Here is a 51,041-nt window from a genome sequence, read left to right as displayed (position 1 = left end):
TGACGCCCGTGTGCAGAGGGCCGCGTACGGGGATTCGAGGCCGCCTACCAGATGAAGGAGCCTCAACCCATGAGCACCCCCACCATCACGACGACGGACGCCCCCGAGACCTTCGAGGGTGCTGCCGACGCAGAGCACGCAGAGACGGTTCACGCAGAGACCTCCACGGAGACCCCGGCTGAGGTCGCTGTGGAGACCCCGGCAGAGACTCCGGAGAATGCCGCCACGCAGGATGCTCCCACGCAGGAACAGCCGAAGCAGGAACAGCCGAAGCAGGAAGGCCCCCGCTTCGCGGATCTGGGCCTGGACGCCCGTGTCCTGGCCGCCACTGAGCGACTCGGCTACGAGACCCCCTCACCCATCCAGGCCCAGACCATCCCGCTGCTGAACGAGGGCCGCGATGTGGTCGGCCTCGCCCAGACCGGCACCGGCAAGACGGCCGCGTTCGCACTGCCGGCTCTGACCCACATGGCCCGTGCCGCCGACGCCGGCGAGCTGGGCACCGCCCCCTCCACCCTGGTGCTGGCTCCCACCCGTGAGCTGGCCCTGCAGGTGGCCGAGGCCTTCTCCACCTACGCGGCCGACGTCGACGGCATCACCGTGCTGCCGATCTACGGCGGCGCCCCCTACGGTCCGCAGCTGGCGGGCCTGCGCCGGGGTGCGCACGTCGTGGTCGGCACGCCCGGTCGTGTGATCGACCACCTCTCCCGCGGCTCGCTGGACCTCTCCGAGGTGCAGCACCTGGTGCTGGACGAGGCCGACGAGATGCTGCGCATGGGCTTCGCCGAGGAGGTCGACCAGATCCTGGAGCAGACCCCTGCGGACAAGCAGGTGGCGCTGTTCTCGGCCACCATGCCCCGGGCCATCCGCCGCATCTCCCAGGACTACCTGAACGACCCGGTGGAGGTCTCGGTCAAGTCGACCACCTCGACGTCGTCGACGATCCGTCAGCGCTATGTGCAGGTCCGTCACTCCTCCAAGCTGGAGGCGCTGACCCGCATCATGGAGACCGAGGCGCACGACGCCGCCATCGTGTTCGTGCGCACCCGCTCGGCCACCGAGGAGGTCGCCAACCGGTTGGGGGCCCGTGGGTTCCGCGCGGCCGCCATCAACGGCGACATCCCGCAGAAGCTGCGCGAGACCACGGTGGAGAACCTCCGCTCCGGCCGTGTGGACGTGCTGGTGGCCACCGACGTCGCGGCCCGCGGCCTCGACGTCGAGCGGATCAGCCACGTGTTCAACTACGACATCCCGCTGGACACCGAGTCCTATGTGCACCGGATCGGCCGCACCGGCCGCGCCGGACGCTCCGGCGAGGCCGTGCTGTTCGTGACCCCGCGGGAGCGCCGCCTGCTGCGCGCCATCGAGAAGGCCACCCGCCAGAAGGTGGAGCCGATGTCCATGCCCACCGTGGCCGACGTCAACGCCTCCCGCCTGCAGCGGTTCTCCGAGAAGATCACCCAGACCCTGGCCTCCGAGGACCTGGAGGAGTACCGCGGGCTGGTGAGCTCCTATGTGGCCGAGCAGAACACCCCGGCCGAGGACGTGGCCGCCGCCCTGGTGGCCATGGTCCACGACGGGCGTCCGCTGCTGCTGGACGAGAACGGCACTGACGAGCTGGTCCGCGAGGCTGAGCGCGCCGGGCGTGAGCGGGACGACCGCCCCGAGCGGGGTCCGCGTGCCGACCGTGGGCCGCGGGCTCCCCGCGAGGCCGGTCCTGGCAACGCCATGTATCGGATCGCCCTGGGTCGTCGCGACGGCGTCGCGCCGGGCCACATCGTGGGCGCGATCGCCAACGAGGCGGAGATCCCCGCCAAGAGGATCGGCGGGATCGACATCCGCAACACCCACTCGCTGGTGGAGCTGCCCGATCACCTCTCCAGCGCGCAGTGGGAGGCGCTGTCCAAGACCCGGATCGGCGGCGAGCTGATCCGCCTGGAGAAGGACTCCGGCGCTGGCTCCCGCGGTGGAGACCGCGGTGATCGCGGCGACCGTGCTGACCGCGGCGATCGTGGCGACCGGGGCCCGCGCGGCGGGCACCGCAAGGGCGGTTTCGGCGGGGACAAGGGCGACAAGCGTCGCAAGCCCCGCTGGCGCTGAGCCTCAGCAGGACCCCTCCACGGTCCTGTGACGGACGTCTCTCTGCCTCGATTTTCTCCCGACGGGAGCTGGTGGTAGAGTTTCATGCCGTTGCCCCAATAGCTCAGTGGTAGAGCGCAGTCTTGGTAAGACTGAGGTCCCGGGATCGATTCCCGGTTGGGGCTCTGAATGAGAGCCCGCGCGGCGCTTCCGGCGCGGCGCGGGCTTTCTCATTCGTGGCGGTGTAGCTCAGCTGGTTAGAGCGCACGACTCATAATCGTGAGGTCGCGGGATCGAGCCCCGCCACCGCTACCCCCTCAGAGGACCCCTCGCCCATCGGGCGGGGGGTCCTTTCGTTAAGCACCTCGTCGCCGAGCAACTGCGCCAGCGAAATCCCCAACCAGTCCGCGACCTGGGAAAGCTCGACGATGCTCCAAGGTGTCTTCCCCTTCATCCGGAACGAAAGGCTCGTGGCGCTGATCCCTAGGTGGCTGGCGAGGCTGCGCTGAGTGAGCTGCCTCCGAGCGAGCCAAGCTCGCACCTCGCTCGACACCTGGATGCTGATTGCATCCTGCCCTGTGCTTGTCTCTCCCGCTGTCATGGTCATACCAAACAGGGTACTCGCGTAGGCCAACGCAGGCAACGAATTCTTTACCTACGTACGCTACACACAAATCTAGTGCTTGCAATGTGTGGCTCAGGCAAATATTGTCCTAGCCATGACGTATCTAGAGATTCTCAGAGCAAACATTGGTGCCGAGCTGGGACGCCGAGGGCTCCACCAGAAGGATGCGGCGCGGGCGCTTGGCCTCAGTAATGCGACCTTCTCGGGGAAACTTCACGGACGTAGCGCCTTCAAGTTGGTTGAGCTGATGAGGCTCGCTGCATGGCTTGGGATCAGTTTCAGCAGGCTTACCGAGGGGTTCGATGCGGCAGACGAGCTAAGCCCCGGCGCGGACGGTGATGTTGCTCAGGGAGCGGCGTGATGTCTGGTCAGGAGCTAGCCGGAGTTGTCCCTGAGATTGAGGACGGGACTTTCTCTGCAGAAGAAGCACGGAACCTGACAGACCGCCTCCGTATGGGACTCGAGCAGGCGTGGCAGCTGATCGCATACGCCTATCGTGGGCGCGCGTACACAGCCCTTGGCTACAGGACGTGGGATGAGTACGTCCAGCGGGAGTTCGGTCACCTGAACCTCCAGCCGCCCCGCGAAGAGCGCGACAACGTGATTCTGTCCCTTCGTGCTGCGGGGCTGAGCGAGCGTGCAACAGCGGTCGCGACTGGACTGAGCAAGGGCACAGTGGGAGCCATCACCCGATCCGCACAGGATTCAGGTGCCCAAAATTGGGCACCTGAAGAGGGAGCGGGCCCTTCCCCGCAGATGACGGAGGGCGGAGACGGGAAGTTCTACAAGCAAGCCCGCCCACAGGGCCGTACCAAGCCGGAGCCAGAGCCGGAGCCGTTGCCGGGGCAGACGTCGATCGCTGATGAGCTGGGCGAGGACGCAGGCGATGCTCTGGCCGGGTCCGTGTTGGACATGCCGGCCTCAGAGGCTGGGATCGAGGTCCTCGACCTCGACGCCACAGACCGGGGCCACCGCGAGCAGGCCCGCCGTGATGTCCGTGAGTTCCACCAGAGCGGTCAGGGCGCGGTCCAGATGACGATCAAACTGGGCCACCGCCTCGCAGGGACTGTCGCCCCATCGATGGGGGACTCCCCACTCAGCGATGAGGAACGCGCAGGGGTGGTGACCGACTCCGCCCGATGCGTACGGACACTGGCGAACTTGCTGGCCCGGGCTGCGAAGCACCCAGAGGCCCTGGACCCGGAGGCCGGAGCGGCCGAGGCCGTGATGAGTGATGTGACTGATGCCGTGGCTGATCTGAACAGCGCGGTGGATGAGTGGAGGAAGAGCCGATGAGCGTAGACGCATTGGATCAGACCAAGCACACCGAAGACCCCACCTACGACTCCCGGACGGGCAACGGATTCGGTGGTCTGCACGTGGTCGATGAGAGCCCTGGAAGTGCCCCGGAACAGGGTGCGCCCCCGGTCCATGAGAATGCGGTGGGTGAACCGCGGACCGGGGGCGCTGGAGGTGACGGGCGAGAGCAGTCAGCAAGCTCAACCGTCAGTAATGATGCTATCACCGGGACCTTGGAATCTCGGGGCACCGACCACGGCGCGGAGGTCGCATCCTCCAGCGTGGAGCCGGTAGCGGACCGGGAGGCCAGGGCTCACCGCCGGCGGCGGGTGAACCCCGACTCGGGGATCTTCATCCGGGTGATCGTCGTCGGTGTCGTGCTGCTGGGATTGGTCGCGTTCGCGATCAGCTTCGTAGCACTGATGGACATCGCCCACTGGCTGGGGCTACCCCGGTGGATGCACTGGTCAATCCCGGTATTCATCGACCTGGCGATCCTGATCTACGCCGGAGCGGTGCTGATTCACAAGGCCCGGGGCGAGTCCACGGTGATCTCCTGGCTGGTGCTGCTGACCTTCACAGCGGTCTCCGTGGTGGCGAACTCAGCCCACGCGATCGCCTACGGGTCCGGGACCGAATGGGAGTCCTGGATCGGGGCGGGCATCGCCGCGATGGTCCCCATGGCGATCTTCATCGCGACCGAGCAGCTGGCCCGGATCGCGGTGGAGAACCCGCAGACGCGTCGCCGTGAGGTCCAGGACGCCACCCGGTGGGAGGCCACCCTGGCCGAGCAGGAACGGGAACGCCTGGAGATGGAAGCCCAGTACGCCGAGCAGAAGGCCGAACTGACGGCCCGCCGTGCGGCTGCCGAGCGCCAGGCTCAGCTGGAGCAGGAAGAGCACGAGACCCAGCTGGCGATCGCTAGGGCCGAGCGCGAGAAGCGCGTCAAGGAGGCCACGAAGACCCAGGAGCCCGAGTCGCAGCCCGGATATCAGGGAGCCCAGGGCAATGGGGTGCCGACCACTCCCCGGCGTATCCAGGGATCGGTCCAGCCCACACCTACCCAGGACTCTGCGCAGTCCTCCACTGGTGAGCCCGCCCGACAGGTGTCGCGGCCGCGCACCTCGAGCGCGGTCGCGACCTCCGAGGCCTGGGTGCGCGACCAGGTCGAGGCTGGACACACCCCCACCGGCATGGAGCTTGCCGAGGCGTTGGGACTCTCCGAGCGGACGGCACGGCGGCATCTGCAGAAGATCAAAGAGACCCACCCTGAGTGGTTCTCCGAGGAAGGACAGGCCGATGAGTGAGCACACCACAGCCAACAGCGAGTCGGAGCCGGCCTGGGCGGGGAAGCTCCCGAACCCTGAGGACGTCCGGGTCTTCCTGGACTACTCCGATGCACTGACCCAAGCGATGGGGCAGAACCGGATCCAGGATGCGGCCCGAGCGGCAGCCACCGCCTTGGAAGCGCTGAGTTACATCTGCGAGGCGCTGGACCCGGAGGGGACGATGCCGGCGGCGATCACCCACCAGGACGGGACCTATATCGTGCCCGAGTTCCTGCACCAGGCACACCTCGAATTCCTCGACTCGACCCCCCGGCGCAGGAAGAAGGACCACTGATGAAGACCGAGATCATGACGAACTTTCTGAACACGAGCAGCGCAGTGGGGCTCGTCCCGCCAGTGGATGTCTGGAATCAGTACAAGCCGGGCCCGGACGGACTGCTGATGGGGCTGTCCATGGAACTGGCGATCGGGCTGGGGATCTTCATAGTCGTGTCCTTCCTGACCATCCCGCTGTGGGGACCGCCGGCTGAGAGGGGGCTGAGGAAGCTCGAGAGCTGGTCTCAAGCCAGGTGGGGCAAACCGGGCGGAGATCAGGAAGGCAATCAGAACGGTGGCCAGGACACGACGCCAGATCCAGCAGATGGTCGATACGAACGGGAGGCAGAGCGATGAGCTTTGAACTGGATCCACGACTGGTGGATGGATGGCCCTGGGCTCCGGCAGCCGTGCTGGGTTTCGCGGCCCTGTGGTTGCTCGTGAGCTGGCGCGTGTTCCTGTGGCCGCGCCGGGAGGCCAACACAGTGAAGATCCGCGAGGGCCAGGGCCTGGACCTTGCCGCACATCATCGACGGGCTCGTGGCCCCGGACAGGACCGGTCGATGGTCGTCATCGAGCGCCGTGAGCAGCTGCCCTTCACCTGGGTCGGAGCAGTGCTCCCCAGCCAAGAGCACCCCGGAGCCTTCGAGGCCTACTGGGGGCAGGGCCTGCGCTTCCCCCGGCTGTTCAGTGGCGCGCCGACCAGATTCGAGCGGTGGAAGAGCTTCACCTCCCGTGAGCGGGCGCTGTCCTTCGTGGCCCAGTGCGAGGCCGCACACCAAGCCCGTGGGCTCGCAGGCCCCGCGGGGCTGCATCGGAGCGGAGAAGGCACCCCGTGAGAGCCATGACCGTGAACAGAAACCAGGCCAGGGGAGGAGGTTCCCGATGAGCTGGAAGGCACTGAGCTGGGCCGAGGACATCTGCGAGGAGATGAATCTCCCGGCGAATCAGCGGTGGATCCTCCACCTGCTGGCCAACATGGCGGACGAGCAGTGGTCATGCTTCCCCTCAATCAAGTACCTCGAGCGGAAGTCCGGGCTCGGTGACCGCACTGTGCGGACCTGCGTGAGGAAGCTGCGCGAGCAGGGACTTATCGAGGTCGAAGACCGGCGGAATCAGCACGGCGGTCGGATGGGGTACCGGTACTACCTCCAGCCCACCATGAGCGCTGAGACGAGCCCCGAAGCCAGCGAGGAAGGGCACGTAAACCCCGGAATGGCGGTACCGGCAAATTCTGCCGGTAGGTCCGGGGAGCCTGTGGAAAACCTACCGGCAAATATTGCCGGTAGGCCCTCGATCCCCGGAATGGCGGTACCGGCAAATATTGCCGGTAGGGGGTCCTACCGGCAAATCACGACATCCCTACCGGCAAATATTGCCGGTCCCGCGCGCGAGGTGAACGCGCGCGCGTCTTTAACCTCCACTGAGAACCATCACTCCTCCTCCTCACCTCAGGAAGGTGAGTTCAGTGCGAGCACTGCTGATGAAGTGGTGGAGCCTCAGCCGGTGGCTGAGGAGGAGCCGGCGGGCGGAGCCGCCGGTGAGGAGGAGCAGGAGATCCCCGGTCATGGTGCACAGCGGCCGGTGGGGTCGTCTGCCTTCGGCGACGACCACCACCAGCCCGCCAGCACCTCACCGGAGCCTGCGGGCCCTGGTCTCGGCTACGCAGATGCTGATTCTGATGTGCCCGCAGAGGTGGCCGGTCATCCGGCCACCTCGGGGCTGGCTGGTCCTGGTGGCGGCCAGGGGCCGGCCACGCATCGAGGTGTCGAGCTGGGCAGGCTAGGTCAGGACGTGGCCATGGTGACCGGCCGGGTGCTGGAGCCGGCCACGTTGGCCGCGCTGGTCGATGTCATCCTTGGCCGGGCCTCCTCCCGGGTGGCCAACCCGGCCGCGTTCGTGGCGGCCTCGGTGCGGAACAACCCGGCCCGGACCCAGGAGGACGTGGCCGGGTGCTTGGCCGGCCACACTGGCCAGGGGATGACCGGCCATGTGGCCGCAGGAGTGGCCACTGGTGTGGCCGGCCATCTGGCCGCTGGTGGCCACGGCGCAGCGGGCCTGGGTGCTGGGCTGATGGCCGGTCAAGTGTCCGGTCAAGTGTCCGGCCATGTGTCCGGCCATGTGTCCGCTGGTGTGGCCGGTGCGGTGGTGGCCGAGCGGCCGGGATGCCCCGTCGATGATCACGCGTCCTACGGGCATCGGCAGGGTCGGTGTCCGGTCTGTCGCTCGGAGGCGGCAGCTGGTGGCTGGGTGGTCGAGTACGACGCCTCGTTCCCGGCAGAGTTGGTCCGGGAGAAGTTCGAGCGGCTGGGTGAGGAGCACCAGGCCGCAGCGGTGAAGCAGAAGGTCCGGATCGTTGGGTGACGATCCGGGAATGTCCCGGTCACGGGACTGACACGGAGGTGAGAGAAGTGAGTAGTGAGCAGCAGACCAGTCGAGGTGGCCGGCCGCAGAGGCGGAGCGCCGGTGAGAGACGGACTGACGCGCATGAGGACCTGGACGACGCATGGGGCTCAGCCCTTGAGGAGCCGGATGACCGGCAGGCGGCGGGAGTCACCGATGAGGAGCTGGACCAAGCTGTGCGATCCGCAGCCCCGGTGGTGTGGGAGACCCTGGGAAAACCCACCTTGGAGGACGTCGAGGACGTGCTGCAGGAGACCTGGGAGAGCGTCTGGGCGGAGGCTGAGAGGTTCGATCCGGAGCGGGGGTCGCTGGCGACCTGGGTGCGCACGATCGCGCACCGCAGAGCGGTGGACTTCGTGAGGGTCAAGGTGCGCCAGCAGGCAGGACAGGAGCGTCTGGAGCGGGCGGCGATGGCCCGTGAGCAGTCGGCGGTGACGATCTGGGCTGATGATGATGGCTATGATGCGGTGCTGGCCGCTGAAGAGGCGGTCTCGCAGGCTGGTCCGCTGCTGCGGGCCGCTCAGCGGGTGATCCCGAACCGCGAGACGTTTCAGCGGGCGGTGGAGATCATCATCGGTTGCGACAACGATGTCGGGCTGGCTTCGGAGCGGCTCGGGATCAGTGAGGATGCTCTGCGGGCGGCACGACGGGAGTTCGTGATGACCTGTCAGGTGATCGCAGCGGCCAAAGCGGCCAGGCTCGAGTCGAAGCCGGTGACGGTCGGGGTGCTGCTGGAATGCGTGGCCGAGTCTGATCCCACCGAGGCCGGGTCGTGGCGGCGGGAGGTGGCCGAAGCTGTCGCGGCCAGTGGCCGGCCACTGGGCGAGATCACAGGTGACGAGGTGGCCGAGCTGACCGAGTTCTCGGCCAACACCGCCAGGCAGTACTGGGCCAAGGTGAAGTTCTGGCTGCAGGTCGCCTACACGGTGATGACCGCCAAGCACGACCTGGGCGAGGAGCCGCCGGTCGATGAGGACGAGTATTTCCCTGAGCCGGAACCGGCCAGGGCCTAAGAGACGGCCACGACCCCAGCGGTGTGGCCGAGATGGATCGAGAGGAACACGCGGATGCACAACGAGCAGACCCTGGCGGATCGGGCGGTGTGGCTGATGATCGCCGCCGCAGCGGCCTGGTTCCTGGTGCCGGAGCTGATCTACATCTGGCTGCGGTGGCTGCCGACCCCAGAGTGGTGGCCAGCGCTGTTGGATGCTCGAGGGTTCGCTCGGATGCTCGGGCTCGGACTGGCCATCGCCGGGGTCGTGATGCTGCTACGGATCCGCAAGATCTCCGGTCCATGACCGGCCACCTGACCGGCCATGTGGCCGGCGGTATGGCCGGGTGGTCGGCGGCGAGTGGGTGAGAAGTGAGGTACCGAGTAGTGAGGTGCCAGGGATGGAGGGTGAAGTGAGAGCAGAACAAGACGATGAAGTTCAGGCTGATGTCGAGATCAACGCGGAGCCTGTAGGGGACGCCGAGGTCGGGCAGGAGCCTGGGGTCAGGGATGACCGGCCGGATGCTGAACCTGGGCGAGCGTCGCCGCCGGGTGTGGTTGATGCCGGGGATGGGCGGGGAGACTACGTGTATCGGCGGCGGAGTGTGGTTCGTCGTCTGGGACGGGCCGGGGTGCGGCCGCTGGTGGACCTTGCCGGGGACATGAAGGGTCTGGCCCGTGAGGCGTGGGCGGCGGCGGCTCCGCCTGATGACGAGTCCACCGCTGAGAAGTACCCGGGGTGGGTGCGTGGCTGGGGTGGGAAGGCGCTGATCGTGGTCGCGATCGTGGTGGTCTTCATCGGCTGGTGGCTGGTGATGGGGCTGATGCTCTGACCACGCCACCAGACCCAGGAGGTCAGAGCCGGAACGAGGTGCGCAGGCCACGTCCGTGGCTGATGAGTTGTCTACCGGAGGCGGTGGGCCCAGACGAGGAAGCGCGTCGGGCCCGCCGCCTTTCTCATGCCCTTCGGTGGTTCTGACCCGGTGGGGCAGATCCGAACGGGCCACCGGGGAGGCGCGCTGGTTCGGGCGGTCTGGGGTCCTCCAGCGGGTTTTCCGGCGTGATGGGTCGTCGTGGGTGACATACGCGGGTGAGGGGTCCTTGCGAAAGGGAAGCGTCAGCAGTTGCCAGCGATAACCGATTGATTCCGCCCCGGAGGAGGTGCCAGGACATGTTCGATGGTCTGGACTCGGATCTGTGGTCCTCTGACGACGGCTTCGCCGGACTGGCGGGCCCGGTCATGGCCACCGTGCTCGTCTTGCTGGTCGTGGCCGGCATCGTCGGTGCGGTGATGTGGGCCGCAGGCCGCTCAACGGAGCGGGTGAAGACGCGCGGGTTCTACATGATGGTCTGCTCTGGCCTGGCCGCTGTGCTCGCTGGGTCGATCGCGGGTGCGGTGGCTTGGTCGAGCAGTGGGGGCGGGATCGAGGGCGGTCTGGAAGCTCTGCTGCCCGAGGATGCACGCCCCGGGGCGATTGAGATCGAGGTCGAAGACGTGCTGGTCAACTGCGTCGAGGCGGTCTCCGTCGAGGCTGACACCGCCTGGGCTGGCAACCGGCCGACCTCTGACGGGCACGAAGAGATGCTCGGCGTCCTGGAAGAGCTGGGCGTGGATGAGGCCTACGAAGACGAGATCGATGATGGCAACTTCACCTCCAGCGTCACCGGCGCTGGAGACATCTCCAGGGTCTTGTGGCACCCCGCCGATGGGGACTGCTCCACGGAGAACACCACGGCAGTGCCGGGATCGACGGTGACTGTGGCGGTCTATGTCGGAGGCGATCGGATGCTCGGTGGCGCGACCACCGCGGATCTGGACCTCGAGGCTCCTGAGTGATGGCTGGCGGATGACCGGTGGATAAGAGAGAAGCTCCCCTGCTCGGGGTGGTCAGAGGAACCCCGGCAGCGACCGCTGTCAGGGACTTGGTGAGAGATCGGAAGGATCAGTCATGTCGGATATCTACGCGCAGGGGGCAGGCACAGTGCAGGCCGTTCGGGAATCAGATCTGCCCTCGCCAGACTTTACGGGCCCCTGGCAGCCCTTCGTCGACAGCATCGCCGGGATGGTCATCGGCACGGTGATCGTCGTCCTGGTCGCAGCGATGGTGGTGGGCGCGATTCTGTGGGCTGTGGGCAAGTTCGGTCAGGGCGGGTCCAGGATGCAGTCGAACGGGCTGATGGTGTTCCTCATCGGGATGGTGGCAGCGGTGCTGGCCGGTGCGGCGGGCGGCATCGTCGTGTACTTCTTCGATGTCGGGCCGGAGTGGATGAACTTCAACGACACCCAGGGCGGCTGATACCGACGGTGGGGCCCTGTGGGCCCCACCGTCTTCTTCAGACCAGACCAGGCCAGGAGCCCGGAGAGCACGGGTCACCGGGCATGACGCGAGGCAGTAGGCGCACAGTAAGGCGGCAGGATGTTCAGTCAGTGGGGCGAGAAGATCGGTGAGTTCCTCGCCGGTGAGATCGAGGGCTTGGTCTTGGCGGCCTGGTTCTTCATCGAGGATGCCTTCGCCGTGGGCACGGTCAACACCGCCGATGGTGACGGACGGCTCTCTGACTGGTGGGTCGCGGTGGTCGGCGGTGAGATCACTCAGGTCTCCACTGACGGGACCGTGATGTCTACGGTGGACCATCCCGGGCTGCTGGGGATCGTCACTGCTGTGATGCTGCCGGTGCTGATCATCTTGGCGCTGGTCCAGGTCTGCCTCTCCGCCTTCCGTGGCTCTACGGAGGGGATGCTGCGAGCTGGGCTGATGGCGATCGCCGGGGTGCCGGTGGTGTGGATCATGGCCGGGCTGGTGTGGGTCTGTCTAGGGATCACCGACACGGTGACCAACTGGATACTTACCACCGGGACCAGTCAGAACGATGGGGTCGTCGCCGTGTTGAGCCTGTTCGGTCTGCAGTGGGACGAGTCCGGAGCGAACACCGCAGACGGCGCGGCCGGGGTGGTGCTCAACGAGAACTTCGTGCAGTGGGAGATGGCCCGGGCCGAGGGTGACGCCCGCCGGACCCTGTTCCCGCTGATCGTCGCGGTGGTCATGATGCTCTGCGGGGCGGTGCTGATGTTCTTCAACGTGCTGCGGGTGCTGGTGATCCTGCTGCTGACCGTGTTCCTGCCAGTGGCCGTGTTCTCCATGACCTCCCAGGCCTCGAAGCCGATCTTCTCCCGATGGTGCGCGATCGTCGCAGCTCTGCTGGCTGCCAAGCCTGCTGCGGCGGTGGTGATGCGCTTCGGGGCTGTGATCGCCCAGACCGGCAGCGAGTGGATCATGATGGTCTGCGGCGTGGTGCTGATCCTGGTGGCAGCCGCAGCACCGTTCATCATGCTGGCGCTGATGTCGTGGATGACGGGTGGATCCAGTGACGGGATCGAGCGGGCCGGAGCGGCCGCAGGCCAGAAGGCGGTCCACCAGACTAAGCGCGCGGTGAACTCCACTGTGCAGCGGGCCTCGATCGCCACACGCGGAATCTCACGGGCCGGTCGGGGTGGAGGCACTGTCAAGCCCGTCGGCGGCAGCCCTGCCCCAGGCGGTGCCGGTGGCGGTGGAGCTGCGGCGGTGCGGGAGCCGCTGGGTAAGGCCGCACCGATGATGCAGCGCCGCCGAGCCCCTCAGAGCACAGCAGCCGGGACCCCCGGCGGCTCCGCCAGCAGCACGGGGTCGCGGTCAGGTCCTCGCACTGTGGGAGGAGGCCCGGGATGAGGGCTGAGAGCACCGAGCTAAGAGCACAGGGATGACAGTCAGCAGGGACGAGCAGAGACGTGTCCAGGCGTTGAGCGTCGGGACGATGAGCCTGCAGGGCAGGGAGTGAGGACGACGATGACACAGACCAAGACGACGGAGATCGATTCCGAGTGGGATGACCACCGGTTCCCCAGAGAGCGCCGCAATGGTGTGGTCATGGGCCTGGACTGGGACCAGATCGTGGTGCTGCTCTGCGGTGCAGGATTCACCTGGTTTCAGGCGCAGTTCATCGTCGGGGTGCCCCTGGGCTTCGTCACCGGCCTTCCGCTGCTGGTCATCACCGCCCTGATCGGGGTGCTGAAGCCTGCCGGGCATTCGGTGCCGTTCTGGGTGTTCCTGTGGATCATCGCGAAGTATCGCCGCTTCCGGGGTCAGCTGATGTTCCGCCGGCGGGTCGCCGCAGTGCAGTTCACCGGCATCGAGGACGATCCGAATCCCGAGGAGGACGAGGAACGGGACAGCCAGCACGACGGTGACGAGGCGGATCACGATGTGCACGGGGCGGGGGTGGAGACGCCGTGGCGGGACAAGAAGGGCCGGATCAAAATCCAGGGTGGTGACCGGTTCGTGCTGCCCGGGGAGCTCGCGGAGCTGAGGGCCTATACGCTGCCCGGGGGGCCGGCGTTCATCTATGACCCCAGGGCGCGGGAGGCCGTGCTCGTGGCGCAGGTGACGACTTCCAAGGCGTTCAAGCTGGAGTCGGGGGAAGAGCAGATCGCTCGCACCCGGGGATTCCGGTCTGGTCTGACCACGTTGGCAGGGCTGAAGGGCGTGGCCCGATGGCAGACTTCCGATCAGACCACTTTGATCTCGGGGTCGCGGATCGAAGCCTGGTACGCCGGCAAGCAGGCCAGCGCACCGCGGATCTGGGACGAGGAGATCGGCGAAGAAGTGCCCCTGTCCGGGGAACGCGTTGATGAGTTCGTCCACCAGGGCTACCTGGATCTGATCAGGCAGGCCAATAGTGTCCCTGTCCATGAGATGTGGTTGTCCGTGGTGCTCAAAGCGGACCAGCTGACCCAGCAGATCCTGACCTACGGAGGTGGACTGCGCGGGTTCATGGAGGTCGCGGTGGGACTGACCGAGGCGATCGAGTCGGTGGTGGAGTCCGCCGGTGGGCAGGTCACTGGATGGCACACAGCACGGACCGTGGCGGGACTGAGCCGGACCGCCTTCGACCCCGGTTCCTCGCTGATGGTCACCCAGGGGGACAACGGGGTGGTCGGGGCAGATGTGTCGGATGCGGGCCCGATGGCGATGGACGTCTACCCGGATCGGCTGGTCTCTGATTCTGGCCAGCACCGGACTTTTCTGGTCTCTGAGTGGCCACAGGATCAGGTGGATCTGGGTTTCCTCGGGGAGTTCGTGTTCGCCGGCGGGTTCCGGCACACGGTGACGATGCATTATCAGCCCCGGCCGCTGGCGAAGGCGAAGAAGTCGGTGCGGGAGCGGAGGGCCTCGTGGCGGTCTGCTGCGAAGATCCGGGCGAAGCTGGATCGTGAGGAGGACGAGGAGGTCCTGCAGGAGTGGACCGACATCGGCCATGAGGGTCAGGAGCTGGCTCGTGGTTTTGCAGCGATGAAGCCGGTGGGGCTGATCACCGTCTCAGCCCCGGAGGGGACCGCTCTGGAGGGGTACTCGAACGACGTCATGCACGCGGCCACACAGGCGAATTGTCAGGTGCGGGTGCTGTGGAACCAGCAGGATGCCGGGTTCGCCGCCTCCGCGCTGCCGTTTGGCCGAATCCAGGTTCGCTGAGCCCATCCTGGGCGGGTAAGGAGAGATCACGATGGTGATGACCAAGGACAACACGACAGCCTCCCACCGGACGGCGTTCAGCTTCGTGCTGGGGGAGTCGAAGCTCAAAGAGCAGCGGTTCAACCGGAAACAGGTCCGGCAGATCAACCGGCTGCCGGTCGAGGCGGAGAAGAAGCAGTCGGGTGATGGGCTGCCGCGCCCGGTCTTCGGGGCCGGTGGGCCGTCCTCAGCCGCCCAAGGGTGGGGTCTGCGGAAACTGAAGGCCCGGGGGGTGCCGACCACTGCTCATCTGGCGGCGACCACGATGCCGTGGCTTGCTGGCCCGTCGCTGGGCTCGGATGGGGTCATGGTCGGTGATGACCTCAACGGGGGTGGGGCGTTCTGCATCGACCCGTGGGAGCTCTACCGGCGCGGCATCATCTCAGGGATGTCTGCGATGGTGTTCGGCCAGGTCGGGTCCGGGAAGTCGACCATGGTGAAGATCTGGTCGATCCGGCTGGTGCTCTCGGGTCGGAAACTCTCGGTCATCTCGGACATCAAGGGCGAATGGACCGTCATCGTGGAGGCCCTGGGTGGTCAGGTGATCAAGCTAGGGCCAGGGCTGGAAACCCGGGTCAACCCGCTGGACGAGGGTCGTCGTCCTTCGCTGGATGTCAACGGCCGGCCCATGAGCGACGCGGCCTGGGCGGACATGGTGCGCAAGCGCCGGCTGGGGGCGCTGAAGCGTATCGTGCAGATCCTCGAAGGAGAGCGGCCTCTGCTGGCCCAGGAGCGCAACGTGCTGACCTACGCGCTGGACACCGCCGTGGAGCGGGCCACAGCGGAGTCCCGGACCCCGATCCTTCCCGATGTGGTGGCGGCCCTGTGGGAGATCAAGCGCGAGGACCAGGAGGAGAACCCGTTGCGCTCTGACGGAGCGAACGTGATGGCCATGGCGCTGGAAGAGCTGACCACCGGGGACATGGCCGGCATGTTCGATGCCGAATCAACGGTGCAGTACGACCCGTTCGCCCCGGCGGTGTCCCTGGACACCTCGGCGCTGGGGGAGGCCGATCAGCGTCTGCGCAACATCGTCTCCTCGTGCTCGTCGACCTGGACCGAGGCCATGGTGGCCTTCGCAGAGGCCGGCCAGAGGGTGGTCGTCAACGAGGAAGGCTGGTCGGACATGGCCTCGAAGGCCGCTCTGCAGTCCAAGGTGCGGTTCTGGAAGCTGGCCCGGGCCTACGGGATCTTCAACATTCTCATCTTGCACAAGCTGGTCGATCTGGACACCGCCGGGGATGCGGGGTCGCAGGAGGCGACCATGGCCCGAGGACTGCTGGCGGAGTCGGAGATCAAGGTGATTCACCGCCAGGACGCCTCGGCGCTGGCGATCACCTCCTCAGAGCTGGAGATCTCCGAGCGGGAGCGGGCGCTGCTGAAGGACCTGGACAAGGGCGTGGGTCTGTGGCGGGTCGGCCCGAAGATGAGCTTCGAGGTCTACGCGCGACGGTCCGAGGCTGAGAAGCCCCTGGTGGACACCGATGACCGGATGGACGGCAGCACTGATGACGTCACCACTGCCACGGCCACCGGTGAGAGTGGCGAGGGTGAGGGGCACGGGCTGGAAGCCGGTGTCGGGGTGCGAGAGGAGCAGATGGCATGAAAGGAGGAGTCAGCGGCGCGGAGATGCTGATGATCGGCCTGGCCGGGCTGTTAGCCCTGGGGGTCGCGCTGACGGGGTTGGGCATGCTGGTGAATCGGGTGGCGTGTGGAGACTGGGGGACACTCGATTCGCCGCTTGCGCTGATCCAGTTCGGCATGACCGGGGAGATGGCCGCGTTCGGGGACGTCGACGGGTGCGCGGCCCCGGCGAGCTGGTTCTTTGGAACCCTCATCGGGCTGCTGATGCTGGTCGTGGTCCTGGTGGTGGTGATCGTGGTCGCGTGGTCCCGGTACAAGGAGTCCGACCGGTACTTCATCAAGGACCTGCGACGCCGGGAGGGCATCGCTAAGCCGGCAGAGATTCGTAGCGTGGGGGTGAAGAAGCCCAAGTCGCGGGTGAAGACGGTGCGCCCGACCCAGAAGAAGGCGAAGCTGCACAACGCCGCACTGATGCTGGGGCGCAGTGAAGGGATTCCGCTGTGGGTCTCGCTGGAAGAGTCGATCGTGCTGATCGGCCCTCCCCGGTCGGGGAAGGGGCTGCATCTGCTCATTGATGCGATCTTGGACGCTCCGGGGCCGGTGATTACGACCAGCTCGCGGGCGGACAACTACGCGGCGACCTCCGAGCTGCGGGCGAAGAAGGGACCGATCGCCCTGTTCGATCCGCAAGGGCTGACCGGGATGCCGACCACGCTGAAGTGGTCACCGATCACCGGCTGTGAGGATGCTCAGGTGGCCAGGCAGCGGGCCTCGAGCCTGATCTCGGCCTCTGGGCTGGGCTCCTCGGGCAGCAATGCGGAGTGGCAGGCGCCAGCGGTGATGATCATGGAGTGTCTGCTGCACGCGGCCGCCCTGGATGGGCGCACGGTGGATGATCTGATGCGGTGGGGCAATGACCCGGCGGCGGCGATCGACGCGGTCGAGATCCTGATGCAGAACCCGCAGGCCGCCGGCGGCTGGGGTCTGGCGTTGCGCGGGGTGATCAACGGGGATCCCAAGTTGCTGCAGAACAAGTGGTTCGGGGTCTCCGGGTGTGTGGGTGGCCTGTCGGTGCCCAGCGTTCGGGAGGTCCTCAAGCCGACCTCGGTGGAGGAGACCTTCGATATTGAGCGGTTCATCCGGGAGTCCGGGACGCTCTACATCGTGGGCACCAAGACCGGTGGCGGGGCGGCGGGCCCGTTCTTGATCGCGATGATGGATGCGATCACTGAGCACGCCCGTCAGATGGCGGCGAAGATGCCGGGGAACCGGCTGGACCCGCCGATGAGCTTGGTGCTGGACGAGATCGCGAACATCGCCGGGGCCTGGCCGGGGCTGACCCAGCTGATGGCCGATGGTGGTGGTGTCGGGATCAGCCCGTTCGCGGTGTTCCAGTCCATGGCCCAGGCTCGCGACGCGTGGGGCGCGGAGGCCGCCACAGCGTTGTTCGACGCAGCGACGGTGAAGATCCAGCTCGGAGGTGCCTCCAACACTGATGATCTGAAGGTGTTCTCCGAGTTGGCCGGTGAGCGAGAGATCACTCAGCGGTCGAAATCCCACCAGCGGGATGGGACCTCGGTCTCGGAGCAGCGGCAGAAGGTCGGGGTGCTGCCGATCAGTGATCTGCGGCGGGTCCCGTTCGGGTGGGGGATTCTGCTGACTCGGACTTCGCGGCCGATCTTCATGCACATGACCCGGTGGGCACAGCGGAAAGACTCTGACGAGATCAAGGCCGCACTGAAGACCTACAACGCTTCCCTGCTCTCGGCGCTGACGGACGGTGAAGATGTGGTGCCCGAGTCGGTGCTGGTCGCATCCGAGGCGGCCAGCGCTCAGGCGCGGGCCCAGAGCACCACCCTCGGGCAGGGTCCGACGCAGCAGGAGGGCGAGACTGCCCAGCAGGCGTTGGAGCGGCTGATCGATCAGCAGAATCAGGCCGCAGAAGCAGCCGCCGAGGGACCTCAGCGGGTCGATGCCACTGCTCAGCCCACCGCCCAGGCCACGGAGCCTGAGCCCGCAGATCGGGGGTCGACGGAGTCTAGGTTCACGGAGTCTGGGTCCGGTCCGGGTTCGGGGGAGAGGATGGGTGGCACCCAGAGACCCGACACGGCCGGGGACTCCCCAGCCGGTGAGGTGGGGCCGGATGATCTGCCTCCGGTGAGATGACCATGAGCCGGCTGGGACTGCACCGTACTGGCAACACCGCCTATTCGCGGGGTTACCTGCGCTCTGGGGCGTGGTTCAGACGACGTCGCCGCTGGTTCGATGAGGTCCGGGCCGCCGGTATGGAACCAGGATGCGTGGTGTGCGGGATGACCTTGGCGCAGTGCCGGCGGGCGAAGACGTCGCTGGATCTGCACCACGTGTCGTATCAGGGTGTGGAGCGCACCGAGCGGGGCCGATGGGTAGCTGGGGAGGCGCATGAGGATCTGATGCCGATGTGTCGAGCACACCACCAGCGGCTTCACCAGATCATGGACGGCCGCAGAGAGTTCTATGGATGGGACCGGGAGAGAGCCACGATATGGATCGTGGGGCGACTGATCCGCGACCAGCGGACGAGGAAGGACACATGACCATGGCCGATGACAGGGCAGAGGGAACTCCCCGCAGGACCGGACCCCAGACCCACGCACAGTCCGGCTCCGGGGCCGGTGACATCGATGGTGACATCGACCAGGTGGTGCCTGATGAGCCGCTGACCTGCCACCTATGCCAACGGCCTGCGGTCTTGGAGGTCCACACGACCGGGCACCACGTGGGCCAGATCGATGAGTGCACTGAGCCCACTGATGAGGGTGTCTGGGTCTGCCGGTCCTGTCATCTGGCGCTGCACCGATGGATGGAGCGCAACCCGGGCGAGGGATGCCAGGTGCGAGCGATCGCCGGGGTGATGAACCAGGCCCTCGACGTGATCAAGACCCCCCGGTCCTACCGTCGACGTCGTGACGCACAGACGGTCAGCTCCCCGGGGGAGAGCAGCGGAATGGAGCCGTGATGAACCAGAAACACCCCAGCCCGGAGGAGAACCTGAACCAGAAGGGGACCACCGAGGTGGCCTCGGCCGCCAGTGATGGCGACCAGTCGTTGCTGTTGGCCTGGGACGAGCTGGCAGGCCACAGCGCTGATGACGACACCCCGGTCGGTGGAGCCGATCAGCACGAAGACGAGCCGGAGGAGACCGGCGAGCCCACAGCGGGGCAGCCGGCCCGGGAAGACCCGTGGGAGGCGATCACAGCCGCACACGGGCGAGCGGAGGACGTCGACGACCAGACCCGGCAGGCCCGTCTGGCAGAGGTGCGCGATGCCCGGGAGCAGCGGCAACGGCGTTGGGCCGAGCTGCGCGCCAACCGTGCGGCCGCCACCAGTGAAGCGGCGTCCACGCCAGCGGGGGAGGCCTCCGGGAACGGGACGACGCCGCTGGCACCGTATAAGGACCCGAGGGTGGCCGCCGAGGCGGAGAAGGAAGGCCCGCCTGAGTGGCTGGGCAACCGGTGGCGCGAGATCCCCGTGGAGCAGCAGCCCGAGGCCTGGATCGGGCTGCGCCGATGGGTGGACTGGCTGGTGAGGGAATACCGTCTTGATGTGCAGATCGTGCCGCCATGCTGGTACCGACACCCGGACATCACCGCTGAGCTGTGGGCGGCGATGAACATGGAGTACAAGGTCTGGGCCGAGGGGGCACCATCGTTGTCACCGATGATGATGTGGCATCCGAATCTGCAGCAGATGATCGTGCGGCTGCGGGAGATGGTCGGGCGGTTCGGGTGCGCCGGGGGCTCCGGGCATAAGGAGCCGAAGTCTCTGACGCCTGGCCTGGAGCCCTTCGAGATCGCCTACGACGAAGAGGACTGGCGCAGGATCGCGCTGGGGCGACGCGAAGTGCTCAGCGTGCCTCGCCCTGAGGAGGGGCGACGGTACACCCGGGCGGTGGGCTTCGACGCCCATGGTGAACAGATCGTCTCCTCGAACCTCGTTGGTTCGGCAGCGCCGGTGACCCGGTGGACACCGGAGGCGAGGCTGCGTTACGGGTCTGTGGCCGGGGCGGAGGATTCCGAGATCTGGCTGGAGATCAGCGACGCCAAGGGCGTGGAGACCGTGATGTGGGAGTCCAGCCCTGACGGTGAGTCCTGGACACCGCTGGAACCAGGCCAGCCAGACCAGGACGGGCCGGACGAGCCTGAAACAGAGACCGAGAACGTGGCCGACGATGGGGAGTCACCGGAGGGCGACGAGGGGCAGGGTGCTGCAGAGGCGGTCCCGAAGCCGAGCATCTGAGACCGGAGGGTTTCAGGGCGCATCGAGAAGGGGGTGGCCTTCACCGTGAACGGTGGAGGCCACCCCCTTTGTCGTGTGGTCGCGCTGACGGGGCAACTGCGGGTGACACATGCGGTTGCCTCAGGGAATCGAATCGGTGGGGAGACGTCCAGCAGGGATGTCATTGCCATCGAGCGAGGAGTACCTGATGAGTCAAGAGCTTCCAGTGATCGTGAAGCGGGCATGGTTCCGTGACCCGCATGGTGTCGGGAACAAGCCGGAGAGCCTGGATGCGGAGACCGTGATGATGGCCTGTGAGGATCAGTCCATCGCTGCGGCCGAGTGGGGCGGTGGTACGCGGATCTCGATGGAGGACGCCGCCTGGTGGGAGTACCAGCGGGGTTCCGTGATCGACCTCGACCACGATCTGCGCTCCGGAGAGCGTGCGGTGCCGCAGATTGCGGTGGACCTGGCGAAGCAGATCCAGGCCGAGCGGTCGGATCTGGACGTCTACATCGAGCCCGAACCGATGAAGATCCCCGAGGACGGGGAGCCCCAGTGGTCTCAGAACACCAGCTGGTCCGTGGTCGCAGAGACGACCTCCTCGATGGATACCGCCCGGATGACGTTCCACACCGAGGCAAATGACACCGAGCTCAAGCGGGTCGAGATGGTCGTCGGGGAGCTGGAGAACAGGATCAACTGGCGCGACTGGGACCCGTCCCGCGACGTGAAGCCAGCCGAGCACATCGAACAGGGATCTCTGCTGGGGGAGGACTTCACCTCGCAGAACTGGGAGGAGCTGCGCCAGCGGTGGGTGAGCGAGGTCCGCGACTTCCCCGAGGCAGGGGACCCCAGCGTGATGTGGGAGATGAAGCAGTGCGGATTCGACCTGCAGGCCTCCCGCGAGGCCGACGAGGAAGATCTCGACCACGAGGCCGTGAGCCTGAGCTTGCAGCAGGGGCCGGCTGTCGGCGGTCCGGGTCTGGAGCGGTGAATCAGTGGTAACGGGTGATGGAGGTGCACGAGGTGGAAACGTCGATGAGCAGAGCGCGGTGGACACGATGAGGGGCGAGAGCCTGCAGGCCAAGCCGGAGCTGCGCCGCTATGCGGCGGTGGTCCTGCGCGCGGCCGAAGGCGTCACCGGCGAGTTCGTGACGTGTCAGCACGAGGACCAGTGGTGGATCGAGCTGCACCTCAGCGGGGTCGGGACCGGTCGGGTCATCACTGTGGACGTCACCCTGCCGGGGCTTCTGGAGTTGGTGCCGGCGGATCTTGGCTGCGCTGGCCGGATCAGTGAGTCCGGGCTGCTGACCGAGGTCGAGGCCGAGCAGCGGGTCGAATCCGTTCGGGCCTGGCTGCGCGCAGAGACGGACCAATGGCCGCCCCCGGACGGGTCCCCTTGGCGATGAGCCTGGCCCGCCTGAGCTGGTGGGTTTCCGGTTTCCGGCAGAAATTCGAGAGCAAGGAGGAACAGGCATGGCAAGGACAGCAGAGAAGCAGCTGGAGAGCCCCTACGGAGCGTATCGGGTCCGGCTGAGTGAGGATCACGGGAGCATCAACGTGATCTGCGGAGGACACGACGAGGCAGAGATCGTGGGGAGGGTCCGCGCTACCGCCGACGGGTTTCGAGGGATCGTGCGCAAGCACCCGCATCACCCGATGAGCCTGGATCGCTCCGACGAAGAGGTCCTGAATGAGACCTACGTCGGCCCGGAAAAAGCGGCCGAGGCTGTCGCAGAGCGTGACGCGGACCGCCGCCACAACGTGGCGCGGCTGCTCGCGTGGGCGGAGGGTGTGGACGTCTCCGGGGTGATGTTTGGACAGCTCAGCCCTGGAGCCGCGCGTATCGCCGCCAAGCGGCAGGGTGCGGAACGTCAGCAGCAGGAGGCGAAGAACCATGGCGATAAGTGACGGGGCCATGGGGGCGGCGCAGGTGTTCATCGCGGTTGGTGTCCTGGGTGCTCTGGGGCTGGTGGCCATGAGCCTGTGCGCGGTGCTGATTCCGCTGGCAGTCAGGCGAGCTACCTCTCGATGGGGCAGTTGGGTGGTGCTGCCCTGGATGATCAACGTGGCGCTGCAGTGGCTGCAGCTCGTCGCGGTGGCCATGGTCGTGGTAGGCCAGACCGGGGGCGGCTTCTGGGCCACCGTGTGGGAGGTCGCGAACACCAGTGTCGGAGCGACCGCAGGAGTGATGCTGCTCGTTCACTCGGGCATCGTGGCGATCCCGACGGCCATCGAGGTGGTCACCAAGCGCACGGGGCGGAGCGAACAGCTCGTGCAGACCGGGCGGGATCACCCGTGTGACCAGCGAGCGGAGGCGTGAGGAAGAGCCATGTACAGCATCATTTCCAACGACGGGCGACGGGTCGTCGTCGATCGATGGCACAACCTGGAGGCCAAGGTCGCGGAACTCTCGCCGCACGCACACCCTTGGGTGCTGGACGATGGGATGAATCCGGAGGTGAAGGCCCAGAGCCTGGCCCAGGCCGCCCTGGCTGAGGCCCAGGACGCCGGGTACGCCGACTGGCCGCCTGCGGGTGGATCATGGCCGAGGGTGAACGAGCACCTGGAGGACGCCCAGGAGCTGATCCAGCAGTCACTGGAGATGGGCGAAGCCCGTGAAGCAGCACTGACGCTGAATCCTGTGCCAGACCTGGAAGGAATCGTTGCCAGAACCCCCACCCCGGCGGGTGCGAGTGCACCGGAGATCACATGGATGCTCGAACGCGGAGGCCCGGTCAGTGGGCCGGGGTGGCGGTGCGTCCCAGTCATCCAGCAGCCAGATGTTCACCCCACCCGGGCCGTGATGATCCGCCCGGTCCCCGGAAGTGTCGATCCACGAGGGGTCAGCACCGAGGAACGGCTGAAAGTCAGCACCCTCGATCTGGACCCTCCCACGCTGGACGTACTGAAAGTCCATGACGAGTGGACTGTCCCCGCCCCACACGATGAGGCGTCGCGGGACGAGGTGGCCCAGCAGCTCGAGGAGGCGTTGGGGGAGGCCTTCGAGTCTCCACGTGCGGAGACCGGCACTCGGTACTTCCACACGGAGCACTTCGTGGAGTACCTGCGGGAGAAGCTGCCGGAGACCCCGGTGGAGGCCGAAGCCTGGGGCACAGGCTTCATCCATTCCGTGGCCATCGGAGACGAGTCCCGCACAGGTGCGGCTGAGCTGGGTCTGCTCTTCGACGAGGGCCAGCGTGACGGATCGGTGAGGAGCATCCACATCTATGAAGGGTCTCAACCGGACCAGCCCAGTGCGAGCTACACCAGCCGGTGGCTGCCAGAGCCCGAGGCCCTCGCTGACGTAGTCAGTCAGCACTATCGGACCCAGATCCACTCGCGCCGGGAGCACCATGAGTTCAAGATTGAGGATGTGAGTAACGTCCCGCTACAGAATCCCTCGGCGACGGGACCGGACGGCCCGGAGGCATGAGATGCGGGCTCCTGCAGGTGTCAGACGCAGGTGAACATCATTGGTCGTACGGGTGGAGGGGCGTGGGGCTGGGAGCAGGAGCGAGCATTTGGTGCTCGGCCAGAAGGTAGCCGACAACGCTCAGAGTTAGGTCGCGGGTGAATCTAGCTTCGTTTATCGTGACGGATGCCAGGACCGTTCTCCCGTGGCCCGCTCCCTGGTCGTTGCGAATTCTGCGAACTGCCTCGGCGATCTTCGGAACCGCCTGATTGATGGTGGCTAGGGCCTTTGAAGCTTCGTCGGTCGCATCTTGGGGGCGGGTGCTGATGTCAGCTAGCGCCATGGCTCTATTCACCAACGCTTCGACCGGTTCTGTGGGAGCCACCTCCTGGCCTTGCTCTGTTATGACGAACTTGGCGGCTGCTTCGAGCGTGTCCTTCGCGGCCCCAAGCATCAGTGAGACGTCGGAGTCTGCATTTCGGAGCCGTTTGAGCTGGATCTCTAGCGCCGCTCTCCCGCCAGTCTGGACGCTGATCGGGCCCGATCGAGAGAGGTCGCCGGAGCGGCTTAGCGTCCACCCCAGGCGAGCCAGCTCTTCGTGGAGTCGCCGCAGCATCCGCAGTGTCTTCTGGTCCTTCGATTCGAAAAGTCGACGTGTAGTGAGTGCCGTTGTGAGGGCAACGATCAGACGGTCGATGCGCTCGTCCGACTCCTCGGCGGCGACCTCGAACGCGTTAGCAATTCGCTTGGGCTTTGACAGGTAGCGTGGCCCGTCCTCTTGGGGGGAGTCCACGCCCGCCCTGCGGAACGCGACGTCCAGGTCATTGTGCGTTGGAGGTGAGTGTTCGGCCATGATCTCGGAGAATGTTGCCCCAACGGCCCAAAGATCTTCGTTGTTCATGCTGCCAGTATGCCCGTGTGGCGAATCCACGTGGGGAAAGCCACATCTCCGAGAGAGGAAGGCCCGAATCTGAGCGTGGCCCCTGCGCCAGGAGATCGCACCGGAAGTGATCCAGTCGTGGGCTTAGCGTGTTGGCAGGCGTCCCGACGGAGCCAAGGGATCTGCTTAGCGATATCGGCCACCGGCCTTAGCGAAAGCCTCCCGGATGCGGTTCTCTCCGCCTCCCGCTGTCTCTGCGTCTCGTAGCGCGTTGACCGCGATGGTCGTCCGAAGGTCGAGGAAGAGGAGGTTATCTGCTCCGTCGTCGATGACGGCCCACACCCGGTCCAACAGGTCACCGTTGTCGTGCGCATACTGGGCCAGCGCGATCCATTTGGGGAGGGTGTCTCCAAGATCAGGGCGGTGCGGATCCAGGATGCTTACCGCGAGAGCGCCTTCACGTTCTGCGAATACGAGGAAGTCGGGATACAGCATGCTCTGCTCGCCGGGCTCTCCATATGGAATGGCCAGCGCGTGCCTGCCACCCGTGGGGTTCCGGTACCAGGCGATGGTGGTCTCACGTTCAACCTCGGTTTCGAGGACCCTTCGCTCCCAGGTGTTCTTACTGACATCGAGGGGGTAGGTCCCGTCGTCGCATACCAGGAGATGGCGTCTCCATCGTGTTGGCGCGTCGGCGATGTTGGCCGCGGTGGGGTTGATCAGCGAGAGTTGCTCGGATCTCGTCGACTCGGTGAACACCGTCAGGAAATCTTCCTGCGCCTGGCCTCCGAGGAGCGCCAGTTCGCCCAGGTGCTCTTGCTTCCAGGTGCTCAGCAGCGTACGAGCCGCGTCCTCGACGGTGCGCACCGTGTCGGGGTGCTGTGCGAGTGCAGCGACGGCCAGGCGAGCTTCGGCAAGGTCGTCGAAGGTCTCCTCGTTGGCGAAGTGCTCCCATAGCCATGCGGCGGAAGCATCCGGGAGACGCGATTTGGCTTGTTTGTACAGGTCGAGGACGTTGCTGGTGGCGATCTCGAGGGACCCTGAAGTCTGGCCTGTCTCCTCACCGGTCATCCAGTCGAAGACTCGAGTGACGTATTCGACTTCGGTGTACTGCTCGATCTTCTGCTCGACCCAGTCTCGGTTCGCATCCAAGTGGGCCAGCAGCGCGCTGACGACCCGCTTGCGCGCCACCTCCAGGGCGTCGTCCTGGACTTGGTGCTGATGGAGCACTGCAGCGGCTTTTACCAGGCGTGAGACTGTGGAGCGCGCGGTCTTGGCGGGCCTCGACCAGGTCGGCAGGGCCTCGAACGCATCGACCACGCCTTGAGGGAGATCGGGATTAGGGGCCACGCGGACGGGACTAGTGATGGTCTCAGATGCCACGGCGTCGTCGCCATCGCGCAGATGTTCGATGATCTGCTGCACAGTGTCTTGGCGGAAATGGGGTAGATAGACCGTGACGTCGCCCAGCTCGCGGTTCGTGACCCGCTTCGCTAGTGGGGTCCGCACGGTGCGCCCGATGAGCTGAGCGATAGTCGTGGCGTCCTCAGTGCTGCGCATGGACACCAGTACCTCGGCACGGGGGCAGTCCCAACCTGTGGTCAGGGCGTCTTTGAACAGGACGACCTTCACGTCGGAGGTCTCCTGGATCCTTGAGGGCTCAACATAGCGGACATCGTGTTGGCCCCAGGTGATCGTGGTGTGGTCCTGCAAGGCGTTGGCGATGTTGCGCTTGGTGAGCTGCGTGTCGGTCTCGCGGATGGCGTCGAGCCATCCCGACACCGTCTGCTCAGAAACGTTCGCAGGGAGTTGGACGAGGAGGATCGGTTCTACCGTGGGCTCGTCATTGGCGTCGGTGTATTCGCGCCAGAGATGGGCCATCTCTAGGCGCTTGCGGGTCGCCTCCATGAGCAGCGTGGTGTCTGCGGCGATCTCCTCGTCCGGGTGCCCGAGCAGGACATGGTCCTTGACCAGCCCACCCTCGCGGACGTCTCCGATGTCGACGGTCACGGACATTTTCATGCTGCGACTGGACAGGGACTTCTCGAAGCGGCCCGGCGTCGCGGAGATCCCGACCACCACAGGTGCACGCCGCTTGCCCTTGCCCGTGCCGTTCAGGAACTGGGCGAGCAGAGTGGCGTCGCCGTTCGATGTCTCGCGGGTCCCTTGGTGAGCTTCGTCAACGAAGACCAAGACCTTGCTCCCGTGCCGCTCGACAGTGCCATTGAGAGTGTCCCAAAGGTCACGGCGACGATGATTTCCCGCCCGGTAGGTCCGAGCGCCCCTGCCCAGCTTCTGCGGGTTGAGGAAGTAAACGTGTCCGGGGGCAAGCGAAGGGCCGTCGAACTCTTCGCTAGCGTCGATGACTCTGGTGCGATCCGCGAGCTTGCTCGAAGCACGGGCGAACTTTTCCGCAGTCTGTTCATTGAGCTGCGGAGACATCGACACCCAGAGGATGACCAATCCGAGATCTCCGGAGGAGGTATCGGACCCGTGGAGGAGCTCGTCGATCGCGGAAGCCGCGATGATGGTCTTCCCTGCCCCGGTCGGGGCGGAGAGAGTAGTGACGAGCTCGCCGGGCTCGGCCATGCCCATGTGCACATGCTTCAGTACGTCGGCGGCGGCCTTGGCCTGGTATGGGCGGAGCTCGTACTCGATCATCGCGCGACTCCCGTATTGATCTCGAAGTTTGACAAGTAGTTCTCGTAGAGATGCACGGCAAGCACATCCTCACGCAGTGCCCGCTTCACCGTTCCGAAAGTCATCTCGCTTGAGGCGACGATGTACGCGACCTTGATCGTTTCCCGTGTGTTGACCTCGTCGACGAAGGCTGTGAAGCGGTCCGCGTCGAAGCACACGGCGTAGTGGTCGGTTGCTGCGTGGGCGCCGGAACGTTCGGTGATGACCGGCCCGATGCCACCTGCCTTGACCCAAAGCAGCTCGGCAACCCGTTTGAACGCAGCACCGGCTTCGACCGAGTCCCTATCGAGGTACTCGAGCTTGAAGAATGACACGTTCTCGTTGAGACCGTCGGAGAACTCGCTGCCATCGGGGCGCGACCCTGTCACGACCGTCTCGATACGTGGCCGCGTGACCTTCTGGAAGACGCCTTCGGCTTCCCATGGGGCCGAGCCGCGTTCGACGCCAGCTTTGACCAGCCTCTTCGCGGTCTTCTCAGCGAGTTCGTTATTGGTGACCATGATCGATTGTCGACTTCCGCCATCGGTGGCATTGAGGCGCATGACGGCCTCAGCGGTCGTTCCCGTGCCGGCGAAGAAATCGAGGACCACTGCGTCGGAGTTGTTCGACGTCGCGATGTTCACCCAGCGAGCGATGACGTCAACGTCCTTGGGGAACGGGAAGTCCTTCGAGCCCAGAACTCTGACCAGGTGACGAGCAGCTCCTCCACGATCGACCTGAATGACAGGCCGAGCTGCTTGGTCACGTTGGTCCGACAAGAGTCGTTTGTATCGAATCGTCGTCGTCTCGTCCGGTCCGAACAGGATCCGCCCCTCCTGGATCCGTTCATGCATGGTCCCTTCGGAGAGACGCCACCCGTTTGGGTGCCGCTTCACGGGGCGCCCGGTGGATGGGTGGAGCACGTCATACCTGAGATTCTCACGAGGGTTTGGGCTGGCGAGATTGTCGCTGCCGAATGCTCGACCCATGTCATCGATCTGGGAATACATGCGTAGTCCAGGCTCCACTGAGCCCGCGTTGTCTCTCAGCCACTTCTTGAGCTGTTTGGTCGCTGCTTCTGCGTCCGGTGTCTTTTCCCAGATTCGCTCGATCTCCGCTGACATCTCTTCGAATCCGCGCTTGGGTTCAAGCCAGCGCACGTCAGATTCGACGAGCCGCGCGGCGCTCCGCGCGTACGCCACCATGTAGTCGATGCCACCGGAGGTGAACCGGGCGTCGTTTCGTCCTCCTCCTTGCCACGTGATGTTCGTGAGGAAGTTCCGTTCGCCGAAGACTTGGTCCATGAGCATACGGAGGCGATGGTGTTCGTTGTCGTCGATGGCGACGATGATGACGCCGGTGGGTGAGAGCAGTTCACGGGCGAGAGTGAGTCGGCGGTGCATGAAACTCAGCCACTTCGAGTGGCGGTACGAGTCGGCGTCACCGACATAGCGGTCGTTGTAGATCCAGTCGCCGGAGCCGGTGTTGTACGGCGGGTCGATGTAGATCAGATCCACCGTGCCCTTGTGGGTGTATTCCAGGGTCTGTAGCGCGTGGAAGTTCTCACCTTCGATGACGATATGGTGCGGTTTTTCGCCCCCTCGTTCGACGGTGCCGAGCGGGGTTAGCCCCGGGTAGACGGGGTCACCGAGACGGCGTGCTACGACCAGGTCGGGCACGCTGACATCGTCGTTTTTCACGATGCTTCCGTCGACGTCGCGGCGGGTGATCGATGCTCTGCCGTCCCGGACCCGGCGCACGTCCCACACGTAGTTGTCGCGCTCGTCGCGGTACTGCACTGTCGCCCCCCGGCGGACGCGGCCTGTCGGGAGGCGAATGGCCTCCGGCATGTGCTCCTCGAACACGAGCCCCAGCGGGCGGTGCTCGGTAGCATCGTCGATTGCGCGCCGCAGCTGTTCACGGACGCCGGCGTCCTCAACTCGGCGGAGGAGGACCTCGATACGGGTGCGATTGTCGTTCACTGGGCGACTCCCTGGCGAGTACGGGCGATCCAGGCGGCCTCTTCCTCGCGCGTGAAGGGCACGCCCGCGCCGTCAGGAAGGTCAACCGCGAGGCCCCGGATGAGGTCCTCAACTGGAGTTTCCAGAGCGTGCGCGATCTTGAGTAGGACTAGCAGAGTCGGATTACCCGCCCCGCGCTCCGAACGGCCGTAGTTAGTCATATCGACGTTCGCGAGACGGGCGACGTGCCGAGAGGACAGGTGGAGTTCCTTGCGTCTGCGCTGAAGACGATCCCCAACGATCCTCATAGTATTCATGCCGTCGTTCATACCCATCACCCTAGCGCCAGGGGAGGGAGCGGAAGCCTTCTTACCCGGCCGAGGTGATGCTTGGGCCCCTGGGCGTGGATGAGTATCGCCCCGTAGACCACGTTCTCGATCCGACGTGAACGACAGGACTGAGACCCGGCGTTACAGGCGTGGGAGATGGATGTGAAGATTCCAGAGCACCTGTGCCTACGAAGCAGGAGCATGGGGCTGACGCAGCAACGAGCCAGGGGTGACCGATGGCGGAGGAATCACCGTATCGAGTTGGGAGTGATTCGGAGTCTCCGAGTTGGCCGTTCTCATGCGTCCCTTGGCGGTGGCCGGCCCGGGGCCCGACGGCCTGCTGCCGCTTCTTGGGAGGCTCCAGACAATCTGCCATCCACCACAGGGCGGTCGTCCCGCACTCGACTGCGCCCAGACGAACACTTGCCCGGCCCTCCCGGCTTGCACTTATAACTGAAGAGTCCTACTGTTGAGGCCCAGAGGGTCACACCCTTCATTCTGAGGACACCCTCTGCGCAGAGAAAGGAACCCGATCATGTCTGCAGCCGCGATGATCGACGAGCGCGTGACCATCAGCGAGCAAACGGCCCGCGAGGCCCACGGTACAAGCGTGCCGCGCGATGCATCACTTGTACTGAAGTCGGCCGATGGGAAAGTGCACGAGCTGCCCCCAAGTGTGGAGCGAGCTCTCATGGCTACTCTCCGTGCGATGGCGGAGGGAAAGTCCCCGCATATCGGCACTCTTCCGGAGCAGCTGACTAGCACCGTTGCTGCCGACCTTCTGGGCGTTTCGCGCCCTACCCTCATGAAGTGGGTTAAGGATGGCGAGATCGAGCCGTTCAAAGTCGGATCGCACAACCGGTTCCACCGAGACGAAGTGCTCGCTCTCAAGGCGAAGCGCAAGGCTAAGCGTGAAGAGGCGTTCGACAAGCTCCGCGCGTTGGAAGACGAGCAGGATCACCTCATCGACGACTAGCTTCCAGGTGTCGGGCTGCTGCCGGGGTGAGCCGTCCTGACGGCTCGCCCCGGTAGACTCGACCTATGGTTCAGCGGGTATTCGTCGACGCAAACGTCCTATACAGCAGGACTCTGAGAGACTGGACATTCCTCCTCCGCAATTCCGCTGAGGGCATGTTCCAGCTTCATTCCACCCGCGATGCCATCTGTGAAGCACTCGCCAAATACAGGAAGAACAACAGCAACGCTCCGGGGCACCAGGTTGCGAACATCGAGGAGACGATCACGTCCAGCCTCGATGAACTGGTCCGAGAGTTTCCGGGGAATATAGCCTTCGATGGACGTGACCAGAACGACTATCACATCCATGCAGCTGCGGTGTCCTCGCAGGCTGACATCATCCTGACCTGCAACGAAGCGACAGACATCACCACTACCCCCGATGAGCAGAACTACGAGATCTTTCACCCGGACGATTTTTTCCTGCTCGTCGCGGATTCCAGGCCGCAGTGCGTCAAGCAAGTGACTCGGTGCCAACATGAGTACTGGAAGGACAAGCAGAATTACCTGCAGCTGGACGAGGCTCTTCGGAAGAGCTACTGCCCGATGTTCGCAAAGCGAGTACGGCAGGCGTTGCAGGAGATCGCGCGAGAATAGGCAAGAGTACTGATTATCACCACGTCACGCCTTGCCTTGGGTTGAGGTCGATGCCGGAATACCCGAGAGCGGATGGCGGCCCACCGAGGAGCCCCTCGCTCTTCTGCGTGACCAGAATCGAACGTTATCTTGAGTTCAAATGAGGGTGTCTTTGATGCCCAGCACGAGGGCCGTTGGTTCGCGCAGTTCCGTCCTGGACATGGTTATCTTGAGTCGTCCATCAAGCAGTTCGGCTCCGTCACGGTGTCAAGGTTTCGTGCCCGTAGTTGCCCAAGGGCGTGTTCTAGTTGTTTACGGAGTCGCTGATTCTCGGCGGTGAGGTCTCGGACGCGTGCATTGGCTACTTCGAGCCGTCGCAGTAAAGATGCGTCGGTGGAAAGTTGGGATGTGGGCAACGGCGGGACTGCACCTCGTTGGAGGTCGCGTAGTCGACGAATTTCGGCACATATGTCGTCCTGGGTGTAGAGCCAGGATCGCGAGACCGCTGCCTTCCGCGCAACAATCAGGAAGGTGACCGGACCTCCATCGCGGTCGAGGTCTCGAAGTGCCTGGATGGCTCTGGCGCGGGTCTCATCGTGGCGTCGTTTCGCGGCGGCGACCAGATGGTGGCTGTTATCAGCATGCATCAAAGCCCTCACCGTCTTGATCGTTTTCGAGGGTGGTAATGATCCGGTCGAGGTTTCCCAGAACCTGCTGGTTCATCTCGATCAGTCGTTGCTGGCCACGGGCTTCGGCGGCGGTGATGATCTCCACGGTCTGTTTACGATGTTGACGGTGTTCGGGCAGAAACTCGGCGGTGGTGATGAACATCGGGCAGCTCAGGCAGGCGTTCGCGTGCGGGCAGGATTGCTGGACCGGCAGCCCGCAGTAGCCGTTGGGCAGGGCCTGAGTGGCTCGTCCGACGCGCTGTTTGGCCCAGGCTGCCTCAGCTAAAGGTCCGTCCGGGTCGAGGGTTACAGTTTCGCCTTTGAAATTGACCTTCTGTGCGGCTTCCCAGTGCCGCCTGATCGTGGTGTCGCTGAGCCGGGCGTAGTGGGCGGTCATCGCATGGGAGTCGTGGTCGAGGATCCGTCGGACCACTTCTTGGGGGACGTCTCGGTTGATCAATCTGGTGCCCAGGGTGTGCCGAAAGCTGTGGGGAACCAAGTGCACAGGGTCACCATATTCGTCACGGACATCGCAGCGTTGTAGCCATCGGCGCAGCACTGTGCGGTAGGTTCCATCACGGACCGGCAGCTCGCCGTTGTCATTATTGGTGGCGCGCGGCAACAGCACCGGTTTAGTGTTGGGCCACCGCTGGCGCACCCGGTGGCCCTGCGTGGTGATGGCCTCGGCGAGGTCCTCGTCAATGGGAACCAAGGCTTCGCGTTTCATTTTGTGGTTGAGATAGCGCAGATAGGGGGCACCGTCCCTGTCATAAACGACACAATCAGTTGATAACTGCACAGTGTCTGTGATGCGCAGTCCGCAGCGCATCAGGATCAGGGTGATCAGCTCATAGGTAGGGTCGTTCCACTGGGCCAGGTTGTCGGGGTGCTCCAGTTGGGCCATCACAGTCTCGCTGAGGGCGCGAGGCAATCGTGGGTTCTCTTTGGGGATGTCTTCGCTGAAGAATGTCACCGTCGAGGGCAGCGAGTCGTCCCATCCGTGTTGCCTGATGGTGGTGAAGAACAGATTCAATTGCCCCACGAGCATGCGGTGAGTCACGGTGCCTGAGAACCGGGCATGAAGGTCAGCGAGATAACGCTCCAGCAGCTGCCGGTCCAGGTCCGCCAACCTCTGAACAGCTGGCGCGGCGTCGGCGAGGAACTGTCCGAAAACGGTGACTGCCCGAGTACCAATGGCGACACTTCCAGCTCCGAGGCCGGTGGAGAACCGCCATCTTCCCCAGCGTTTCGCAAGAGCCTTCAGCCAGTACTGCGGGATGCTTTCAAAATTTATGTTCGCCAGCTGCCGGTCCTTGATACCGAGCGCGCGGAGCTGCCAGATGTCTTTGCCGTACTCAGTTTCCCACACCCTGGCTATACGTGCCGGCAATCGGTACTGGTTCCCTGAATTGTTTGGCTGCTCTGGCATCAACGGACTAACCGTGCTCACAGTTGGACCTCCCGGTCGGTGAACCATCCTGCTTCCTCCAGTGACTTACGGGCATCTTGGACACTCAGGTGCCCGTATACGGCGGTGGTGGTCGTGATGTCGGCGTGGCCCAGGAGTTTTGAGACCACTTCAATCGGCACTCCATCGCGCAGCATCCGGGTGGCCGCGGTATGGCGGTACCAGTGCGGGTCGAAATCCACCCCTGTCCGCCGACGTAGACGTTTCACCAGGTCGTAGACAGCCGCATAGGTCAATGGGCGACCATAAGGTCGGCCCCACAGGGTAACGAAAACGTAGTCAGAGTCCAGGTCGCCGTACTCCAAGTGAAGGTAGTCAGCATAGAGCCGTACAAGTTCCGCGCTGACCGGAATGGTCCGTGAAGCACGTGACTTGGAGCGGGCACCATTGTCGTTAGTCCGAGGTTGGACGGTGATCTGCGATCCAGCGGCGGCGATATCCTCATGCCGGAGGCCCAGCGCCTCACCGATGCGTATCCCGGTATCGAACAACACCGCGAAGAGGAACCGATCCCGCAAATGGTCACAGGCATCGAGAATTGCCTGTACTTCAGCGACGGTCACTACCCGTGGAAGCTTACGCATCGCGTTCAGCGAGATGGCACGTCGAGACTGCGGTGTCTTCTTGCTGATGTGGTGCAAAAACGGTTTCCATCCCGAGCTGCGGCCTCCGGCTAGCTGCCATGTCCTGAGCAGTTCTCCCAGGTCGATGCCATGGCGGACAGCGTGCTGGTAGAACGCACTCAATGCAGAGAGTTTGCGGTTGACTGTGGACTCGGTGCAGTGATGCTCCACCGACGGCAGGACCGGAATCATACCGTCGCGTAGGTGTAACGGGCGGCGCAACCAAGCGACGAACTCACCCACGTTCTCCAACCGCACCTCACGCCAATCCAGACCCTCAGCACTGAGGAACTCGAACCAGTCCTTCAAGTCATGGGCATAGGCCTTGACCGTGTTCGGTGAGCGCTCAATTCGGGTCAAATAGGCCAGATACCGCTCGATCGGAGCAACCGGGGCACCATCAGCATCCAACACCGTCCACGACTCCACCTCATTGACCGGAGAAACGACGCGTTGGACGATCATCAACCCTCCCGGCAGCGTATTGTGCCGACACCAGCTACGGCCTCTGGCACACCGGCAACATGCTGCGGGGCGGCTAGGCCATCTATTACCGAGCGGTAGTGGGAGTGACCAGTCCTCATTCGCGGGGTGTCAAGGCTCATGGGTGCCTGTCTGGTGTGTTTGTGAGATCGAGAGCACTGGCAGTCCGTTCGAGGCTGTCGCTCACGTCGTCGGCCTCCCAGGTGGTCCTCTCGAATCCTGGGACCGCGGTGGCGATAGTGTTTTTCCAGCTGCTCTGCCATCGATCGGGAAAGCACTCTCTGAGGAGATTGAGCATGATCGGAACGGCGGTTGAGGCCCCTGGTGAGGCACCAAGCAGCCCTGAGATGGAATGGTCCGCGCTGGTGACCACTTCGGTGCCTTGGCGGAGGACGCCCATGTTGTTCTTGTCGGGTGTGACCAGTTGCGCGCGTTGGCCGGCGAGGATGAGCTCCCACTGTTCGAACGCAGCTGACGGGTAGAACCGTTGCAGCTGGGCGAATTTCTTTCTCGGGCCGGCGGCAAGCTCTGTGATCAGGTAGCGCACCAGTGGCAGGTTCTGCAGACCTGCGGCGGCGATGACGTGGAGATTGTGCCATCGGAGAGTCGTGAAGAAGTCAGTGAGCTTGCCATGTTTGAGGAGTTTGGTGCTGAATGTCGCGTATGGGCCGAATAAAAGGTGTTCCTGGCCGTCAACGATTCGCTTGTCGAGATGCGGGACTGACATCGGTGGGGCACCTATTGCTGCTTGGCCGTAGACCTTCGCGTCGTGACGGGCCGCGACCTCCGGGTCTGAACACCGGTAGAACGCGGCACCGACAGGCAGGACGGCATATCCGCGGACCTGGGGCAGACGTGCGCGCTGGAGCAGGTGCAGGGCGAATCCACCGGCACCGACGAAGACGTGTCGTCCCCGGATCGCGAACCGCCCACCACGGGAACCACTCCGGCCCGATACGAGCCAGCGGCCATCCGGTTGCTGACGAAGGGAACTCACCTCGTGACCGAGCAGAACCGTCCCGCCTCGGTCGGTGATGATGCTGGTGAGCGCACGGGTCAGCGCGCCGAAATCAACGTCAGTGCCGTGGCGGTGGCGGGTCGCGGCGATCGGCCCATCCTCGCTCCTGCCCTCCATGATCAGAGGTGCCCAGGTGGCTATCCTGGCCGGATCTTCGGAGTATTCGAGTCCGGCGAAGAACGGATCAGTGATGAGAGTCTGATAGCGCTGCCGCAGATAGTCCACGCCTCGCCGGTCGAACACCACGTCCATATGCGGGCTGGTGTGGAGGTACTCGCGTGGATCGAGCAGGCCAGACTCCGCCAAGTAGGCCCACCACTGTCTGGTGATGAGGAATTGTCGGGCGATCTCGGCGGGTTTGCTGCCATCAGTTGGGTCAGGCATGTAGTTCAGCTCGCTAAACCCAGAGTGACCGGTGCCGGCGTTGTTCCACGGGTCGCTGCTCTCGCTCGCCAGTGAGTTCGATTTCTCCACCAAGACGATGCGCCAATCAGGCTGAAGAAGGGTGATCATCGCTCCCAACGTCGCCGACATGATCCCGCCGCCGATGAGAACGATGTCGGCCTCCTCGACATTTCCCGCTCTTCGCCACCGCTGGGTCATGGTGTTGCCCTTTCCTGAAGCCGCTATCTGGTGATCCCACCGTCGCGCAGAACAGAACGTTCCGTCCAATGAACTTTCGAGGCAATATAATCCGTATATGGATGAATGGGTGAAAAGTCTGGCTCCACAGCTTCGCGCACTCACGGAGGTCGCGGCTCAAGGCGGTCACATGACTTCAGCTGCTTCGGCGCTCGGGATCCCGCAGTCATCGATGAGCCGACGCATCCACGCACTCGAAGAGGCGCTGCGACTGCCACTGCTGATTCGTGACGGCAGGACGGTGCGTCTTACTCCGTCTGCTGTGAGCCTTGCGCAGCTAGTCCGAGCCCCGCTCCACGACATCGAGATGTCTATTGCGCAGGTCACCGAGACTGCCGATCCGGACCACGGCACGGTCCGTTTCGGGTTCCCCCTGACAATGGGGTCAGGTGCCGTGCCCGACATGCTGGCCGAGTTCAACCTGAAGCATCCCGGCATCCGCCTTCAGCTCAAGCAAGCACATGGCTCTGCCCTAATCGAGGACCTCCGGACTGGAGGGCTCGACCTGGCGATCACGATCCCGCCACCAGCAGAGCTCGAACACACCATTCTCGCGACTCAGCAGATCAACGCCGTACTACCCGAAGACCATCCCCTTGCCAGCCGGGCATGCATCGAGCTGGAGGACCTTGAGGACGCACGCTTTATCGCCAATCCCACCAGCTACAACCTGCGCCAACTCACCGAACGCTGGTGCCGTCGCGCCGGTTACGAACCGAACATTGGGATCGAGATCACCGAGTTCGCCACCATTCGCGAACTGATCAGTCGTGGACTCGGCGTCGCCCTCCTGCCACACAGTGATCGGCGTGTTGACGGAATCTCCGAGGTCCCCCTCATTGGCGAAGACCACACCCGCACAATCGCTCTAACATCGGCGACGGCAACCCAGACAGCAGTGACCCAGCGCCTCAACGACTTCATCCTCACCCGCGGCCTCAACTAGACGGCGAGTTCCCTACCTTGGAAGGAACCACACATGATGGACGATAACTACACGGCGCTCTCCATCCCTAGTGACCACAGCCTTGTGGACACTGTCCACAACAGAAAACCACAGGTCAAGACGTGCCACAGTTGCTCAACTCAAGATAACGAACGTTTTTGACGCACCGTCCTGGCGATGGCTGTGAGTCGCAGCGATAGGTGGCGGTTTTTCCGCAACGGTAACGCGCGCCCAAGTGCCCGTAAGCGGATGGCCAACTTCTCGTAGCGGGTAGCGATGCCGCGCCATTGCTTGGCCAGCCCGAAGTGACGCTCCACAACATTGCGACCCTTTTAGAGGTCAGCATCGAAGGCTGGGGGGACGGTCCCCGGCGGCGCCTTTGTTCTTTCGTGAGGCATTCTCGTTGGACTTCTGCGGGATCACCACCTTGATGCCCCGGCCGGTGAGGTAGTTTCGAATGACGCTGTTGGAATAGGCCTTATCAGCGATCACCGCATCCGGGCGGGTCCAGGGCCTTCCGGCCTTGAGCCTGGGGACCGGATATCGTCGATGACCTCGGTGAACACCGCCGCGTGGGGCTTACACGATGAAGCCCAGCACTAGACCAAGGGCCGCGCAGACCCCGAGGGTACGCAGCACGCTCCATCGGAGGATGAAAACCATCCCTATCGCAGCAAGGGCCACTAGCGCGGCAACGGGTTGCAGGCTCATAAGGTGTGGTACGTCGAGACGGACCGGCCCCCACGTCCAATCCGCAGTCTCGGTAAAGAGAGTGTGCGTGGCGAAATACAGGGCCAGGTTGGCGATTACCCCGACCACGGCGGCAGTGATCCCGGTCAAGGCAGCAGAAAGTGATCGGTTTCCGCGCAGACGTTCAACGTGGGGGGCGCCGAGGAAAATGAACAAGAAGCACGGGACGAAGGTCACCCACGTGGTCAGCACAGACGCAAGTATGGCGGCGGTCCACGGGTCCAGGCTGCCTGAAGCACGAAACGCCCCGAGGAAGGCCACAAACTGTACGACCATGATCAGAGGCCCCGGAGTGGTCTCGGCCATCGCCAAACCGCGGACCATCTCGCCGGGGGCGAGCCACCCATATGTCTCGACCGCCTGCTGGGCCACGAACGCCAACACGGCGTAAGCGCCGCCGAAGGTGACCAGCGCGGTGCCAGAGAAAAACAGGCCCTGCTGGGTAAAGATGCTGTGGGCGCCAGTGAGAACGAACGCCGCCGCGACCGGCCCCAGCCACAGGGGCAGGCCTATGCCGACAATGACAGCGGCACGCCGCCATGAGGGACTGGTCTGATGAAGAGTCTCGTCAGAGATTAACGGCTTAGATTCACCCTTGACGGGTTCCTTAACCGGGGCAGCCATGATCTTTGGTCGCATCTTGCCTAGCGCCCAACCGATGAGGGCGGCGGCGCCAATGACTGCTGGGAAAGGCACATCGAAAACAGCAAGCGCGACGAATGCTGCGACGGCGAGGCACACCAAAGCGCCGTGATGCAGTGCGCGCTTGGCGACCTTGATCACCGCCTGGGCGACAATGGCCAGCACGGCTGAGGCAAGTCCGAGGAAAAGTGCGGTCACCGCTGTGGTCTGCCCAAAGACCACGTAGATCGCAGACAGCCCCAGCAGGGCCACGAAGCCGGGTAGCACGAACAAGCTCCCGGCGATCAATCCCCCACGAGTGCCGTTGAGCAACCACCCGGTGTAGATCGCGAGCTGCTGAGCTTCAGGCCCAGGCAGGAGCATGCAATAAGACAGAGCATGCAGAAAGCGGCGTTCCCCGATCCAGCGGTGCTCATCAACAAGAGCACGCTGCATCACCGCAATCTGTCCAGCCGGGCCCCCGAAAGTCTGCAGGGAGATTTTGAACCACACCCGGGTGGATTCCCGCAACGGGACCAAGTCGTGGACCTTCACCTCTGAGGGATCCACGGGAAGGTCCGTGCCGGATCGGTCAGAAGACGGTGGGACGGGGCTCATAGGGTTGTCTTTCCAGTGAGAACGCCGCGCCGAATGTGGTCGTAGACGGCATCGAATATCGGGGCAGTCATCCTCAGGACGACTTCGTCCTCATGAGTCCCCGATAAGGCCCGCAGAATCAGATCAAAACCGGCCGCCTCGGGGGCATCGTAGAGCTCATCCTCGAGATCTGCCTCGTGAACGATCGCCGCGATCCGCCACAGCACCGGATCAGCTATTTCATAAAGACGCAGGATTGTCTCGAAGGTGCAATCGCGTCCCTGGTGACCCAACTCCACCCCACGCATATCAAACGCGGTGGCATCAGCGGGCACTTGCTCAGGGCCCTCCACGAACACGAACTGTGCATGCTCGTCGAGATGACGGCGAATCAGCCACGCGCACGCGGCTCGGTCGATGTGTACCCCGGCTCGGGTTGCCCACTTCACGGTGACATTTCCTCCTCCTGGTTACGGTTCTGTACGCCCACTTCGGAGAGGTCCCGCAGGAGCTCCCAGGCTTGGTCGCGCTGTGAGGGTCGAAAGAAATCTCGGCGCTGCACTTGTCGCATCTGTCTCCGCAACTTCCGCAACACCTGTGCCCGTTGAGCACCCTCTAATGCTTGGGCAGCTTGGGCTTGAGCAGCGATCTCGGCGTACTCGATCGTTCGGGCTGCGTTCATCGGTTCGATGATCAACGACTCCAGCTTGCGGCTGGCAGGGCGCGCGAACCATACCCCGGCCGTGCCCCCAGACTCCTCGACCTCCTCAGCCGCCCATTCCAGCTGCTCCCGGGTGCGTGCATCAGCCGGCAGGGCCACTAACCCATCCGCTAACTGGGCTACTCCTAGGCGCTTGAGTTTGCGCCACAACGCCAATCGTGGCGCCGAGGGCTCCCGCGGCAAACGGTAAGTCATCAGTACCCATTCCTGGGGGCGTCCGGGATCATCAGACATGCTGATCATGTAACCATGGTTACCACCAAAGATTAAAGTCGGACGCTTTACCCGGGCCCTGATGAGCGAACTATCATCCGCACGCACCTCCGCCAGGGATCAGCCAGGGAAGCCCCCATGAGACGCCCTGCCTGAGGACCTCAAGATAGGTCTTGGCTTTACCGGATGCAGAGCGAGCCTGTTCCCTTAGGCCGTAGTAGTCCCAGTTCCTTGGTTGTGGGACGGACCTCACGAGCAGGCCTCGGGATCCACAGCTATCGGCGCGTCGTCATCCCAGAAGTTATCCCACAATCACATTCCACCTATTCCGTACGATTCCGACTACTGGTACTCTCAGGCCATGGAATTAGGGTACGCACGAGTCTCGACGGCCAAACAGGATCTAGATCGACAGATCGAAGCCCTGCGAGAGGTCGGCATCTCAGCCGACCGGATCTACGTGGACAAGAAATCAGGTGCCACCGTCAATCGACCCGGACTCGGCGCGGCGCTGGATTATGCCCGCGACGGCGACGTGATCGTGGTCCACACCCTCGACCGGCTCGGACGCACCGTGCGTGACACCCTGAACCTGATCCATGACCTCGCCGAGCGAGGGGTGGGGGTCCGCAACTTGGCTGACCCGATCAAGGTCGATTCATCGAACCCGAATGATCCGATGGCGCAGCTGGCCGTGGTGCTGCTGGCGCTGTTCGGACAGATGGAACGCACCTACACGCTCGAACGTGCCGCCCATGCCCGAGCAGTGGCCACGGCGAAAGGTCGCCGCGTGGGCCGACCCTCGGTGGTGGACCCGGACAAGCTGGCCTACGCTGCGCACTTGCGCGAGACCGGGCACACCATCGCTGAGATCGTGACCAAGTCGGGGATTGCCCGGACCAGTCTGTATCGACACCTTCCACCCCGGCCTGCTGAATCGGTGACCGCCGGGGTAGACACCGAAGCCGACGCCGGCTCTGAGATTTGATATCGGTCGGTGATAGCGATGGCGCAGTTCACCGCAGAGGAGAAGATCACTCTGCTGCGCCAGCACGACGAAGGAGTCCCCTGGACGCGCATCGCCGCGGAATCAGGGGTGGCCCTGCGAACACTGACCCGCTGGTCCGCGAAATACCGCGCTGACCCAACCTCGCGCGGCTTAGCGCGCCGGGTTCGTAGTGACCGTGGGAGACGACGAATCCCGGCTGAGCTCGTTGAAGTGATCGAAGCATTGGCACTTCGGCGGCCTGAGCCCACAGCCGCGTTCATCCATCGCAGGGTCTGCGACATCGCCGATGACCGAGGCCTGGCCGCGCCGAGCTACTCCAGCGTCCGAGCGATCATCGGAGCTATCGATCCTGGTCTACGGACCCTGGCTCAACACGGGGACGCTACGTACCGGGATCGGTTTGAATTGGTGCTGCGCCGCAGCGCCGCACGTCCGAATGAGCAGTGGCAGGCCGATCACACGCTTCTCGATGTTGCGGTCCTGGATAAGGCTGGCGCCCCGGTGCGCCCCTGGTTGACGGTGCTCTTGGATGACTACTCGCGTGCGGTTGCCGGGTACACCCTGTTCCTGGGTGCCCCGACGGCGGAGCAGACAGCACTGGCACTGCACCAGGCCATCAACCCCAAGGAAGATCCTTCCTGGCCCCTGTGTGGTCTGCCCGAATTGCTCTATTCAGACCATGGCTCCGACTTCACCTCCGCCCGGCTGGAGCGCGTCTGCCTAGACACCAAAGTCCAGCTCATCCACTCCCGGGTCGGTATTCCACAAGGCCGGGGAAAAATCGAACGGTTCTACGGGTCCGTCACCTCCCAGCTGCTGCCGCATCTGCCCGGGCACATCCCGCACGGGACCAACGGAACCCCGGCCACTGACCCGACACTGACGCTTGAAGAGCTCGACGCGATCATGGAGAAGTTCATCGTCACCGAGTACAACCAGCGCACCCACTCCGAAACCGATGAAGCGCCTGCCCACCGATGGGGCGCCTCTGGTTTCATCCCACGTGCCCCTGCCCGGCCTGAGGAGCTCGACCTTCTGCTGCTGACTGCGGCCGCCACGCGGAAGGTCCAGCGCGACGGGATCCAGTTTGCCTCCACCCGGTACCTCTCCACGGTCTTAGCCGCCTACGTCGGTGAACAGGTGACAGTGCGGTTCAACCCCCGCGATGTCGGTGAGATCCGGGTCTACTTCCACGACGAGTTCCTCTGCCGCGCGATCGCTCCCCAACTTGCCGCAGAGTCCGTCTCCCTCCAAGAGCTCCAAGCGGCCCGGACTCAACGCCGCCGCGACCTGAAACGACAGCTGCGACAACGCCGCAGCCTTGCCGACACGCTGCCAGTCGACTCGCGATATGCCCCTCCTACGCCTGCCGCGGTAGAACCGCCAACCATCGAGAATTCACCACCACGACACCGATTGCGCCTCTATGCCACCGAATAGCCCTGGACATTCCATCCTCAACAAAGGCGAAGACGGGCGCCGGTTCCTCACGCAAGACTTCGGAGAGGTCAACTCCAGCGCCCCACCGCGACCCGACCTGCCATCCTTTCAAACCACCCGGGAACATCGTCGCTTCACCGAGTTCGCGGATGCCGTCAGGGCCCACCGCTACATCGGGCTCTGCTGGGGCCCGCCCGGGGTGGGCAAGACTCTTTCTGCCCGTCACTACGGCGGCATCGATGAATGGGAGCAGTGGCATTCCCTCTTCACTGAAGATCTCGGCCCGGTGCCGCCGCGCGTGCTCGAGGCCCGCACCGCGTTCTTCACCCCCACCGTGGCTGCGACCACCAAGCAGATCGACCAGGGACTGCCGCGGGTCTGCCAGAAGATCTCTTTCGCTATGGACTTCGCCGAGCACGGTGTCGTGGACCCCTACGTCCATACGGAGTCTCGCTCCAGCGGACGCACTGAGCTGCTCATCATTGACGAAGCTGATCGCCTCAAGACCACAGGCCTGGAACAGGTTCGTGACTTCTACGATCATCACCACATGGGGGTGATCCTCATCGGTATGCCCGGGATCGAGAAGCGCCTCGCTCGATATCCGCAGCTCTACAGTCGGATTGGTTTCGCCCACGAGTATCGTCAGCTGACTGCGGATGAACTCACCGCGGTACTGACCACGCGCCTACCAGCAGCTGAGGGTGCCGCCGACGGTGGTGTCGCCCACGCGACAGCTGTCGCTACCATCGTGCGGATCACAGGTGGCAACTTTCGCCTCGTGGATCGACTACTCACCCAGATCGAACGTGTGCAGACAGTCAATGGGCTCGACGAGTTGACCCCCGAAGTGGTGGAAGCCGCGCGGGACGCGCTCCTCATCGGTCACTAGGGACGCCGATTACCGCTGCGGAAAGACCGACGATTATCGCTGCAACTCACAGGCGATGGCGACACACCGCGACGCGCGCGGTCAGAATCCCTGGTCAAAAGGTGGGGTGGCCTCGGGGGTGCCGCGTAGTCTCGCAGCATGGATACAGAGCAGAGGCGAGGTGACGGGCTGCGTGGCAGGTGGGTGGGGTATGCGCGGATCTCCACGGCTGACCAGGACCCGGGGGCGCAGGTGCGGGCACTGGAGGCCGCAGGCTGTGATGAAGTCGCTGTCGACCGCGCCTCCGGTGTCCGGGAGGACCGGCCAGAGCTGCTGCGGGTGTTGGGTGAGCTGCAGGCAGGAGACACCCTGGTGGTGTGGAAGCTGGACCGCCTCGGTCGCTCGGTGCAGCACCTGATCGAGGTGGGGCTCGACCTGGAGCGCCGTGGAGTCGTCTTCCGGTCGATGACCGAGGCGATCGACACGTCTACGGCCATGGGTCGGCTGATGCTGCACGTGCTGGCCAGCTTCGCCCAGTTCGAGCGTGATCTCATCTCGGAGCGAACCACGGTCGGGCTGGCGGAGGCTGCTGCGCGGGGGACTCGGCTGGGTCGGCCTCCGGCGATGAATGCGGACATGATCGCGGCCGCGACGTCGATGAGTGCCGCTGGCATGGGAGCGTCCGCGATCGCCAGGGCCCTGGGCGTCAGCAGGAGCACTGTGCGGCGGAACCTGGGACGAGTTCACGAGGGCTGACACATACCCCCGGACACTGAGTACGAAGAGAGCCTGTCAGGGTGACGAGCGTGAGTGATCGGAGGGTTCCGGATGGACGGGTTGGCAGTGACCGAAGAGGTTCTGGCAGTCGTGATGTGGGTCTATGTTGGTGTGGCTGTGATGATCGGCGTGGGTGCGGTCTTCCGCCTGGTGCTGGTCGCGGTGGCGTCCTCGATCCCTGGAGAGCAGAGGGCGGGGCACAGCTGGACCAAGGAAGTGGCGCGGTCCCTGCGGTGGATCGCTGTTGCAGTCGGGCTGGGCGGCCTCGGAGAGCTGGCGGTCCGGCAGGGCGATGTCTCCCCGGACGTCCAGCTCTGGCTGTTGCTGAGCGTGGTGGGAATCGCTGGCGCGGAGCTGATCGTCGACATCGTAGTGCGCGGCGGCAAGGCGATTGGGTCGTTTGCGAGGTTCGTGGGCGGCAAGGACTGAACGCACACGAGCAGGCTCCAGGAAGGGGCGGGCGAGCACTGGGATCAGTGCGTCGCCCGCCCCTTTCGTGCTGCCGGAGAAATGTGTGTCACACCCGTGGAGGTTCTGCGGGGTCGAATCTCTGGTGTACGGCCGCTCCGCGAGGTCGGGGCGGGTGACACAAGGAGGAGATGACGATGGCGCAGGAGAAGCTAGGCGAGAAGTCAGTATCAGGAAACCTCGTCGACGATCCGAAGCAGGTCACCACACCTGCGGGGAAGGATCTGACGGTGCTGCGGCTGGCGGAGAATCACCGCCGGTTCAACCGGGACTCCCAGGAGTGGGAGGACGCCGGGGCGACGTTCTACGACGTCGCCATGGACAACCAGCGGCTGGGGAACAACGTCCAGCAGTCGCTGTCGAAGGGTGACTTCGTGCGGGTGACCGGGAACTACAGCGTGGAGCCGTTCGTGACTCGCGAGGGAGAGGCGGGGCTGAACCGGCGAATCTGGGCCAACGACGTGGCTCCGAGCCTGCGGTACTCGGCGGTGGAGATGGTGCCCGAACGGAGCCAGGAAGCCGAGCGCGCTGTGCAGCAGCAGGGACCGCAGATGAGCCAGGAGCAGCAGGTTCAGCACGAGATGACCCCTGAGGGTGAGCGGCTCCGGCGTGAAGCGGAGCAGTCCTGGGCGGTGCATCAGAGCCAGCAGCCCACGGGTCCGGGGCACCAGGGGCCCGGGGTCAGCTGAGAGCGCTGCGGAACGGGAGCTGTTCATAGGCGGAACACATGGGGCGCGGTGGTTGACTCACCGCGCCCCATGTGTAGTTATGTAAAGGAGCGCACGTGGCACGAGGATCACGTCGAGAAGCAGAGAACCAGCTGGCGCTGTTCGCGCTCGTGGGTGAAGAGCTGGTGATTGAGCCCGAAGATCTCGGGCAGGGAGGTGACGGGCATGGCTCGAACGACAGTGACAGAGAAGACGCAGGGCACGTACTGGCTGGAGAACAGCCGGTTGAGGCTGCACCAGGTCCAGCGGGAGCCGGAGATGTTCCAGCCTCGATCGGAGGGGACACTGCGCAGCAGCAGCGTGCAGATCGAGGCGCTGCTGGAGATCGTGGACTGGGAGAACGACCCGACGACCTGGCAGCGGCCCCACGAGGTCCTGGAGGACTCTCAGTGGGCTCCGGAGTACCGGGAGCCGATGGAGACCCAGTACGACCGGCTGTTCGGGATTCCGGAGCCGGGGGAGCCGGAACCGCTGAGCCCGGAAACGGCTCCGGTGGTCACAGTGATCGACCTGACCAGGAAGATCCTGGACGCGGCGGGCAGCGGGATGACGCCGACATTCGAGACGCACCTGAAGGCCCGGTGGGTGACCTTCTTGAACCAGAGGTTCCCGGAGAGGGACGAGGAGTGGCTGAGCCTGGCGTGGATGCAGGACCAGCCGCGCCAGGACCAGGACGCGATCCTGGCCGAGCAGTTCGAGATGGTGCGCGAGGTCCACGACTGGATGCTCAGCCAGGGGATGACGCCTCTGACGGTGGACATCGGCGGGCTGCCGGACCTGATGCAGATCGTGGTCCAGAACAACGAGCGACGGAACCAGCGCCTGCAGGAGCAGAGCCTCACCGGCTGAACGGTGAGCCGGTCACCTATGACCGGCACAGCCTGCCGCCAGAGGCTCCAGGAGGCACCGCCCACCGGGTCCAGCTCAACATCGACGCCCTGGAGACCCTGCGACGACTCGAAGCCGAACACCGCCACGCCACACCGGCTGAACAGCAGGTGCTGGCCGGGTGGACGTCCTGGGGCGCGGTGCCGAAGATCTTCGACGAGCACAACGAGGAGTTCGCGGAGCCCAGGGCGCGGCTGCGTGAGCTGCTGAGCCCGGTTGAGTGGGACTCGGCTCGACGCACCACCCTGAACGCCCACTACACCGATACGCGCATCACAGGGGCCCTATGGGGCGCTCTGGAGCGGGCCGGGTTCAGCCAGGGGCGTGTGCTGGAGCCCGGGTCCGGGTCGGGGGCGTTCATCGGTGCCGCCCCGGAGGGTGCCCAGATGGTCGGGGTCGAGCTGGACGAGACGACCGCCAGAATCGCCTCGCGGCTGTACCCGAGGGCACAGATCAACGCTCAGGGCTTCGAGGAGACCCGCTTCCCCGAGGACTCCTTCGACGCAGTGATCGGCAACGTGCCGTTCGGGGACTTCCGGGTCCATGACCAGCGGCACAACCCCAACCGGCTGAACATCCATAACCACTTCATCGTGAAGTCACTGCGGCACACGGCACCGGGCGGCTACGTCGTGGTGGTCACCTCAGCACACACCCTGGGGGCGAAGACCTCCAAAGCCCGTGACGAGATGGCACGCTATGCCGACCTGGTGGGAGCGGTCCGCCTGCCAGAAGGAGCATTCGCGGCCGCAGCGGGCACCTCAGTGGCCACCGACGTGCTGGTGCTGCGTCGCCGCGAGCACATGACCTCAGAGGAGCGCAAGGAGCGGATCGACGCGACCACCACGTGGGTCAGGGCCCAGAGTCGCGAGGTCACCGTCCAGGGCCAGACTCACGAGGTGACCTGGCCGGGGTACTTCACCGAGCATCCAGAGCACGTGATCGGCACCCTGCAACCGGGGACCGACCAGTACGGCAACCCCACGATCCGGGTGATGCGAGACGGGCTGAGCGTCGAGGAGGTCTCCGCCCAGCTGCGCGGTCAGCTGGAATCCATCATCGACGGTGCCGGCGCGCGCGGACTGGGGTACGCCCCAGAGGTCCCTGGGTCTGTGGTGGTGCCGGAGCACCAGCCGGGGCTTGTCGAGCGCCAGGAGCCCGAGGCCAGGGTCGGGCACGTGCGGATGACTGGCTCTGGCCGGTCTGCCCGTGTCGAGCGCTACACCCCGGATCTGACCTGGGAGCCGGTGAGGTGTTCGAAGAAGCTGATCCCGGAGGCCCAAGCGCTGCTGGCGGTGCGCGATCGCGCACGGGAGGTCCTGGACGCTGAATCCAGCGGCGATGCCCAGGCGGCGGAAGCGGCACGGGTCGAGCTGCGGGCCGCGTGGGAGCACCACTACGCCACCTTCTCTGACACGCTGCCGGACGGGTCCGTGGCGCGGGGTATCAACCGGCGGCAGGACAAGTACCGTCGACCCCCGAAGGCCGCGCAGAGAGAACACGTCGAGGAGCTGGTCGCCACCTGGCGACAGGAGAACGCCCTCGAGGCGGACGTCGAGCCACCTGCCGAGGTGCTGGAGGGCTTTCAGGAGGAGGCGAACCAGCCACGGCTGGCAGGAACGGTTCAGGAGCACCTGACGTTTCTGCGCAGCGACCCGGACTTCGGCCTGGTCCTCAGCGTCGAGCACTACGACCCTGAGAGCGGGACGGCAAAGCCGGCGAAGCTGCAGCTCGAGCCCGTGCTGGGCGTCGATCATCGAGCCCAGCGGGCCACCACGGTTGAGGACGCGGTGGCCATCTGCATGGACGAGCGCCGCCAGGTCGACGTCGATCGGGTGGCCGAGCTGCTGGACATCGAGGTTGATGAGGCCTCCGAGCGGATCCGTGGCCACGCGTTCACCGATCCCGGCACCGGCGTCATGACCTCGGCACCGCAGTACCTCTCCGGGAACGTGCGGGCGAAGCTGAAGGAAGCACGGGAGGCCGCCGCCGAGGACCCGGCGACGTTCGGCCCGAATGTGGCAGCGCTGGAGGAGGTTCTGCCGGAGACGATCGACCTGGCCGATGTGCGTATGGCTCCAGGGGCGCGCTGGATCCCGACCGAGTATCACGTCCAGTTCGCCCGTGAGCTGTTGGACAGTGACGGGGTTGAGGTATTCAGGGGTGAGACCGCCTCGAAGGAGGTCTCGGTGCGTGGCCAGGACCGCTGGACGGTGAAGGCCCCACCTGGGGGGATCTCTGACAACATCCGCTATGAGTTCGGCATCCCGAAGCACCGGAAGTCACCGGCGCAGATCCTTGAGCTGGCGATGAACGGTACTCCGGTGCGGTTCACCACCGAGAACGACGAGGGCCGGCGGGTGGTCAACGAGGCCGCCTCCCAGGCGGGCCGGGACAAGGTGAACAGGATCCGTCGCCGCTTCCAGGAGTGGGTCCTCAGCGATGAGACCCGCAAACGGATCCTCCAGGAGCGGTACAACGAGCTGTTCAACAGCGTGCGGCCGGCGGACTACACCACTGCGGCGGCCGCGCTGCAACTGCCGGGTCTCAGCGCCGATCGGAAGCCCTACAGCTACCAGGCCAAGGCGGTGGCGCGCATCGTCAATGAGCCGGCCACGCTGCTGGACCACGTCGTCGGAGCGGGGAAGACCGGCACCATGGTCATGGGCGCGATGGAGCTGCGCCGCACGGGTCAGGCGTCCAAGCCGGCCATGGTGGTTCCGAACCACCTGGTGGATCAGATCACCACGGAGTTCCGCCAGTGGTACCCGAACGCGCAGGTGATGGCCATCCCGACCGGGATCTCTGCCCAGGAGAAGGCGACTTGGGTGGCGCGTGCGGCGGCAGGGGACTGGGACTGTGTGGTGATCCCCCAGACGACGTTCGAGGCGATCCCTATCGACCCGGAGCGGCGGCGGGGGTGGCTGGAGGGTGAGGTCCGAGCCGCACGAGCACATGCTGAGCGCTTGGCGGAGAGCAAGGGCCGGGGCAGCGCACACGTGAAGCAGGCCGAAGCTGCTGTGCGGCGTCTGGAGACCGCGTCCAAGGAGGATGAGTCGAGGAAGTTCGTGGGGCTGAGCTTTGAGCAGACCGGGATCGACTACCTGTTCGTCGATGAGGCCCACGACTTCAAGAACCTGGCCCGGCAGGCGGAGCTGGCCGAGCTGAGCCACAGCGGATCCAAGCGCGCCCGCGACTTGGACTATAAGCTGCGCGCTCTGCGGGAGTTCAAGACCGAGGAGGCCCGACGTCGCGGCGTGCCTGGGGCGGAGTCCGGCCGCCACGTGCCCTCGGTGGCGACCTTCGCCACTGGGACACCTGTGGCGAACTCGATGAGTGAGCTGTGGGTGATGCAGCGCTTCCTGCGCCCTGACGTGCTCGAAGAGATGCGCCTGGACACCGTGGATGCCTGGGCGGCCCAGTTCACGGAGACCGAGACGAAGATGCAGCTCTCTGTCACTGGTGCCGGCTATGAGCCCAAGACCCGGGTGAGCAGGTACATCAACACCCCGGAGCTGGCCGAGATGAACCGGCTGTTCACCGACCGGGTGACCGCTGCGGATCTCGAGGTGCCCATCCCCTCGCTCATCGGTGGGCAGAGGCAGCTGCTGACCCGTGAGCCGACCGGGCCGGTGGCGGACTACACCGAGCTGCTGATCGAGCGGGTCGACGACATCAAGAACCGGGTGGTGGAGCCCAGCGAGGACAACATGCTGAAGCTCTCCTCGGACGCCCGCCGCGTGGCACTGGACCCCAGGATGGTCGGTCTTCCAGCCGATGCTGACGGTGGGAAGGTCGGCATGATCGCTGACAAGATCGCCGAGGTCCACGAGCGGACTCACCAGCGCCGATACGCCCTGACGGACGGGTCGACCAGTACCCGCCCGGGAGGGCTGCAGATCGTGTTCTCCGATCAGGGGACACCAGGTAACGAGGACTTCGACGCCTATGCGGCACTGAGGGCTGAGTTGGTCGCCCGTGGGCTGGATGAGGAGCGGGTCGCCTTCATCCATGAGGCCGGTGGAGATTCCGAGCGGGTCGAGCTGTTCCGCGCCTGCCGAGACGGACGAGTCAACGTGCTGATCGGCTCCACCCAGAAGATGGGCACCGGAGCGAACATCCAGTCCCGGGCGGTGGCGCTGCACCACGTGGACGTTCCCTGGAGGCCCGCCGATCTGGAGCAGCGGGAGGGCCGGATCCTCCGGCAGGGCAACCAGAACGACGAGGTGGAGATCTACGCATACGGCACCGAAAAGACCTTCGACGTGCGGAGCTGGGACATCGTGGCGCACAAGGCGCGATTTATCAGCCAGTGGAAGTCTGGAATGGTCACCGACCGGGAGATGGACGACCCGATGCCCGGTCTGGAGTTCAGCGCGGCCGAGGCAGCCGCTGTGCTGACCGGTGACCCCAGAATCCAGCAGCGAGAAGACCTGGAGCTGAAGATCCGGGAGTTGAAGGTCCTGGAAGAGTCATTCCAGCAGAATCAGGCGATGATGCGCCGTGAGGTCCGCCAGCACACGGACAGAGCCGACTACCTCCAGCGGCACCTGCCCGGGCTGCGAGAGCTTGCGGCTGCGGTGAGGCCCACCGGTGGGGATGCGTTCGCGTTCACCACGGCAGAAGGAACCAGGTTGACTGACCGGCCGGCAGCCGCCGGATACTTGGAGAGGCTGGTCCGCACAGAAGCTGTGCGGCGTGACCAGAGAGATTTCCTCAACGCGACGGACCCGGTGCCGGCGGGGCGGCTGGGCGGGGTGGGGCGGCCGGTGCAGCGCCCCGCCCCCCCCGGGGGGAGCGGGGCCCCCCACCCAGGGGGGCTGGGCCCGGTGACCGCCCCCGAGGGCCGGCCGCAAAACCGG

At 64.9% G+C, this 51,041-nt stretch carries 47 protein-coding genes, 2 tRNA genes and 1 pseudogene; 37 read left to right on the top strand and 13 right to left on the bottom strand.

From position 1 onward, the window contains the following. Positions 1 to 69: 69 nt before the first annotated feature. From SD455_RS13310 to SD455_RS13300, 3 genes are all read left to right on the top strand, one after another. The gene (locus SD455_RS13310; RefSeq protein WP_445508403.1) at positions 70 to 2,100 is read left to right on the top strand and encodes a DEAD/DEAH box helicase; all 2,031 of its coding nucleotides are present in this window, start codon (positions 70 to 72) and stop codon (positions 2,098 to 2,100) included. Between the two features lie 92 nt (positions 2,101 to 2,192). Further along, a tRNA-Thr gene (locus SD455_RS13305) sits at positions 2,193 to 2,264 on the top strand. A 53-nt stretch (positions 2,265 to 2,317) separates the two neighbouring features. Continuing rightward, positions 2,318 to 2,391 (top strand) — tRNA-Met (locus SD455_RS13300). On the opposite strand, the gene SD455_RS13295 is transcribed toward SD455_RS13300, so the two are convergent. Then, positions 2,351 to 2,680 carry a helix-turn-helix domain-containing protein gene (locus SD455_RS13295; RefSeq protein WP_445508404.1) on the bottom strand — a complete coding sequence of 110 codons (330 nt, stop codon included), beginning with the start codon at positions 2,678 to 2,680 and terminating at the stop codon, positions 2,351 to 2,353. The two genes, SD455_RS13300 and SD455_RS13295, sit on opposite strands and share 41 nt — an antisense overlap. Before the next feature lie 118 nt (positions 2,681 to 2,798). On the opposite strand from SD455_RS13295, the gene SD455_RS13290 reads away from it, so the two are divergent. From SD455_RS13290 to SD455_RS13180, 23 genes are all read left to right on the top strand, one after another. Beyond that, a complete protein-coding gene (locus SD455_RS13290; RefSeq protein ID WP_445508402.1) occupies positions 2,799 to 3,065 on the top strand; it encodes a helix-turn-helix domain-containing protein in 267 nt (88 codons plus the stop codon). Beyond that, complete coding sequence (locus SD455_RS13285) at positions 3,065 to 4,000, top strand: DNA-binding response regulator (protein WP_445508401.1); 936 nt, start codon at positions 3,065 to 3,067, stop codon at positions 3,998 to 4,000. The genes SD455_RS13290 and SD455_RS13285 overlap by 1 nt, the downstream gene beginning before the upstream one ends. Beyond that, positions 3,997 to 5,310, top strand: a complete 1,314-nt coding sequence (locus SD455_RS13280; protein ID WP_445508400.1) for a DUF2637 domain-containing protein — start codon at positions 3,997 to 3,999, stop codon at positions 5,308 to 5,310. The genes SD455_RS13285 and SD455_RS13280 overlap by 4 nt, the downstream gene beginning before the upstream one ends. Next, the gene (locus SD455_RS13275; protein ID WP_445508399.1) at positions 5,303 to 5,626 is read left to right on the top strand and encodes a hypothetical protein; all 324 of its coding nucleotides are present in this window, start codon (positions 5,303 to 5,305) and stop codon (positions 5,624 to 5,626) included. The genes SD455_RS13280 and SD455_RS13275 overlap by 8 nt, the downstream gene beginning before the upstream one ends. After that, the gene (locus SD455_RS13270) at positions 5,626 to 5,964 is read left to right on the top strand and encodes a hypothetical protein (RefSeq protein WP_445508398.1); all 339 of its coding nucleotides are present in this window, start codon (positions 5,626 to 5,628) and stop codon (positions 5,962 to 5,964) included. The genes SD455_RS13275 and SD455_RS13270 overlap by 1 nt, the downstream gene beginning before the upstream one ends. Beyond that, positions 5,961 to 6,446 (top strand): hypothetical protein, encoded by a 486-nt coding sequence (locus SD455_RS13265; protein WP_445508397.1) that lies wholly within the window; start codon positions 5,961 to 5,963, stop codon positions 6,444 to 6,446. Before SD455_RS13270 ends, SD455_RS13265 begins: the two co-directional genes overlap by 4 nt. Positions 6,447 to 6,492: 46 nt before the next feature. Next, the gene (locus SD455_RS13260; RefSeq protein ID WP_445508396.1) at positions 6,493 to 7,971 is read left to right on the top strand and encodes a helix-turn-helix domain-containing protein; all 1,479 of its coding nucleotides are present in this window, start codon (positions 6,493 to 6,495) and stop codon (positions 7,969 to 7,971) included. Continuing rightward, positions 7,968 to 9,023 carry a sigma-70 family RNA polymerase sigma factor gene (locus SD455_RS13255; RefSeq protein ID WP_445508395.1) on the top strand — a complete coding sequence of 352 codons (1,056 nt, stop codon included), beginning with the start codon at positions 7,968 to 7,970 and terminating at the stop codon, positions 9,021 to 9,023. The genes SD455_RS13260 and SD455_RS13255 overlap by 4 nt, the downstream gene beginning before the upstream one ends. Positions 9,024 to 9,077: 54 nt before the next feature. Next, on the top strand, positions 9,078 to 9,308 hold the full coding sequence (locus SD455_RS13250) for a hypothetical protein (protein WP_445508394.1): 231 nt from the start codon (positions 9,078 to 9,080) through the stop codon (positions 9,306 to 9,308). Positions 9,309 to 9,588: 280 nt separating this feature from the next. Next, complete coding sequence (locus SD455_RS13245; protein ID WP_445508393.1) at positions 9,589 to 9,834, top strand: hypothetical protein; 246 nt, start codon at positions 9,589 to 9,591, stop codon at positions 9,832 to 9,834. A gap of 338 nt (positions 9,835 to 10,172) precedes the next feature. After that, a complete protein-coding gene (locus SD455_RS13240) occupies positions 10,173 to 10,838 on the top strand; it encodes a hypothetical protein (RefSeq protein WP_445508392.1) in 666 nt (221 codons plus the stop codon). A 112-nt stretch (positions 10,839 to 10,950) separates the two neighbouring features. Then, positions 10,951 to 11,298 carry a DUF6112 family protein gene (locus SD455_RS13235; RefSeq protein WP_445508391.1) on the top strand — a complete coding sequence of 116 codons (348 nt, stop codon included), beginning with the start codon at positions 10,951 to 10,953 and terminating at the stop codon, positions 11,296 to 11,298. A 120-nt stretch (positions 11,299 to 11,418) separates the two neighbouring features. Continuing rightward, positions 11,419 to 12,708, top strand: coding sequence for a hypothetical protein (locus SD455_RS13230; protein WP_445508390.1), 1,290 nt, complete (start codon positions 11,419 to 11,421; stop codon positions 12,706 to 12,708). A 117-nt stretch (positions 12,709 to 12,825) separates the two neighbouring features. After that, positions 12,826 to 14,508 carry an SCO6880 family protein gene (locus SD455_RS13225; protein ID WP_445508389.1) on the top strand — a complete coding sequence of 561 codons (1,683 nt, stop codon included), beginning with the start codon at positions 12,826 to 12,828 and terminating at the stop codon, positions 14,506 to 14,508. Positions 14,509 to 14,539: 31 nt separating this feature from the next. Beyond that, positions 14,540 to 16,153, top strand: a complete 1,614-nt coding sequence (locus SD455_RS13220; RefSeq protein ID WP_445508388.1) for a conjugal transfer protein TraC — start codon at positions 14,540 to 14,542, stop codon at positions 16,151 to 16,153. Further along, the gene (locus SD455_RS13215) at positions 16,150 to 18,297 is read left to right on the top strand and encodes a type IV secretory system conjugative DNA transfer family protein (RefSeq protein WP_445508387.1); all 2,148 of its coding nucleotides are present in this window, start codon (positions 16,150 to 16,152) and stop codon (positions 18,295 to 18,297) included. The genes SD455_RS13220 and SD455_RS13215 overlap by 4 nt, the downstream gene beginning before the upstream one ends. A gap of 406 nt (positions 18,298 to 18,703) precedes the next feature. After that, positions 18,704 to 19,129: a hypothetical protein gene (locus tag SD455_RS13210; RefSeq protein ID WP_445508386.1), complete on the top strand. Its 426-nt coding sequence runs from the start codon at positions 18,704 to 18,706 to the stop codon at positions 19,127 to 19,129. Further along, positions 19,129 to 20,409 carry a hypothetical protein gene (locus tag SD455_RS13205; RefSeq protein ID WP_445508385.1) on the top strand — a complete coding sequence of 427 codons (1,281 nt, stop codon included), beginning with the start codon at positions 19,129 to 19,131 and terminating at the stop codon, positions 20,407 to 20,409. The genes SD455_RS13210 and SD455_RS13205 overlap by 1 nt, the downstream gene beginning before the upstream one ends. 187 nt (positions 20,410 to 20,596) lie before the next feature. Next, positions 20,597 to 21,385: a hypothetical protein gene (locus SD455_RS13200; protein ID WP_445508384.1), complete on the top strand. Its 789-nt coding sequence runs from the start codon at positions 20,597 to 20,599 to the stop codon at positions 21,383 to 21,385. 58 nt (positions 21,386 to 21,443) lie between these two features. Then, positions 21,444 to 21,800 carry a hypothetical protein gene (locus SD455_RS13195; RefSeq protein ID WP_445508383.1) on the top strand — a complete coding sequence of 119 codons (357 nt, stop codon included), beginning with the start codon at positions 21,444 to 21,446 and terminating at the stop codon, positions 21,798 to 21,800. 67 nt (positions 21,801 to 21,867) lie between these two features. Continuing rightward, on the top strand, positions 21,868 to 22,302 hold the full coding sequence (locus SD455_RS13190; protein WP_445508382.1) for a hypothetical protein: 435 nt from the start codon (positions 21,868 to 21,870) through the stop codon (positions 22,300 to 22,302). After that, on the top strand, positions 22,289 to 22,714 hold the full coding sequence (locus tag SD455_RS13185; RefSeq protein ID WP_445508381.1) for a hypothetical protein: 426 nt from the start codon (positions 22,289 to 22,291) through the stop codon (positions 22,712 to 22,714). The genes SD455_RS13190 and SD455_RS13185 overlap by 14 nt, the downstream gene beginning before the upstream one ends. Before the next feature lie 9 nt (positions 22,715 to 22,723). Next, positions 22,724 to 23,827 (top strand): hypothetical protein, encoded by a 1,104-nt coding sequence (locus SD455_RS13180; protein ID WP_445508380.1) that lies wholly within the window; start codon positions 22,724 to 22,726, stop codon positions 23,825 to 23,827. Between the two features lie 37 nt (positions 23,828 to 23,864). On the opposite strand, the gene SD455_RS13175 is transcribed toward SD455_RS13180, so the two are convergent. The 4 genes from SD455_RS13175 to SD455_RS13160 form a co-directional block, all read right to left on the bottom strand. Continuing rightward, on the bottom strand, positions 23,865 to 24,707 hold the full coding sequence (locus SD455_RS13175) for an abortive infection family protein (protein ID WP_445508379.1): 843 nt from the start codon (positions 24,705 to 24,707) through the stop codon (positions 23,865 to 23,867). Between the two features lie 165 nt (positions 24,708 to 24,872). Then, complete coding sequence (locus tag SD455_RS13170) at positions 24,873 to 27,347, bottom strand: DEAD/DEAH box helicase (protein ID WP_445508378.1); 2,475 nt, start codon at positions 27,345 to 27,347, stop codon at positions 24,873 to 24,875. Next, positions 27,344 to 29,347: a site-specific DNA-methyltransferase gene (locus SD455_RS13165; RefSeq protein WP_445508377.1), complete on the bottom strand. Its 2,004-nt coding sequence runs from the start codon at positions 29,345 to 29,347 to the stop codon at positions 27,344 to 27,346. Before SD455_RS13165 ends, SD455_RS13170 begins: the two co-directional genes overlap by 4 nt. Further along, the gene (locus tag SD455_RS13160; protein WP_445508376.1) at positions 29,344 to 29,655 is read right to left on the bottom strand and encodes a helix-turn-helix domain-containing protein; all 312 of its coding nucleotides are present in this window, start codon (positions 29,653 to 29,655) and stop codon (positions 29,344 to 29,346) included. Before SD455_RS13160 ends, SD455_RS13165 begins: the two co-directional genes overlap by 4 nt. Positions 29,656 to 30,190: 535 nt before the next feature. Between SD455_RS13160 and SD455_RS13155 the strand changes: the two genes are divergently transcribed. Both SD455_RS13155 and SD455_RS13150 read left to right on the top strand, forming a co-directional pair. After that, positions 30,191 to 30,631 carry a helix-turn-helix domain-containing protein gene (locus SD455_RS13155; RefSeq protein ID WP_445508375.1) on the top strand — a complete coding sequence of 147 codons (441 nt, stop codon included), beginning with the start codon at positions 30,191 to 30,193 and terminating at the stop codon, positions 30,629 to 30,631. A 65-nt stretch (positions 30,632 to 30,696) separates the two neighbouring features. Next, the gene (locus SD455_RS13150; RefSeq protein ID WP_445508374.1) at positions 30,697 to 31,269 is read left to right on the top strand and encodes a PIN domain-containing protein; all 573 of its coding nucleotides are present in this window, start codon (positions 30,697 to 30,699) and stop codon (positions 31,267 to 31,269) included. Between the two features lie 203 nt (positions 31,270 to 31,472). Here SD455_RS13150 and SD455_RS13145 read toward each other — a convergent pair whose 3' ends face one another. The 4 genes from SD455_RS13145 to SD455_RS13130 form a co-directional block, all read right to left on the bottom strand. Further along, positions 31,473 to 31,895 (bottom strand): DUF6262 family protein, encoded by a 423-nt coding sequence (locus SD455_RS13145; protein WP_445508373.1) that lies wholly within the window; start codon positions 31,893 to 31,895, stop codon positions 31,473 to 31,475. Beyond that, positions 31,885 to 33,345 carry a tyrosine-type recombinase/integrase gene (locus SD455_RS13140; protein WP_445508372.1) on the bottom strand — a complete coding sequence of 487 codons (1,461 nt, stop codon included), beginning with the start codon at positions 33,343 to 33,345 and terminating at the stop codon, positions 31,885 to 31,887. Before SD455_RS13140 ends, SD455_RS13145 begins: the two co-directional genes overlap by 11 nt. 17 nt (positions 33,346 to 33,362) lie before the next feature. Beyond that, positions 33,363 to 34,472, bottom strand: coding sequence for a site-specific integrase (locus SD455_RS13135; RefSeq protein WP_445508371.1), 1,110 nt, complete (start codon positions 34,470 to 34,472; stop codon positions 33,363 to 33,365). A 136-nt stretch (positions 34,473 to 34,608) separates the two neighbouring features. Continuing rightward, positions 34,609 to 36,111, bottom strand: coding sequence for a malate:quinone oxidoreductase (locus tag SD455_RS13130; RefSeq protein ID WP_445508370.1), 1,503 nt, complete (start codon positions 36,109 to 36,111; stop codon positions 34,609 to 34,611). Positions 36,112 to 36,208: 97 nt separating this feature from the next. Between SD455_RS13130 and SD455_RS13125 the strand changes: the two genes are divergently transcribed. Further along, positions 36,209 to 37,096 (top strand): LysR family transcriptional regulator, encoded by an 888-nt coding sequence (locus SD455_RS13125; RefSeq protein ID WP_445508369.1) that lies wholly within the window; start codon positions 36,209 to 36,211, stop codon positions 37,094 to 37,096. Between the two features lie 140 nt (positions 37,097 to 37,236). Here SD455_RS13125 and SD455_RS13120 read toward each other — a convergent pair. The 4 genes and pseudogenes from SD455_RS13120 to SD455_RS13105 all read right to left on the bottom strand — a co-directional run. Continuing rightward, positions 37,237 to 37,627 (bottom strand): annotated as a pseudogene (locus SD455_RS13120) (transposase); the annotation flags it as partial. A gap of 48 nt (positions 37,628 to 37,675) precedes the next feature. Then, positions 37,676 to 39,037, bottom strand: coding sequence for a chromate efflux transporter (chrA, locus tag SD455_RS13115; protein WP_445508368.1), 1,362 nt, complete (start codon positions 39,035 to 39,037; stop codon positions 37,676 to 37,678). Positions 39,038 to 39,081: 44 nt separating this feature from the next. Beyond that, positions 39,082 to 39,513 carry a chromate resistance protein ChrB domain-containing protein gene (locus tag SD455_RS13110; RefSeq protein ID WP_445508367.1) on the bottom strand — a complete coding sequence of 144 codons (432 nt, stop codon included), beginning with the start codon at positions 39,511 to 39,513 and terminating at the stop codon, positions 39,082 to 39,084. Then, positions 39,510 to 40,028: a Chromate resistance protein ChrB gene (locus SD455_RS13105; RefSeq protein ID WP_445508366.1), complete on the bottom strand. Its 519-nt coding sequence runs from the start codon at positions 40,026 to 40,028 to the stop codon at positions 39,510 to 39,512. Before SD455_RS13105 ends, SD455_RS13110 begins: the two co-directional genes overlap by 4 nt. 331 nt (positions 40,029 to 40,359) lie before the next feature. Between SD455_RS13105 and SD455_RS13100 the strand changes: the two genes are divergently transcribed. From SD455_RS13100 to SD455_RS13065, 8 genes are all read left to right on the top strand, one after another. Then, positions 40,360 to 40,986, top strand: a complete 627-nt coding sequence (locus SD455_RS13100; RefSeq protein WP_058889640.1) for a recombinase family protein — start codon at positions 40,360 to 40,362, stop codon at positions 40,984 to 40,986. An 18-nt stretch (positions 40,987 to 41,004) separates the two neighbouring features. Beyond that, a complete protein-coding gene (locus SD455_RS13095) occupies positions 41,005 to 42,447 on the top strand; it encodes a Mu transposase C-terminal domain-containing protein (protein ID WP_445508365.1) in 1,443 nt (480 codons plus the stop codon). After that, positions 42,434 to 43,339 carry an AAA family ATPase gene (locus tag SD455_RS13090; protein ID WP_445508364.1) on the top strand — a complete coding sequence of 302 codons (906 nt, stop codon included), beginning with the start codon at positions 42,434 to 42,436 and terminating at the stop codon, positions 43,337 to 43,339. Before SD455_RS13095 ends, SD455_RS13090 begins: the two co-directional genes overlap by 14 nt. A gap of 138 nt (positions 43,340 to 43,477) precedes the next feature. Continuing rightward, the gene (locus SD455_RS13085; RefSeq protein WP_445508363.1) at positions 43,478 to 44,074 is read left to right on the top strand and encodes a recombinase family protein; all 597 of its coding nucleotides are present in this window, start codon (positions 43,478 to 43,480) and stop codon (positions 44,072 to 44,074) included. A gap of 72 nt (positions 44,075 to 44,146) precedes the next feature. After that, positions 44,147 to 44,524 carry a hypothetical protein gene (locus tag SD455_RS13080; RefSeq protein ID WP_445508362.1) on the top strand — a complete coding sequence of 126 codons (378 nt, stop codon included), beginning with the start codon at positions 44,147 to 44,149 and terminating at the stop codon, positions 44,522 to 44,524. 170 nt (positions 44,525 to 44,694) lie between these two features. Next, on the top strand, positions 44,695 to 45,252 hold the full coding sequence (locus SD455_RS13075; protein WP_445508361.1) for a single-stranded DNA-binding protein: 558 nt from the start codon (positions 44,695 to 44,697) through the stop codon (positions 45,250 to 45,252). Positions 45,253 to 45,456: 204 nt separating this feature from the next. Continuing rightward, positions 45,457 to 46,140: a hypothetical protein gene (locus SD455_RS13070; protein ID WP_445508360.1), complete on the top strand. Its 684-nt coding sequence runs from the start codon at positions 45,457 to 45,459 to the stop codon at positions 46,138 to 46,140. 179 nt (positions 46,141 to 46,319) lie between these two features. Continuing rightward, positions 46,320 to 51,041: DEAD/DEAH box helicase family protein (locus tag SD455_RS13065; protein ID WP_445508359.1), on the top strand; the 4,722-nt coding region annotated here is incomplete at its 3' end.

Source organism: Nesterenkonia sp. K-15-9-6 (assembly GCF_052656005.1).
This window is presented reverse-complemented; position numbering and strand designations above follow the sequence as displayed.

What these genes read in the sequence shown, in the direction of transcription:
- SD455_RS13310 (WP_445508403.1), top strand. Translation starts at nt 70, where the DNA reads ATGAGCACCCCCACCATCACGACGACGGACGCCCCCGAGACCTTCGAG.
- SD455_RS13295 (WP_445508404.1), bottom strand. Translation starts at nt 2,680, where the DNA reads ATGACAGCGGGAGAGACAAGCACAGGGCAGGATGCAATCAGCATCCAG.
- SD455_RS13290 (WP_445508402.1), top strand. Translation starts at nt 2,799, where the DNA reads ATGACGTATCTAGAGATTCTCAGAGCAAACATTGGTGCCGAGCTGGGA.
- SD455_RS13285 (WP_445508401.1), top strand. Translation starts at nt 3,065, where the DNA reads ATGTCTGGTCAGGAGCTAGCCGGAGTTGTCCCTGAGATTGAGGACGGG.
- SD455_RS13280 (WP_445508400.1), top strand. Translation starts at nt 3,997, where the DNA reads ATGAGCGTAGACGCATTGGATCAGACCAAGCACACCGAAGACCCCACC.
- SD455_RS13275 (WP_445508399.1), top strand. Translation starts at nt 5,303, where the DNA reads ATGAGTGAGCACACCACAGCCAACAGCGAGTCGGAGCCGGCCTGGGCG.
- SD455_RS13270 (WP_445508398.1), top strand. Translation starts at nt 5,626, where the DNA reads ATGAAGACCGAGATCATGACGAACTTTCTGAACACGAGCAGCGCAGTG.
- SD455_RS13265 (WP_445508397.1), top strand. Translation starts at nt 5,961, where the DNA reads ATGAGCTTTGAACTGGATCCACGACTGGTGGATGGATGGCCCTGGGCT.
- SD455_RS13260 (WP_445508396.1), top strand. Translation starts at nt 6,493, where the DNA reads ATGAGCTGGAAGGCACTGAGCTGGGCCGAGGACATCTGCGAGGAGATG.
- SD455_RS13250 (WP_445508394.1), top strand. Translation starts at nt 9,078, where the DNA reads ATGCACAACGAGCAGACCCTGGCGGATCGGGCGGTGTGGCTGATGATC.
- SD455_RS13240 (WP_445508392.1), top strand. Translation starts at nt 10,173, where the DNA reads ATGTTCGATGGTCTGGACTCGGATCTGTGGTCCTCTGACGACGGCTTC.
- SD455_RS13235 (WP_445508391.1), top strand. Translation starts at nt 10,951, where the DNA reads ATGTCGGATATCTACGCGCAGGGGGCAGGCACAGTGCAGGCCGTTCGG.
- SD455_RS13230 (WP_445508390.1), top strand. Translation starts at nt 11,419, where the DNA reads ATGTTCAGTCAGTGGGGCGAGAAGATCGGTGAGTTCCTCGCCGGTGAG.
- SD455_RS13225 (WP_445508389.1), top strand. Translation starts at nt 12,826, where the DNA reads ATGACACAGACCAAGACGACGGAGATCGATTCCGAGTGGGATGACCAC.
- SD455_RS13220 (WP_445508388.1), top strand. Translation starts at nt 14,540, where the DNA reads ATGGTGATGACCAAGGACAACACGACAGCCTCCCACCGGACGGCGTTC.
- SD455_RS13215 (WP_445508387.1), top strand. Translation starts at nt 16,150, where the DNA reads ATGAAAGGAGGAGTCAGCGGCGCGGAGATGCTGATGATCGGCCTGGCC.
- SD455_RS13210 (WP_445508386.1), top strand. Translation starts at nt 18,704, where the DNA reads ATGACCATGGCCGATGACAGGGCAGAGGGAACTCCCCGCAGGACCGGA.
- SD455_RS13205 (WP_445508385.1), top strand. Translation starts at nt 19,129, where the DNA reads ATGAACCAGAAACACCCCAGCCCGGAGGAGAACCTGAACCAGAAGGGG.
- SD455_RS13200 (WP_445508384.1), top strand. Translation starts at nt 20,597, where the DNA reads ATGAGTCAAGAGCTTCCAGTGATCGTGAAGCGGGCATGGTTCCGTGAC.
- SD455_RS13190 (WP_445508382.1), top strand. Translation starts at nt 21,868, where the DNA reads ATGGCAAGGACAGCAGAGAAGCAGCTGGAGAGCCCCTACGGAGCGTAT.
- SD455_RS13185 (WP_445508381.1), top strand. Translation starts at nt 22,289, where the DNA reads ATGGCGATAAGTGACGGGGCCATGGGGGCGGCGCAGGTGTTCATCGCG.
- SD455_RS13180 (WP_445508380.1), top strand. Translation starts at nt 22,724, where the DNA reads ATGTACAGCATCATTTCCAACGACGGGCGACGGGTCGTCGTCGATCGA.
- SD455_RS13175 (WP_445508379.1), bottom strand. Translation starts at nt 24,707, where the DNA reads ATGAACAACGAAGATCTTTGGGCCGTTGGGGCAACATTCTCCGAGATC.
- SD455_RS13170 (WP_445508378.1), bottom strand. Translation starts at nt 27,347, where the DNA reads ATGATCGAGTACGAGCTCCGCCCATACCAGGCCAAGGCCGCCGCCGAC.
- SD455_RS13160 (WP_445508376.1), bottom strand. Translation starts at nt 29,655, where the DNA reads ATGAACGACGGCATGAATACTATGAGGATCGTTGGGGATCGTCTTCAG.
- SD455_RS13155 (WP_445508375.1), top strand. Translation starts at nt 30,191, where the DNA reads ATGTCTGCAGCCGCGATGATCGACGAGCGCGTGACCATCAGCGAGCAA.
- SD455_RS13150 (WP_445508374.1), top strand. Translation starts at nt 30,697, where the DNA reads ATGGTTCAGCGGGTATTCGTCGACGCAAACGTCCTATACAGCAGGACT.
- SD455_RS13145 (WP_445508373.1), bottom strand. Translation starts at nt 31,895, where the DNA reads ATGCATGCTGATAACAGCCACCATCTGGTCGCCGCCGCGAAACGACGC.
- SD455_RS13140 (WP_445508372.1), bottom strand. Translation starts at nt 33,345, where the DNA reads ATGCCAGAGCAGCCAAACAATTCAGGGAACCAGTACCGATTGCCGGCA.
- SD455_RS13135 (WP_445508371.1), bottom strand. Translation starts at nt 34,472, where the DNA reads ATGATCGTCCAACGCGTCGTTTCTCCGGTCAATGAGGTGGAGTCGTGG.
- SD455_RS13130 (WP_445508370.1), bottom strand. Translation starts at nt 36,111, where the DNA reads ATGACCCAGCGGTGGCGAAGAGCGGGAAATGTCGAGGAGGCCGACATC.
- SD455_RS13125 (WP_445508369.1), top strand. Translation starts at nt 36,209, where the DNA reads ATGGATGAATGGGTGAAAAGTCTGGCTCCACAGCTTCGCGCACTCACG.
- SD455_RS13105 (WP_445508366.1), bottom strand. Translation starts at nt 40,028, where the DNA reads ATGATCAGCATGTCTGATGATCCCGGACGCCCCCAGGAATGGGTACTG.
- SD455_RS13100 (WP_058889640.1), top strand. Translation starts at nt 40,360, where the DNA reads ATGGAATTAGGGTACGCACGAGTCTCGACGGCCAAACAGGATCTAGAT.
- SD455_RS13095 (WP_445508365.1), top strand. Translation starts at nt 41,005, where the DNA reads ATGGCGCAGTTCACCGCAGAGGAGAAGATCACTCTGCTGCGCCAGCAC.
- SD455_RS13090 (WP_445508364.1), top strand. Translation starts at nt 42,434, where the DNA reads ATGCCACCGAATAGCCCTGGACATTCCATCCTCAACAAAGGCGAAGAC.
- SD455_RS13085 (WP_445508363.1), top strand. Translation starts at nt 43,478, where the DNA reads ATGGATACAGAGCAGAGGCGAGGTGACGGGCTGCGTGGCAGGTGGGTG.
- SD455_RS13080 (WP_445508362.1), top strand. Translation starts at nt 44,147, where the DNA reads ATGGACGGGTTGGCAGTGACCGAAGAGGTTCTGGCAGTCGTGATGTGG.
- SD455_RS13075 (WP_445508361.1), top strand. Translation starts at nt 44,695, where the DNA reads ATGACGATGGCGCAGGAGAAGCTAGGCGAGAAGTCAGTATCAGGAAAC.
- SD455_RS13070 (WP_445508360.1), top strand. Translation starts at nt 45,457, where the DNA reads ATGGCTCGAACGACAGTGACAGAGAAGACGCAGGGCACGTACTGGCTG.